Origin of the sequence: Streptomyces sp. NPDC006487, assembly GCF_042870555.1 — a bacterium.
Classification (GTDB): Bacteria; Actinomycetota; Actinomycetes; order Streptomycetales; family Streptomycetaceae; genus Streptomyces.
In genome coordinates this window covers 1-56,839 of sequence record NZ_JBIAHN010000010.1, presented here as the reverse complement: position 1 = coordinate 56,839, position 56,839 = coordinate 1, and the positions used below count along the sequence as shown (strand labels likewise).

Genomic DNA, 56,839 nt, shown 5'->3' with positions numbered 1-56,839 from the left:
GCGCGCCTCCGCGCGCGCCGCCGCACGGGCGGCGGTCTGGGCCTGCTGGACCACGTACGCGGACCAGCCCAGCTGGATGCCGCCGAGCGCGACCAGCAGCAGGATGGGGAGGAAACCGATGTACTCCAGGGCGACTTGGCCCTGGTCACGATCGCCGCGGCGGACACCACAGATCCGGATCCGGTTCATGTCACTCCTCCTCGTTCGGAGAGCCGCCCGTGCCGATGATGGGGACGCCGATGTTGAACCCCGGGAACAGGATCGGGAGGTTGAGACGAACCTCCGCCTTGTAGAGGTTCCCCGATCTCCCGCAGGTCGCGGCCATGGTCCAGGCGGCACCGATGTGCTCCCCCGCGGCCTCCTGGCACGCACCGGCGCCGTGCACCGCCCCGGCCCGCGCCGACTCGTCCGCCGCGTTCCCGGCCAGGGAGTACGCGTAGCCGATCAGCACGCACTCCCACACCGCCACCACGATCAGCAGGATGTAGGGCAGCATGCCGACGAACTCGATCACGACCTGACCCTGGTCCCCCTGGTCCCGGAAACGGAACCGTCTCCGCCCCGACACCCCTCAGCCCTCCCGCCCGCGCCGCGACCACGGTCCGAAGGCGCCCCGGTCGCCGCCGCGCAGCCGGGCCACCGGGCCGGAGCCGCGTACGGCCAGGGCGACGCCCGCGCCCGGCTGCTCGGGGACGGCGGCCGGCTCCGCGTCGGGGGCGGTCAGCAGTCCCAGCTCCCCCGCCACCGCCCACAGGGCCTGCTTGACCGTCGAGCGGTTGTCGAGGTCCTGCACCCGGCCCGCGTCCACGACGGCCTGGAGTTCCTTGAAGGCGGCCGGCACGGGGGTGCGTACGGCCCGGGTCTTGGTGATCTTCTGGATCAGGGCGGGCTGGATCTCCGTCTGCTTGGTCCAGCGGTTGACGACCGTCGTCGTCTCCTCCGCCTTCCTGACCTGGAGCCGTTCCCACATCCGGACCATCCGCTTGGCCGCCCGTACGGCGACCACGTCGGGGGTGGTGACCAGGACGGCCACGTCGGCCAGCTCCACCGCGGCGGCGTTGGCGCCGGTCACCTGGGTGCCGCAGTCGATGACGACCAGCTCGTAGCGGGCGCGCAGGGCGGCGATCACGTGCCGGGCGGCGCGGTCGTCGACCTCCTCGCCCCGTTCGCCGTCCGCCGGGGCCAGGAGCAGCGCGAGCCCCGTGCGGTCGTCGTAGACCGCGTCCTGGAGGACGCGCGGGGAGATGTCCTGGATGCCGGCGAGATCGGCGATGGAGCGGCGGAACTGCACGTCGAGGTACGAGCCGATGTCGCCGGCCTGGAGGTCCAGGTCGACCAGCGCCGTACGCCGGCCGGCGGCCACCGCGGCGAGCGCGAACTGCACGGCCGCGAAGGTGGCGCCGACCCCGCCCTTGGCCCCGGTGACCGTGACGACCCTGCCGCCCGGCCCGCTGGGCAGCTCCGGGCCCCGGCCCAGGTGGCGGCGTACGCCCACGGACCACTGGGCGGCGGCCTGGACGCGGGCGGCGAGCTCCTCGTAGGCGAGGGGCAGGCCGATCAGGCCGCGGGCGCCGGAGTCCATGGCGGCGGAGAAGAGCGCGGGGCTCGCGTCGGAGGTGAGGAGGACGACGCCGACCGCGGGGAAGCGCAGGGCGACCTCGCGGATCAGCTCCAGGGCGGGGAGCGGACCGATCCGCTCGTGTACGAGGACCACCTCGGGCAGCTCGTCGATCGACTCGCCAGCCAGCCGGGCGAGCATGTCGAGGAGGAAGGTGGAGTCGGGGACGGGGGCGGCCGGCTCGGCGCCCGGGAGCTGGCTGAGCAGGGTGGCGATGATGCGCGCGGATTCCGGGTCGCCGACCGCGGGGAGGATGCGAGTGGTCATCGGCGCCTCACCTGTCCCCTTCGAGGGTGTAGAAGTGGTCGCCCGGATTGGGCGCCGAATCGGTGCCGGGGGCCACCAGGGCCAGGCGTACGTGCACCGCGAAGGACTCGGCGTAGGCGACGCGCTGGGTGTCCTTGGTGGACAGGGCGAAGGTGATCGGGACCGCCTCGGCGGCGCCCTTGCGCTCGCTGTCCTTGGGGTCGAGGGGGGTGAGCTTGCCGACGTTGATGACGCGGGCGTTGGCCACCATGACCACGGACAGGTCGGGGTCGGTCGGCTTCTTGCCCTTGTAGGTGCCGATGATGTTGACCTTGGATCCGGGGGTGATCTTGCCCGCCACGCCCGTCGAGGCGTCGATCATGATCGCGATCTCCTGCTCCCCGGCCTGGAGCTTCGGCTTGTCGACGAACATGTCGCTCTGGAGGAGCGAGCCCTTCTTCAGGGCGGTGAGCGCCAGCTTGTCCTTGAGTACGGCCAGGTCGGTGACGGCGGTCTCGGACAGCCATCGCTTCGGGACCGTGACCTGCTCGAACTGGCCGGCCGCCAGGGGGGTGTACGGGGCTATGTCGCCCTTCACCCGGTAGGCGGCGACCTCGTTGCCGACCTTGGAGTTGACGTCTCCCACCACCACGAGGACTCCGCCGAAGGCGGCGAGGGCGCACAGGACCGACAGGATCAGCAGGATGACGCCGCGGCGCTGGCGTGAGTTCATGGCCGTCTTACCTCGCCGTTCTTCATTCGTTCGGGCCGGTCAGTGTCTGGATCTGGATCTGGGACGGAGCTGGGCCGCGGAGCCGGATCCGGACCCGGCCGCCGTCGGGGGCGGGGCTGCCGGCGCGAGGAGCGGGGCGGCGCAGAAGCCGCAGCGGTCGCCGATGAGCTCGAAGCCGCACCAGCGGCACTCCTCGCGGCGGACGGAGGCGACGAGCTGGTACAGCACCGAGGGGTCCGGGATGGCGGCCGCGAACTCCACCAGCTTCGGCGTGCCCCACCAGGCGGGCGAGTCGGCGGGCAGCTGGTTCTCCATGACGCCCTGGACCCGCCAGGCGGGGGCCAGGTCGGTGGCCACCCAGTCGGTGGTGAGCTGGCCGCGGGCGAAGGTGAGGTGCGTGGCGAACTCGGGGCCCGGGGGGAACGTGGCCCCGCCGCCGTGGGTTCCGCCGGAGCCCGAGCCCAGTTTGACCAGGTGCGGGGCCGGGTTGGCCAGTACGGCGAACTGGGCGTTCGGGGACCAGGACTTGGCGTGCGCCTTGAGTCCTACCGGCACCCGGTCCAGCTTGGCGACCGAGCCGAGCAGGGCCCCCGCGTAGATGTAGTGCGCGAGGAGCCGGGCGGCGGAGGCCAGGACTCCGGGGCTGAAGTCGCTGACGCTGAGCTGGCGCAGCTGACGTGCCAGCAGGCCGGTTCCCAGCGGCGGGAGATCGACGTCCACGAGGGCGATCCGGTCGGTCTCCAGGATGGCCCGGACGGTGTGCAGGCGGCGGACGGCGGAGGCCCGCAGCCAGGACGGCACGAGGACCACGAGGTGGCCGTGGCGCTCCAGGAGGCCGGCCGTCTGGGCGAGCGCGCCCTCCAGGTCGAGCTCCTCGGGCGGCGACAGTACGGCGGCGGCCGGGGTGTGCCGGTCCGGGGCCGGCAGCACCAGATCGGCGCTGGTGACAGCAATGGCGATCGGCACGCGCATCCCCCCGTTCACCCGGTCATCCACAGGTGTTCCCCTGAGCGCGGTGCGTGCGCGCATGCTGCGCGACCGCAAACGATCAACACCCTTCCCCCTTGCTCCAGCACCATATCCGCGTCCTTCCTGACAGGGCAGGGCCTTGCGAATTCCCGTGCCACCGGCACGTGTCACGGAGAGCGGGAAAATCCGGACAACAAGGATCGGAAGGCGACGGCAGGGTCGATCAGTTCAAGCCATATTGCAAACACTCTTGACACGGACATTGGACTAGACCAACTTGGCCCTGGGGCACCCCACTTGCCCCAGACATGCCTATGACGCGTCCTCACTTCCCCACTCCCCCCACCGGAGCCCACGTGAACCGCATACGCTCCCTCGCCATCCCGCTCGCCGTGACCCTCGCCGCCGCCGGGCTCACCGCCCTGGCCACCGGCACCGCCCAGGCCGCCGACGTCAACGTCGTCCGCAACGGCGGCTTCGAGTCCGGCCTCGCCAACTGGACGTGCACCTCCGGCAGCGGCGCCGTCGTCTCCTCCCCCGTCTTCGCGGGGGCCGGCGCCCTCAAGGCCACCCCGGCGGGCCAGGACAACGCCCGGTGCAGCCAGGTCGTCACCGTCAAGCCCGGCTCGACCTACACGCTCAGCCAGCAGGTGAACGGCTCGTACGTGTACCTCGGCGCGACCGGGACCGGCACCCAGGACGTCTCCACCTGGACCCCGGGCACCGGCGGCGGCTTCCAGAAGCTGTCGACCACCTTCACCACCGGCCCCAGCACCACCCAGGTCACCGTCTACACCCACGGCTGGTACGGCCAGCCGGGCTTCGTGGTCGACGAGTTCAGCGTCTTCGGCCCCGACGGCGGAGGCGGCACCGACCCCTCGCCGACCATCCCCGGCGCCCCGGCCGGCAGCGCCGTTTCCGGCCAGAGCTCCAGCGGGCTCACCCTTTCGTGGAACACGGTCAGCGGAGCCACCGGCTATTACGTGTATCAGGACGGCGTCCGCGTCCAGACCGTGACCTCGGGCACCTCCGCACAGATCACCGGGCTCGCCGCGTCGACCACGTACTCCTTCCAGGTGAGCGCGTACAACGCGGCCGGCGAGGGCGCCAAGGGCGCGGCCGTCCCCGGCACCACCACCGGCGGCGGGGGCGGCAACCCGAACCCGGCGGTGCCCAAGCACGCGGTGACCGGCTACTGGCAGAACTTCAACAACGGCGCGACCGTCCAGAAGATCTCCGACGTCTCCGCGCAGTACGACATCATCGCCGTCTCCTTCGCCGACGCCACGAGCACGCCCGGCGGCATCACCTTCAACCTCGACTCGGCCGGCCTCGGTGGCTACACGGTCCCCCAGTTCAAGGCGGACATCGCCGCGAAGAAGGCGGCCGGCAAGTCCGTCATCCTGTCCATCGGCGGCGAGAAGGGCACCATCTCGGTCAACGACTCGGCGTCCGCGACCAACCTCGCGAACTCCGCGTACGCGCTCATGCAGGAGTACGGCTTCACCGGGATCGACATCGACCTGGAGAACGGCCTGAACCCGACCTACATGACCCAGGCGCTGCGCGCGCTGGCGGCAAAGGCCGGGCCCTCGCTCGTCCTCACCATGGCCCCGCAGACCATCGACATGCAGTCCACGCAGGGCGGCTACTTCAAGACGGCGCTCGCGGTGAAGGACATCCTGACCGTCGTCAACATGCAGTACTACAACAGCGGCGCGATGCTCGGCTGCGACGGCAAGGTCTACTCCCAGGGCTCGGTGGACTTCCTCACCGCGCTGGCCTGCATCCAGCTGGAGGGCGGTCTCGACCCCTCGCAGGTGGGCATCGGGGTCCCGGCCTCCCCCAGCGGCGCGGGCAGCGGCTACGTCTCGCCGGCCATCGTGAACAACGCGCTGGACTGCCTGGCCAGGGGCACGGCCTGCGGGAGCTTCAAGCCGTCGAAGACCTACCCGGGGCTGCGCGGCGCGATGACCTGGTCGACCAACTGGGACGCCAAGGCGGGTAGCGCTTGGTCCAACGCGGTGGGTCCGAAGGTCCACGGCCTGCCGTAACCGGTAGGTGTGTGGGGATGGCCGATTGGCCGGTTTCGGGTTCTTGACCCGGACATGCCACGAGAGCACGCTGTGCGCGTCCGCACGGCTACCCCCACACTCCCACCCAGGAGAACGCATGCGGCTCCACCACCGCCGAAGGGCCGCCGTCACGGCGGCCCTTCTCGCGCTCGCGCTCGGCGCACCCGCCTACGGCATGAGCGCGACGGCAGCCCCGCCATCCGCCCCGTCGACCGCCACCCAGGACGAGTCGATCACCCAGTACGAGATCCAGGGTCCGTCCACGGCGACGGAACGCACCGCCCTGCTCCGTACCGGCGCCTCCATCGACGAGGTGGACGCCCGCTCGGTCGTCGTCAGCGCCGACCCCATGCAGGCCAAGAAGCTGCGCGCCCTCGGCTACGAGCTGACCGCGCTGCCCGGACCGCCGGACCGCTCCGACGGGCGCGACATCGCCGCCGGGATCAACGACTTCCCCTCGAAGGACGCGCTCTACCACAACTACGCCGAGGCGAACGCGGAGATCAATCAGCGCATCGCCCAGTACCCCGCACTGATGAGCAAGCGGGTCATCGGAAAGTCCTACGAGGGCCGGGACCTCATCGCGATCAAGATCAGCGACAACGTCGCGACCGACGAGGCCGAGCCCGAGGTGCTCTTCACCGCGCACCAGCACGCCCGTGAGCACCTGACGGTCGAGATGGCCCTGTACCTGCTCAAGGAGTTCGGCTCCAAGTACGGCACGGACTCGCGCGTCACCAACATGGTCAACGGCCGCGAGATCTGGATCATCCCCGACCTGAACCCGGACGGCGGCGAGTACGACATCGCCTCCGGCTCGTACCGCTCCTGGCGCAAGAACCGGCAGCCGAACGCCGGCTCCTCCTACGTCGGCACGGACGAGAACCGCAACTGGAACTACAAGTGGGGCTGCTGCGGCGGCTCCAGCAGCAGCAAGAGCTCCGAGACCTACCGGGGTGCGGCCGCCGAGTCGGCGCCCGAGGTGAAGGTGGTCTCCGACTTCGTGCGCAGCCGCGTGGTCGGCGGCAAGCAGCAGATCACGGCGGCCATCGACTTCCACACGTACAGCGAGCTCGTGCTGTGGCCGTACGGGTGGACGTACAACGACACGGCGCCCGGACTGACCGCCGACGACCTGGCCGTGTACAAGAAGATCGGCACCAGCATGGCGGCCAGCAACGGCTACACGCCGGAGCAGTCGAGCGACCTGTACATCACCGACGGGACGATCGACGACTGGCTGTGGGGCAACCAGAAGATCTTCGCCTACACCTTCGAGATGTACCCGACCGGCTCGGGCGGCGGCGGCTTCTACCCGCCGGACGAGGTCATCGACCGCGAGACGGCGCGCAACAAGGACGCGGTGCTGCAGCTCCTGGAGAACGCGGACTGCATGTACCGGTCGATCGGCAAGCAGGCGCAGTACTGCCCGTAGTACTGCCCGTAGTACTGCCCGTAGCACTTGTCGTCACGTGAACCGGGGCGCCCCACCGCCAGGGGGGCGCCCCTTCGCGTGCGACCGGGCTAGTCCTTCGCCGCGTCCTGGGCGTTGCGCCAGATCGTGAGGTCGACGGTGAGGTACCGGGTCGACTCCTTGTCGCCCGTCCGGCCGCGGAAGGTCGCCACGGCGATGTGCCCGGCCTTGCTCAGCACGCAGACCTGCGAACCGTCCGTGAGCTCGTCGAGGCCGAGCTTCTCGGTGAAGCGCGTCACCGTGCGGCAGGTCTCCAGGGAACCCTTCTCGGAGTTGTTCAGCAGGACGAGCTTGCCGTTGTCCGTACCGAACTTCTCGTCCCCGAAGAGGGTGTCCCGGTAGTAGAAGAGGTCGCCGCTTCCGTAGAGCACGCCGCTCTTGGTCTCGGCGGGGCGCGGCGGATTGTCGGCGAACATCACCTGGTGGTTCTCGGGCATCTCGATGCGCTCGTACGAGACCGGCTTCGGGTCGGCGCGCTTGCCGGACCCACCCGGCGAGGCGCTCGCGCTCGCCGTGCCGCCGCCGCTGCCGCTGCCGGGTGATCCGGCCGCACCGTTCTTCTTGGAGTCGTCCGGCAGCAGGTTCCCGAGGACGGCGAGCCCGATGACCGCGCCCACGACGGACAGCGTGACGATCAGCCCGGTCCGCTTGGGGCGGGCCGGCGCGGGCGGGTACGGGGCCTGCCCCCACCCGGGCTGCGCGTACGAGGGCTGGGCGTACGAGTGCTGCGGGCGCGGGGGCTGCGGGTGCCCGGGCTGCGGGTGCATGGACTGCGGGTACGTGGGCTGCGCGTACGAGGGCTGCCGGTGCTGAGGCTGCGCGTACGGCGGCGGTGTCCCGTAGCCGGGCGGCACCGTCGCCGGTCCGGGCTGCGCCGGGGCGGCCTGCGTCGGGGCGGCGGCCGTTGCGGTGGGCGCGTACCCGGGCGCGGCAACGGGCGCCGGAGGCTGCGCGGAGACCTCGGTCGCAATCGGCGTGACCGGCTTCGGCGGCGGGGTGGGCGCCGGGGCGGGCAGCAGGTGCACCCGCTCGGTGATGGAACCGGCGACCGCGCGCGGCAGCCAGTCCTCGCCCTGGCGCAGCGGCTCGGTGCCCGAGGCGGCGTGGCACAGCGCGATGACCTCGGTCAGCGCCGGGCGGTCGGCCGGGTCGCGGCTGAGGCAGCGGGTCACCAGGGGCCGCAGTTCCTCGGGCAGCCCGCTGAGATCGGGGTCCTCGTGCACGATCCGGTAGAGCACGGCGTGCGAGGGCCCGTCCCCGTAGACGGAGGACCCGATCGCCGCGAAGGCCGCGATCTGGCCGAGGGCGAACACGTCGGTGGCCGCGCTGATCGTGCCCGCCGAGGCCTGTTCGGGCGCCATGAACGCCGGGGTGCCGACGCTGACGCCGGTGCTGGTCAGGGCGGTGCTGTCGGCCGCGCGGGCGATGCCGAAGTCGATGACGCGCGGGCCGTCGGAGGCGAGGAGGACGTTGGCGGGCTTCAGGTCGCGGTGGACGATGCCTGCGCCGTGGATGACGGTCAGGGCCTCGGCGACCCCCACGGCCAGCAGCAGCACGCTGCGCGGCGGAAGTGCGCCGTGGTGGGCCACGGCGTGCGCGAGGGAGGGGCCGGGCACGTAGGCCGTGGCCAGCCAGGGCTGGGAGCCCTCGGTGTCCGAGTCGATCACCGGAGCGGTGTAGAGCCCCTGGACCCGTTCCGCGGACCGCACCTCCTGCTGGAAGCGCCGCCGGAACTCCGGGTCTTCGCTGAACTCCGACCGGATCACCTTGATGGCGATGGGCCGGCCGCCCGGCGTGTACGAGAGGTACACCTTGCCCATGCCGCCCGCACCGAGCACCGCCGCGAGCCGGTAACCGCCCACGACTTCGGGATCGTCCGCCTTGAGCGGTTGGAAGATGCCTGCGGAAGGTGCGCTGCTCATGAGGATCCGTCCCTGCTGGCGGCGTTCCCGGCCCCCGCCGGCGCCCCGAAGTCATCCGTGAGGGTACCCAATGCGCGATCGCCTCCCCGTCCGGGAACGCGGTGCCGGCGGCGGGAATCGGCCCGCCGCCGGTGCGTGCCGGTCAGCCGTGGAAGGTGATGTACCCGTTGCCGTCGGAGTCGGATCCGCTCTTGGTGTAGGCGTGCGAATCCGCGGACTTGCCGGACGGGGTGGACAGGTAGACCGTGTCGCGGTCGTTGTTCCAGATGAAGTTGCAGCTGCCGCGGTAGGCCACGTTGCCGGCGTCGGACTCGGTGCCGTATCCGCCACGGAGCTTCACGAAGTCACCGGGCTGGAGGTAGTGGTTGTTGGCGAAGGTGAAGCGGTTGCCGGTGGCGTCCTTGACGACGTACCCCTTGAGGTTCACCGTCGCCGTGGTGGAGTAGTTCTTGATCGTCAGGTATTCCGCGGCGGTGTTGCCGGTGGAGCAGCTGTTGGAGTCCGCGCCGGGGGCGTCGTACTGGACTCCGCGGACCTTCAGCGAATAGCCGGACTCGGCGGCCTGGGCCGGGGTGACGGCGAGGGCGGCCAGCGTGCCGGTGGCGACGGCCGCGGCTATGACGGAGATCTTGCGCAAGAGAGTTCCCCCCACATTGTGTGTATAAAGCGCGCTCAAGATACACAGAATGTGGAAGGTTCTCGCCGTTATGCACACAACGTGAGACGTACGCCCCGGCCACCAACTCCCGTGGGGCGCAGGGCTCGCACCGGCTCGCGCACCGGCTCGGACTCAGGCGTCGAGCACCGCGAGGGCGTCGATCTCGATCAGCAGGCCGCCGGGGAGACCCACGTAGACGGTGGTGCGGGCGGAGGGGGCCTGCTTGAGGTTCTGCTCCTCGAAGTAGGCGTTGTAGATCTCGTTCATCTCCGCGAAGTGCGCGGTGTCGGTGAGGTAGACGCGCAGCATCATCACGTCGTCCCAGCCCGCGCCGCCCGCCTCCAGGACGGAGCGGACGTTCTCCAGCGTCTGGAGGGTCTGCTCGCGCAGGGTGGGGCCGGCCGGCGTGGGCTCCTGCCCGTCCACGTGCGGGAGGAACCCGACCTGGCCGGCGACCTGGAGGATGTTGCCCTTGCGGACGCCGTGCGAGAACTTCGCGGGCGGGGCGGTGTGGGTGGCGGGAACGATCGCGATCTTGTCGGTCATGGCTGCCTGTCTTCCTGTGCGGGGCCCGAGCCTGAGTACTCGCGGCCGATGGCGTCGGCGGTCTGCCGTACGAGCGGGAGGAGTTCGAGCAGCCCCGCGACGGGGAGGACCACGCCGGGGGCGGAGACGGACATCGCGGCGACCACGCGGCCGTCGGGTCCGCGGACGGGGGCGGCGAGGCAGTTCAGGGACTCCTCGTGGCCGCCGAGGTCCGTGGCCCACCCCTGGGCGCGTACGAGGTCCAGCTCGCGCAGGTACGCGGCGGCGTCGGGGGTGGAGCGGGAGGTGTAGGCCGGGTACTCGATGCGCGCGGCCAGGGCCCGGCGCTCGGCCTCCGGCAGGTCGGCGATCAGCAGCTTCGCCACGGCGGCGACGGTGAGGGGGACGGGCCGGCCGATGCGCGAGTACATCCGTACCGCGTAGCGGCTGTCCACCTTGTCGACGTAGACGACTTCGTCGTCCTGGTGGAGGGCGAGGTGCACGGTGTGCCCGGTGGTCCGGTTCAGTTCCAGCAGGTGCGGGTGCGCGATCTCGCGCACGTCGAGGTTCTCGATGGACTCCGCGGCCAGGGCGAAGAGGGAGGCGCCGAGCCGGTAGCGCCCGTCGGCCTGCCGGTACGCGAAGCCGTGTTCCTGCAGGGTCCGCAGCAGCCGCAGGGCCGTGCTCTTGTGCACGCCGAGCACCTCGGCGACCTCGCCGAGCCCGGCCGGACCCTTGGCCAGCGCAGGCAGGATCCGGAGCGCCCGCTCCACCGACTGGCTCACGCCGCGCACCTCCGTACGGAACCGGGACCCGGACCCGTTGACCCGTCGTCATCCGGGATGTTAGACAGCATGCAGCGGCACACGCAACGACTGTTGCACTCTACGCAACAACCGCAACCGCCCGGGAGGCACACACCCATGCCCAGCGACCCCGTCCAGGCCCTCGCCCAGGAGCCGGTGGACCACCGGTTCAAGGGACTCCCCCCGGATGCCGCCCAGGCGGGCCTCACCGTCGGGGAGCTGACCGCCCAGCGGCGGGGCCTCCACTCCGGCGGGTTCACCACGCCCGTGCTCACCCTCGACGCGGAGGCGCTGAGCCACAACCTCGCCGCCCTCGGCGACTACGCCGAACGCCACGGCCTGGCCTTCGCCCCGCACGGCAAGACCTGCATGGCCCCGCAGCTGTTCCGGCGCCAGCTCGACCACGGCGCCTGGGGCATCACCGCCGCCGTGCCCCACCAGGCCCGCGTCTACCGGGCGTTCGGCATCCAGCGGATCTTCCTCGCCAACGAGCTCGTCGACGCCGCCGCCCTGCGCTGGGTGGCCGCCGAGCTCGCCGCGGACCCCGGTTTCCGCTTCGTGTGCTACGTGGACTCCGTGCGCGGGGTCCAGCTCATGGACCGGGCCCTCCAGGGGCAGCAGCAGCGCATCGACGTGGTCGTCGAGCTCGGCGCCGGGGAGGGCGCCCGCACGGGTGCCCGTACGGACGAGGACTGCCGGGCCGTCGCCGACGCGGTGGCGGGAACGGACACCCTGCGCCTGGTCGGCATCGCCGGGTACGAGGCGGAGGTGCCCGGCGCCGACCCGGACTCCGTGCACGCCTACCTGCGCCGACTCACCGGCCTCGCGGCCGAGTTCGACAAGGCCGGGCGGTTCGCGGAGGTCGACGAGATCGTCGTCAGCGCGGGCGGTTCCGCCTGGTTCGACGCCGTCGCCGACGTGTTCGCGCAGCTGCCGGAGCTCTCGCGGCCGGTCCTGAAGCTGCTGCGCTCCGGTGCGTACGTCTCCCACGACCACGGCTGGTACACCCGCCTGACCCCCTTCAACCGGGTCCCCGAGGAGGGCGGTCTGCGCCCCGCCTTCCGGCTCTGGGCGCAAGTGGTCTCCCGTCCTTCCCCCACCCAGGCGTTCATCAACGCGGGCAAGCGGGACATCGCCTACGACCTGGGGCTGCCCGAGGCGGAGCTGGTCCGTGACCCGCTCACCGGCGCCGAGCGCCCGGCGACCGGGGTCCGTGTCCTCAAGCTCTCCGACCAGCACGCCTGGCTGGAGACGGACTCCGCCGAGGACGTGGAGGTCGGCGACTGGGTGGCGCTGGGCATGTCCCACCCGTGCACGATCTTCGAGAAGTGGCCGCTGATCCCGGTGGTGGAGGCCGACGGCACGGTCACGGAGTACGTCCGGACCTTCTTCTAAGCCCATGGACCTGGTCATCCGCGGGGCCCGCGTCGTCGACGGCACGGGCGGGCCCTCCTACACCGCCGACGTCGCCGTCCACGAGGGCCGCATCGCCGAAGTGGGCGGCCGGATCGCGGGCGGCGGGCGGCGCACGCTCGACGCCCGCGGCCTCGCCCTGGCCCCCGGTTTCATCGACATGCACGCCCACAGCGACCTCGCCCTGCTGCGCGATCCGGACCACGGCGCGAAGGCCGCCCAGGGAGTCACCCTCGAGGTCCTCGGCCAGGACGGCCTGTCCTACGCCCCCGTCGACGACCGCACGCTGACCGAGGTGCGGGCCGCCATCGCCGGCTGGAACGGCACGGGCGAGGACATCGACTTCGACTGGCGCACGGTCGGCGGGTACCTGGACCGGCTGGACCGGGCCCACGGCGGGCAGGGCATCGCCGTCAACGCCGCCTACCTGGTTCCCCAGGGCACCGTCCGCGCCCACGTCGTCGGCTGGGGCGACCGCCCCGCCACCCCCGCCGAGCTCGACCGGATGCGGGCCCTGGTCGCCGAGGGCCTCGCACAGGGCGCCGCGGGGATGTCCTCCGGGCTCACCTACACCCCGGGCATGTACGCGTCCGGCGCCGAACTGACCGAGCTGTGCCGGGTGGTGGCGCGGTACGGCGGCTACTACTGCCCGCACCACCGCTCGTACGGCCGCGGAGCCCTGGCCGCCTACGCCGAGATGGTCGAGCTGACCCGCGAGGCCGGCTGCGCACTGCACCTGGCGCACGCCACGATGAACTTCGGCGAGAACCGGGGCCGGGCGGGCGAACTGCTCGCCCTGCTCGACGGGGCGCTGGCCGGCGGGGCCGACATCACCCTCGACAGCTATCCGTACACCCCCGGCTGCACCACCCTGGTCGCCCTGCTGCCCAGTTGGGCGAACGAGGGTGGGCCCGAGGCGGTCCTGGCGCGCCTCGGCGACGACGCCGAGGCCGAGCGGATCCGGCACGCGCTGGAGGTGGAGGGCGCCGACGGCTGCCACGGGGTCCCGGTCGACTGGTCGACCATCGAGATCGCCGGAACCACGGACCCGGCCTACGGGGCGTACGTCGGCACGCGCGTCCCGGACTGGGAGACGGCCCGGGCCCTGCTGCTGGGCGACCGGCTCGGGCCGAGCATCCTGCAGCACGTCGGGCACGAGGAGAACGTACGGGCGATCATGCGCCACCCGGTCCACACGGGCGGCTCGGACGGCATCCTGCAGGGCGCGAAACCGCATCCGCGGGCCTACGGCACCTTCCCGCACTACCTCGGGCACTACGTGCGCGAGCTGGGCGTCCTCTCCCTCGAGGAATGCGTCGCCCACCTCTCCGGCCGTCCCGCCGCCCGGCTGCGGCTGGCGGACCGGGGGCTGGTGCGCGTCGGGCACCGGGCCGATCTCGTCCTCTTCGATCCGCTGACGGTCGCGGCCGGATCGACGTACGAGCACCCGCGCGCGCTGCCCTCCGGGATCCCGTACGTCCTGATCGACGGGCGGTTCGTCATCCGGGACGGGCGCAGGACGGACGTCCTCGCCGGGCGGGCCGTCCGCCGCAGGACGCACAACGGCCTCTGAACATTCATACTTCACACCTACGATGAGCGGCATGTTCGCATTTGTCCCTGCCGCCCTCTTCCTCGCCCTCTTCGGCGTGAGCGTCCGGGCCGACCGCCGCCGCTTCCGCAACGCGGTCTACCTGGGCCTCACCTTCATGTTCACCTCGGTCGGACTGCTGTCCCAGGTCACGCGCCTGCCGTCCGGGGTGGCCCAGGCCGTGGTCCTGGCGGTCTTCCTGGTACCCACGGTCGGCACGCTCGCGCTCGGCGTCTTCCTGATCGGCAACGGGCTGACGATGGTCCGCAAGGAGGGCCGGCGGCCCGGCAACCTGCTGTCCTTCGCGGCGGGCGTGGCGATCTTCCTCCTCATCGCGTTCGTCTTCGTGACGGCCGACACCGGGCCGCCCGCCCTGGACGCCGTCGTGGCCGGAGTGGTCCTCCTCGTCGCGTACGTCTCCTTCCTCTTCCTCTGCTTCCTCGCCTACGCCTACCTCTACGGGCGGATCAAGGTGCGCGGGGACGTGGACTACGTGGTGATGCTCGGCTCCGGCCTGATCGGCGGCGACCGGGTCCCGCCCCTGCTGGCCTCGCGGCTGCGCAAGGGGCAGGCGATCCACGACGCCCAGATCGCGCGGGGCGGACGGGCGCCGCTGTTGCTGACCTCGGGCGGAAAGGGGACGGACGAGAAGGTCGCGGAGGCGCGGGCGATGGCGGACTGGCTGATGACCGTGGGCGGCGTACCGAGGGAGCACCTGCGGCTCGAGGACCGCTCCCGCACGACGGAGGAGAACCTCCGGTTCAGCCGGACCGTCATGGAGGCGGAGGTCCCCTCCTACCGCTGCGTGGTGGTCACCAACAACTTCCACGCCTTCCGCGCCGCGATGATGGCCCGCAAGGCCGGGGTCAACGGGCAGGTGCTCGGCTCGCCGACGGCGAAGTACTTCTGGCCGAGCGCGACGATCCGCGAGTTCGCGGCCGTGTTCTGGGAGCACAGGACCGCCAACCTCAGCATCTGCGGCGTCATCGTCGCCCTCACGGCGGCGCTGGCACTGTCGGTCTGACGGCCGGGGCGACGCCGAGGTGCGTTCTTGGGGACACGGCCGGAGGATGGGGGCCAGGGGGACACAGCAGGAGGTAGCGATGGACAGTGAATCGGACCAGCAGCCCCAGCGCCCCGCCCACCTCTACACCGGGTCGGAGCACCCCTTCGACCCCGAGGACCTCGTGATGGCGCGCGGCCAGGACGTGACTCCGGAGCGGGTCGAGAAGGCACGCAAGCTGATCGAGAAGGAGGGCGCGAGGGCGCTCGAACGCTACCTCCCGTAGGCGGGCCCGGAGCCGGAGCGATGGCCGTCGCGTGCGTGCTGCAGGTGCCGGCCGTCGTACCGCCGCCGGCGCGGGCCCGGCCGGGACCGCGAGGCCCGGTGCGCCTACCCGGAGGCGGTGAACACCAGGGTCCCGGCCGGCCGTTGACGGCTCCCGGGCGACCCTGCGGGTTCCGGGCGCCCTACGGCTTCCGCGCGGACGTCCAGCCCCGGCGGCGGAGGCTCTCGAAGCCGTCCAGGAGGAGGTCCAGGGCGAATTCGAACTCGAACTGGTCGTCGCAGCCGCCGCCGACCGTGGAGCCGTCGTCGTGGGCGGCCGTCGCGGCCAGTTCCGCGATGTGCGGGTAGCGCGCCGCCAGTGCGGGGTCGGGCGGGCCGGAGGGCCCCGAGGTGTCGAACAGCTCCTGGCTGAAGCCGAGCAGGCGGCTGCCCATCGCGTGCATGACGTGGTGCGTGAGGTCCGCGGAGAGGCCGCCGGCCCGCAGGAGCCCGGCCATCGAGTCCAGGTACTCCAGCACCGCCGGGGTGGGGCCGGTCCGCGACTCGATGACCCGGGCCGCCCAGGGGTGGCGCAGCAGGACCTGCCGGGCCGAGAGGATCCGCCCTCGGACCACCTGCTGCCAGCCGGGGCCCGCGGCCGGCGGGGCGATCTCTCCGACGACGGCGTCGGCCATGCCGTCGAGCAGCTCCTCCTTGTTGGCCACGTGCTTGTAGAGGGCCATCGGTACGACGTCCAGCTCCTGCGCGAGCCTGCGCATGCTGAGCGCGTCGATGCCGGTGGCGTCGGCGAGCGCGACGGCGGCGCGCAGGACGCGGTCCCTGTTCAGCGGGATCCGTTGCGTGTGCGTGGCTTCCTGCCGAGTCATTCCGGTTCGGTCCCTTCCCTGCCTCGACGACACCCCTGCTTGACGAGTGTACGCCGTACACCTATGGTCGCCCCAAGGTGTACGGCGTACACCTCCATCGAGCGAGGGGTGCCGAGAAGATGAGTCCCGACCGGAGAACCGCAGTGGCCGCCGGGTCGCTGTTCCTGCTGACCGAGGTCTCCGCGATAGCCGGGGCGATCCTCTACCGCCCCCTGCTGGGCGCGGCGGACGGCCGGCTCACGCGGGGCGCCGACACCCAGGCCCTGCTCGGGGCGCTCTGCGAAGTGGTGCTCGTGGTGGCGGTGGCCGGCACCGGGGCGGCACTGTTCCCCGTCCTGCGGCGCCGCGGGGAGGGGCTCGCGCTCGGGTACGCCTTCGGGCGGCTGCTGGAGGCGGCCGTCATCGCCGTCGGGATCGTCGCCGTGCTGGCGCTCATCACCCTGCGGCGGGACCCGGCGGCAGCGGACGGCGCCGATGCCGCGCTCGTGGCCGTGCACCACTGGACGTTCCTGCTCGGGCCCAACATCGCCCTCGGCCTGAACACCGCCCTGCTCGCGTACCCGGCGTACCGCGCACGGCTCGTACCGCGCCCCATCGCCGTGCTCGGGCTGGCCGGCGGACCGCTGATCTGCGCCTCGGCCGTCGCCGTGATGTTCGGCGCCTACGACCAGCTCTCCCCGGCGGGAGCGGTCGCGGCCCTCCCGGTCTTCGCCTGGGAGCTGGCACTGGCCGGGTGGCTGATCGTCAGGGGCTTCGGGCCCGGCGCGGGCGCCGCGCCCCGCGCGGCCTAGCCGCAGTCGTATCGGAAGGTACCCGGACCCTCCGGCACCGCCGGAAGGCACGCACCTCGGGAGGCTTCGGACCTCAGCCTTCGGGTCCTAGGTCCACAGTCTGTCCGACCTTGGGTTTATGCGGTTTTAACCGTGTTACAACTGGAACATCGCGCTGCAAATGGCGCATTTTCCTTAGCTGTTGCCCAGCCCACACAAGCGCTGCCTGCCTTGGCAACACACCCCGTTTCCTCTGGAGGAAGCAACCGTGAGTACAGCCGAGCAGACGGCCCCGTCTGCCAAGAAGAACTCTGCCGCGATGGCGGTCATGCAGCGCCTCGGCCGCAGCCTCATGCTGCCGATCGCCGTACTGCCGGCCGCCGCGCTGCTGATGCGCTTCGGCCAGGGCGACATGCTGGGCAGCGAGTCGCTGCCGAGCTGGTGCAACGAGATAGCCAAGTACATGGCCGCCGGCGGCGGCGCCATCTTCGACAACCTGGCGCTGCTCTTCGCGGTGGGCATCGCGGTCGGCTACGCGAAGAAGGCCGACGGCTCCACCGGCCTCGCGGCCGTCGCGGGCTACCTGGTCTTCGCCAAGGTGCTCGGCACCTTCACCGACGGCAACGTGCCGAAGATCGAGGCCGTCGTCGACCACAAGGTCGCCCTGGTCGAGGCGCCCGTCAACGCCGGTGTCCTCGGCGGTGTCGTCATGGGCATCGTCGTCGCGCTGCTGTACCAGAAGTTCTACCGGACCAAGCTGCCCGACTGGGCGGGCTTCTTCGGCGGCCGCCGCCTCGTCCCGATCCTGTCCTCCCTCGCGGGTCTGGTCATCGGCATCGTCATGGGCCTGATCTGGCCGGTGCTCGGCAAGGGCATCCACGGCTTCGGCGAGTGGCTGGTCAACTCCGGTGCCGTCGGCGCGGGCATCTTCGGTGTCGCCAACCGCGCGCTGATCCCGGTCGGCATGCACCACCTGCTGAACTCCTTCCCGTGGTTCCAGGCGGGCGAGTTCGACGGCAAGCACGGCGACATCGCCCGCTTCCTCGCCGGTGACCCGAGCGCCGGACAGTTCATGACCGGCTTCTTCCCGATCATGATGTTCGCCCTCCCGGCCGCCTGCCTCGCCATCACCCACTGCGCGCGCCCCGAGCGCCGCAAGGTCGTCGGCGGCATGATGTTCTCCCTCGCGCTCACCGCCTTCGTCACGGGCATCACCGAGCCGATCGAGTTCACCTTCATGTTCATCGCCCCGGTGCTCTACGCGATCCACGCGGTCCTGACCGGTGTGTCCATGGCGCTGACCTGGTCGCTCGGAATGAAGGACGGCTTCGGCTTCTCGGCCGGCGCGATCGACTTCTTCCTCAACCTGGGCATCGCGTCCAACCCGTGGGGCCTGGCCGGCATCGGGCTCTGCTTCGCGGCGCTGTACTACTTCATCTTCCGCTTCGCGATCACCAAGTGGAACCTGCCGACCCCGGGCCGCGAGTCCGACGAGGAGCTCGCCGAGATCCTCAAGGCCGAGGCGAAGTGACCGTGCCCCCGGCGCGGCGCACTCCCGGACGGGGACTGCCTTGCGAGGAGCGGCGTGAGCTGATCGCCGGCTCGGTACGGACCCGGGGCCGCGTGCGGGTCGCGGACCTCGTACGGGAACTGGGTGTCAGCCGGATGACGATCCACCGGGACCTCCAACACCTGGACGCCCGGGGCCTGGTCCGCCGGATCCGCTCCGGAGCGGATCCGGTGGACCCCGCGGATCCCGTGGGCCGCCCCGCCGATCCGGCCGATCCGAGGGATCCGAGGGATCCGGCAGCCCCTGCGGCCCCGGCCGCCTGAGCTCCACCCCGACAGCAGGGGCGGGGCGCCACCGACCGACCGGTGGCGCCCCGCCCCTTTCGCGTTCCCGCGCGCTCGCGTTCCTCAGGCCCGCGCCGCGAGCAGCCCGCGCCGGCGGCCGCGCTCCGCGACCCCTTGATCACCGCCGCGCGCCGCCGGACACCTTAGGACCCGGCAGGGTGACGAGCGCAACACCGGTCCGGCCCCCTCCGCCCGGCCCACCCATTCCGCAGGCCGGAGCGGGGGGCCGGCCCCGGTTTCCAAGGGTTCGCGGCGCCCGCACCCAAGCTTTGCGCGAAAGGGGACATATCGGTCCACCGGCCGCCCCTCCACTCCGGGTCAAATAGCGGAGCGCGCCCGCACCCGGACCCGTAAGCTCCCGTCATGCAGGTGATCCAGTCAACGAAACTCGCCAATGTCTGCTACGAGATCCGCGGCCCCGTGCTCGAAGAGGCGATGCGGCTCGAAGCAGCAGGTCATCGCATCCTCAAGCTCAACACCGGCAACCCCGCGGCCTTCGGCTTCGAGTGCCCGCCGGAGATCCTTGAGGACATGCTCCGCAACCTGGGCACCGCCCACGGCTACGGGGACGCGAAGGGGCTGCTCTCGGCGCGCCGTGCGGTGATGCAGCACTACCAGACCAAGGGCATCGACCTGGACGTCGAGGACATCTACATCGGCAACGGAGTCTCCGAGCTGATCCAGATGTCCATGCAGGCGCTGCTCGACGACGGCGACGAGGTGCTCGTCCCGGCGCCGGACTACCCGCTGTGGACCGCCTCCGTCAGCCTGGCCGGCGGCACCGCCGTGCACTACCGCTGCGACGAGCAGTCCGACTGGATGCCGGACCTCGCCGACATCGAGCGCAAGGTCACCGACCGCACCCGCGCGATCGTGATCATCAACCCGAACAACCCGACCGGCGCCGTCTACGACGACGAGATGCTGCGCGGGCTCACGGACATCGCGCGCCGCCACAACCTGGTCGTCTGCTCCGACGAGATCTACGACCGGATCCTCTACGACGGCACCACGCACACGAACACCGCCGCCATCGCGCCGGACCTCCTGACGCTCACCTTCAACGGGCTCTCCAAGAACTACCGCGTCGCCGGCTACCGGTCCGGCTGGATGGCGGTGTGCGGGCCCAAGAAGCACGCCTCGTCCTACATCGAGGGCCTGACGATCCTGGCGAACATGCGGCTCTGCGCCAACATGCCCTCCCAGCACGCGATCGCCACCGCCCTGGGCGGCCGCCAGTCGATCAACGACCTGGTGCTGCCCGGCGGGCGGATCCTGGAGCAGCGCGACACGGCGTACGACCTGCTGACGCAGATCCCCGGCATCACCTGCGTGAAGCCCAAGGGCGCGCTGTACCTGTTCCCGAAGCTGGACCCGTCCGTCTACAAGATCAAGGACGACCGGCAGATGGTCCTCGACCTGCTGCGCGAGGAAAAGATCATGGTCGTGCACGGTACGGGCTTCAACTGGCCCGAGCCCGATCACTTCCGGATCGTGACGCTGCCCAACACGAAGGACCTCGCCGACGCGGTCACGCGGATCGGCAACTTCCTCGACGGGTACAGCCAGCCGTAGGGCCCCGGCACGCGCGGACGGCCCCCGCGCGCGGACCCGTGAGGACGGGCCGCGCGCGGGGGCCGTGCCGCTGCACGGGGTCGCGCCCTCCTACGGGGCCGCGACGAGGCCGGCGGACAGCGCCCGGGTGATCGCGGCGATGTGGTGGTAGGCGCGCCCGACGGCGGTGATCACTCCGTCCTGCTCGCCCTGCCCGGGGAGCACCTCGTTCAGGCGCGCCGTGAAGCGGGCCCAGCGCTCGCGGTCGCCGCTGGCGTAGTACGTCACGCCGTCCGTGTCGCGCAGCCCGTAGGCCTCGGCGACGTACCGGCGCAGGATCGTGCCGCCGAGCGTGGAGCCCTCCAGTACGTAGAGGAACCCGAGCAGCGCCCGGGGATCCGAGGCCGCGGCGGCGCGGATCTCCCGCGCGAAGGCCTGCGCCGGTGCGGCCGCGACGGACGCCGGGAACACCCCGCCCTCGGCGAAGTACGTCAAGTCTCGGTCTATGAGAGGGAGTTTGGCGAGGTCCGCCGACCACACCGAGGTGACGCACGGGCCGGTGGCGCGGGAGAGCTCCTCCTCCAGCGCCTTCAGGACCACGCGGTAGGCGGCGAGCTGGTCGACGTACCGGTCGAGCGGGAGCGTCCCGGCGAGCATCGCCGTGGAGAAGGCCGTGGCCTCCAGGTTCTCGTGCCGGGTACGGGTGCTCGCCCGGATGCGCTCGACCACCGTCGGGCAGCCCGTGGGGCTCATGCGCCGTCCCCCTTCAGGAGGGTCGCGTGCAGCCGGTCGATGAGGTGCCCCTTGCGCTCGATCGTCACGTCGAAGTACCGCGCGCTCCGCTCGGATCGGCACACGGCGCGTACCGCCCGCATCGCCGCGCGCTTGAGCTCCACGGCCTCGGCCGCGAGGAGGAGGAGCGTCTGCCGCAGATCGGGATGGCCGAGCACGAACTCCTTCAGCCGTGCCCCGACGAGCTCCCCCGAGGCACGCCGGTCCGCGGGCACGGAGTCGAGCAGTTCGAGGAAGACCCGGTTGCTCAGCTGGCCGAAGTCCTCGTGGGCGCCCCGGCCTCCGAACTCGGGCACGAAGTCGGTCAGGTCGTTGAAGAGCTGGCTGGCCAGGCCGAGGTCGCGCATCGCCCCGTCCAGGACCCGCCGCTCGTCCTCCACCACGCCCAGGGCCGCCACCGCCGCGTCCAGCGGCATCCAGAACAGCGTGCCCGTCTTGAGCGCGGCCGTCGACTCCCAGAACGCCACCCTCTCGGCGCGCGGCGCGGCCACCAGTTCGGCGCGGGTGAGCGCGGTGCGCGTGGAGACGTCGACGGCCTGGCCGGTGAGGCCCCGGCCGACCGACCGCAGCAGGCTCCGCACGACGGCCGGCTCGGCCGCGTGCTCCAGGGCCGCGGTGATCAGCAGGGAGCCCGTGTTGAGGGCGAGCGGAATGCCGTGGGTGACGTGGAGGGCGGGCTCGCCGTAGCGGATGCCGCTGCCGTCCTGGATGTCGTCGAGGACGACGGCCGCCTTGAGCAGCACGCGTACCGCCACCGCCGCCCGGCGGACCGCGGCCATGTCCTCCGCGGAGGACTCCTCCCCGGCCGGGCCGGGGAAGCCCCGGTAGTTGCGGTAGGCCCAGAACACCATCGAAGGGCGCAGCGGGGCCCGGCCCGCGGGCGCTCCCGCGGTGGGCGCCAGAGCCTGCTGGCCCACCTTCGAGCCGACCGCGTCGGCGATCGGCGCGTACAGGGAACGGCCCAGCGCCGCCTCGTACACGGACTGCGGCGCGGACGCCGCCGCCCCCGAGCCCGTCCCCGGCCCCGGCCCCGTCCCCGTCCCCGCCAATGAGCCCAGGAAGGCCGCCAGGTCGTCCTCCAGGAGCGCCGCATCGCTCCGCACCACTGCCTCTACCGCGGATATGCCGGATGCGTCCGGCGCACCCGATGCGTCTCTCGTGCCAGCCATGACCGCCCACCCCGAACTTCACGTACACCGGCCCGCAAGGACTTCCCCGTGCGGGTACCGGAAGGAGAAGAGTGAAGGCCGTTCCCCGACCGTCACAAGACGCATTCAAGCCGACGCAGACGATCCGGACACCGACACACGTGAGGCAAGATTCAGCTCAACTTTAGAACCAATCCAATGTAGGATGGCCCCCTGACCACGCAGGAGGACTCCCATGTACGAGCCGATTCGCACCAAGGCGGTCGACCCCCGCATAGGCGTCCACCGCAGCGACTACCCCCGCAGCAGCCGCGCCGAAGCCCTGGACATCCAGCTCGCCGGACACCTCGCGGCGCTGCTCACCGTGACCGACGAGCTCGGCCTCGACGAGGCTGCCGCCGCCGTCGCGGCCCAGGTGACCCGCCTGCGCGGGGCCCAGCCCACCCGAGCCCCTCAGCGGCCCGGCCGGGGGGCCGACACCGAGGCCGCCGCCTCGCTGCACCAGCGCGCCCACGACCTCGCCGCCCGCGCCCTGCTCGTCGCCGCGTCCCGCGCCGACACCACGGTCGCGATCCTCGCCGCCGAGCGCATGGACGCGCACTCCGCCGCGCTCGACCTCGTCGGCGCCCACTGACGGCCCCGGTCCGGGGCCGCGGAGGCTCCGGACCGGGCGCCACACCCTGCGGGGCTCGAACGCCCCCTCGGCCGCGCCCGCCGCACGGCTCTGCCCTGCCCTGCCCTGCCCTGCCCTGCCCTGCCCTGCCCTGCCCTGCCCTGCAGATGGTCGCCCGGGGTCGTGCCCGGCGGCCCCGCCGGGGGGCTGCCCGGCGAGTGAGTCCGCCCGGCGGGCCGCCCCCTCCTACCTGAGGCTGCCCCGGCGCGGTGGGGCGGGGCGGGGCCCTGCGGGGCCTGTCCCCTACCCACCCTTCGCCCGTTCCCCGGGCTCCGCCCGGACCCGCGCCTCAAACGCCGGCGAGGCTGGGGATGCCCGCACGGACCCGCGCCTCGGACACCGACCGGACTAGGGACACCCGCCGGGACCCGCACCCCAGACGCCGACCGGGCTAGGGATGCCCGCACGGACCCGCGCCCCAGACGCCGACCGGGCTAGGGATGCCCGCCCAGAACCGCCCCTCGGACGCCGACGAGGCCAGGGATGCCCGCACGGACCCGCGCCTCGGACACCGACCGGGCTGGGGATGTCCGCCGGACGGGCCGGAGGTGTCCGACGGGGTCAAAGGTGCCGCGCAGCGGCAAATGCAGCCTCGTCGGCGTTTGAGGCGTGGGGTCTGGGGCGGAGCCCCAGGGAAAGGGCGAAGGGCGGGTCCGGGGCAAAGTCGGCAGCGGCGATGCCGCACCAAGGGATCACGGCCGGGGGCCAGACCGGGCCGACGACCTCACCCCGCTCCGTCCCGGCCGCCGGCACGCCCGGGATCCGCGCAAGCGCCTGCGGCCCCCGCACGACCGGGGAACCGGGAGCCGCGGGTCCCGCCGGGCCGGCCGGGGAACCGGGCACCGCGGGCCCCACCCCGTCCGGGGTATCGGGAGCCGCGGGTCCCGCCGGACCGTCCATGGAATCAGGCACCGCCGGCCCCACCCCGTCCGGGGAACCGGGAGCCGCGGGTCCCGCCGGGCCGGCCGGGGAAGCGGGCCGCGCCGAGCCGTCCCGGGCCGGGGGCGGCTGTTCGCGGAACTCCACGGTGACGACGTACGCACCCTGCTCCGGGAAGCCGTTGACCGCCTCGACCGAGGCCACCACGCGCCGGCTCGCCGGATCGATCCGGCAGCCGGTGATCCGTACATCCTCCCGCGCGGCCTCCGCCGACCGCACCGCCGGCCGCCCGCCCGCCCACACGTACAGCCCCAGCGGGGCGAAGACCAGCAGTCCCGCCACGAACACCAGGGCGACCAGCCAGCCCTGCCACTTCAACGCGCTCACGCCCATGACACGATCCTCCCGGCAGCCCGCCCCGGTCACCAGCACCCACGGGCCCACACAGCATTTCGAAGTGGGACCGCCTCGTCACCTCGCGTTCACCCAACTCAGCGCGGAATGTGGGTTTCCGCGAGCACTCTGCACCCGTGAGACGCATCCTAGGAATCGCCCTGGCGGTCCTCCTGGTCGGCGGCGTGATAGCCGTCATCGCCATCGGGGGAAAGAAGCCGGAGGGCACGGCAACGAAGACCGTGCGTGGCGTCATCGGTTCGGAGAAGTCCGAGTTCTTCCGCGACCCCGACGTCGTCAAGGCCCTTGCGGACAAGGGCTACACCGTGAAGACCGAAACCTCGGGCTCCTGGGCGATGGACCAACTCGCCCTGAAGGAATTCGACTTCGCCTTCCCCAGCAGCAGTGAACCGGCCACGGAGATCGAGGCTGCGGCCGGAGTGAAGGGCGCACAGAACACCAAGCCCTTCTTCTCCCCGCTCGTCGTCATCGCCCGCGCCAACGCGGCCAAGGTCCTCAGCGACCACGGCCTCGCGAAGATGACCGGCAAGAACACCGGCACCCTCCTCCTCGGCCCCTTCCTGAAGGCCTCCGGGGAGGCCGAGACGTGGCAGGAGCTCCAGGGCGGGACCAGCGCCCACCCCGAGCTGGGCGGCACGGTCTTCATCAAGACCACCGATCCCACCACCTCCAACTCGGGCGCGCTCTTCCTCGCCACCGCCTCGAACGTCGCCAACAACGCGACCGTCGTCTCCGACGATGCCGGCATCGAGCGGACCGCGCCCCTGATGAAGAAGCTGATCTCCGTCCAGGGCGCCCTCGAGCAGAGCACGGACGGCCCCTTCCGCGCCTTCATCAGCGGCAGCGGCGAACCGCTCATCCTGGCCTACGAGTCCCAGGTGGCAAACCTGCTGCAGCAGAAGCAGGATCCGGGCGACATGGTGGTGCTGTACCCCGACACCACCGTCAACTCCCCACACACCTTCGTGCCGATCAGCGACAAGGCCGAGGAGCTCGGCTCCCTGCTGGCCACCGACCCGAAGCTGCGCTCGCTCGCGGTCCGCCACGGGTTCCGTCCCACGGAGGGCGTGGCCGAGTTCACCGCCGCCACCGCTCCGCACACCGCGTACCTCAACTCGGGGCTGACCGGCATCCGCCAGGTCGGCGCACCGACCGTCAAGGTCCTGATGGCGCTGGCCGCGCGCGCCAAGGGATAGGGGGCAACAACACCATGACACTGACACCGCCCGAGGACGGCCCGCTCGTCCTCACCGCCCCCGAGCCCGTGGCCCCCGTCAAGCGGGAGCAGGCCTCCGGCCTGGTGCCGCTCCAGGACGGGGTGCGCGAGGAGATGGCCCGCCGGGCCGGGGAGTACGTCGGCTCGCTCGCCGGCATCGACAGCCGCTCCCCCGAGTTCGCGAACCGCATCGGGGAGATCGCCGGCCTCGGCTCCGCGGACATCCGCGGCGCCGCCCAGCAGTCCAACCGCATGCTGGAGCGGGCCGTACGCTCCCTCGGCACGGACGGCGGCGGCGACGCCCAGGCCCGCGTCGCGGGCTCCCTGGTCGAACTGCGCCGCACCGTGGAGGACCTGGACCCGAGCGATGGCTCCACTGGCTCAGGCAGGGGGGTGCGCAAGCTCATCTCCAAGCTGCCCGGCGGCAACAAGTTCCGCGACCACGTGGCCAAGTACGCCTCCTCGCAGGCCACCCTCAACCGGATCGTCGGCGCGCTGCGCGGCGGCCAGGACGAGCTGCGGCGCGACAACGCCGCCCTGCACACCGAGCGGGCCCGCCTCTGGGAGACCATGGGCAAGCTCCAGGAGTACGCGGTGCTCACCGAGGCCCTGGACTCGGCCGTCGAGCAGCGGATCGCCGATCAGATCGACCCGCAGCAGGCCGACGCACTGCGCGTGGACGTGCTGTTCCCCGTACGGCAGAAGCACCAGGACCTGCTGACCCAGCTGGCCGTCTGCGCGCAGGGCTACCTGGCGATGGACGTGGTCCGGCGCAACAACGAAGAGCTGATCAAGGGCGTCGACCGGGCCGCGACCACCACGGTGTCCGCGCTGCGGATCGCCGTGATGCTGGCGCAGGCGCTGAACACCCAGGGCCAGATCATCAAGCAGATCGACACCCTGCGCGACACCACCGAGAGCCTGATCCGCGGCAACGCGGAGATGCTGTCCACGCAGAGCGGGGAGATCCAGCGGATCGCCGCCGACCCGGCGGTCGGCGCGGAGACGCTGCGGACGGCCTTCGCCCAGATCTACAAGACGCTCGACACCATCGACACCTTCAAGGTGCAGGCCACCGAGAACATGGCCGCCACCGTGGAGTCCCTGACCGGCGAACTCCAGCACGCCTCCGCGTACCTGGCGCGCACCCGCACCGCGAGCGCCCTGGAAGGCGGCGATGCCCGATGAACGGCATGAGCATCCGCGGCGCCGTGCTGCGCCGACGGCTCGCCGCGGCGGTGGCGCTCGCGGCCACCCTGCTCGGGGCGAGCGCGTGCACGGAGCAGTCCGACCGGCCGAAGCCGAAGCAGACCGCGTACCAGGAGGGCACGCTGCGCGTCCTGGCCTCCAGCGAGCTGTCCGACATGGACGAGGTGCTGAAGGCCGCGAAGGCCGCCACCGGGATCGGCGTGGAGCTGACCATGTCGGGCACCCTCGACGCGGTGGAGCAGATCGCCTCGGGCAAGGCCGACGGCAGGTACGACGCCGTCTGGCTCTCCTCCAACGACTACCTGCGGCTGCGGCCCGAGGCCGCGGGCAAGCTGTCGAGCGAGACCCCGGTGATGTCCTCGCCGGTCGCCCTCGGCGTGAAGCCCGAGGCGCTGGCCCGGCTGGGGTGGAAGCCCGGGTCGGTGACCTGGTCGGCGGTCCACGAGGCCGTGGCCGGCGGGAAGCTGACGTACGGGATGACCGACCCGGTGCGCTCCAACTCCGGTTTCTCCGCACTGGTTTCGGTGGCCTCCGGGCTCTCGGGCGCGCAGGCGGCGCTGACCGACGCGGACGTGGCGAAGGCCCAGCCGAAGCTGAAGGAGTTCTTCACCGGGCAGCAGCTGACCTCGGGATCCTCGGGCTGGCTGGCGACGGCGTACTCCCAGCGCGGGAACGTGGACGCGCTGGTGAACTACGAGTCGGTGCTGCTGTCCATGAACCGGGACGCGAAGACGGACCTGACGGTGATCCGGCCGCTCGACGGCGTGGTCACGGCCCACTACCCGCTGACCCTGCTGACCTCGGCCCCGGCCGGGGCCCGCGAGTCGGGGCGCGTGCTGACCGAGTACCTGCGCGGCACCGAGGCACAGAAGGCGATCACCCAGAAGACCTTCCGGCGGCCCGTCGCGGCCGGGGTGACCCCGGCGGCCGGGCTGGACCCGGACAAGCGGCGGGAGCTGCCCTTTCCGGGCACCCGGTCGGTGGCGGACGGGCTGCTGGCCAGCTACGAGAACGAGCTGCGCCGGCCCTCTCGCACGGTGTACGTCCTGGACACCTCGGGGTCGATGGCCGAGGAGGACCGGATCGGCCGGCTGAAGTCGGCGCTCACCGACCTGACGGGGACCGGGAGTTCGGGCACCGGGGAGCGGTTCCGGGACCGGGAGGAAGTCACGCTGGTGCCCTTCGGCGACAAGGTGAAGAAGGTCCTGACGCACACGGTCGAGCCGGGCAACCCCGGCCCCGCCCTGGACGCGATCCGGGGTGACGTGAAGGCGCTGCAACCGGAGGGGGGCACGGCCGTCTACAGCAGTCTGGAGGCGGCGTACCAGGAGCTCGGCAAGGGCAACGCCGACGCCTTCACCTCGATCGTGCTGATGACGGACGGGGAGAACACCGCGGGCGTCGGGGCCAAGCACTTCGACGCCTTCTTCGCGGGGCTGCCCGAGGCGCGGAAGCACACCCCGGTCTTCGCGGTGCTCTTCGGCGACTCGGACCGCAAGGAACTCGCCCACATCACCGAACTGACCGGCGGGCGGCTCTTCGACGCCACCGACGGGAACGGTTCGCTGGACGGAGCCTTCGAGGAGATCCGTGGCTACCAGTAGGCCGCTCGGCGCGCGGCTCCTCGCGTACCTCGAGTCGAGGAAGAACCTGGCCGGCAGCGCCTGCGGCGTGGTCGGGGTGGGCCTGACCCTCACCGGGGTGGCCGGCACGTACTGGCCGGTGGTGGTCGCCGGGCTGTACGGGGCGGGCGCGCTCGTCGCCCCGCCGGACCTGCCGGCCCCGCCGGTGCCGCCGGAGCCCGCCGAGCAGCTGGGTTTCGTACGGGAGGACTTCGCGCGGCTCCGGGAGTACGTCGGCGAGGTGGACCTGCCGTCGGAGCCCGCCGGGGTGCTGACCGGGCTGCTGGGGCTGTACGCGGCGATGCTGGAGCCGGGCTGGGTGGCGGGGGTGCTGGCCGCCGACCCGGAGGCGGTGCACGCGCTGACCCGGGCCATCCGCACGGACGTGCCGGAGTGCGTGGACACCTACAACCGGACCCGCTGGTGGACCCGGCTCACGGCGGGCGGCGAATCGCCCGAGCGTCACCTGGAGCGGCAGCTGACGCTGCTGCGGGAGGAAGCGGAACGCATGACGGCGGACCTCCGTGAAACGGAGGCCCGCCGTCAGCAGACGCACACGACCTATTTGGAAGGTCGCAGGGAATCCTGAGTCGGGGAATCCCGCGTCAACCCGCGGCCGGGGACAGCCGGCCGCAGGAGTTCGGTGGGGGCAGGAACCGGCAGGATCAGCCCAGGCGCTCGACGAGCGCTTCGTACTGGTCCCACAGCTCCTTCGGCGTGTGGTCGCCGTAGGTGTTCAGGTGGGCGGGGACCAGCGAGGCCTCGTCGCGCCAGACCTCCTTGTCGACCGTGAGCAGGAACTCCAGGTCGGCGGCCGGGAGGTCCAGGCCGTCGGTGTCCAGGGAGGCGACGGTCGGCAGGATGCCGATCGGGGTCTCCACGCCCTCGGCGGTGCCGTCGAGGCGCTCGACGATCCACTTCAGGACGCGGCTGTTCTCGCCGAAGCCGGGCCACACGAACTTGCCCGCGTCGTTCTTGCGGAACCAGTTCACGTAGTAGATCTTCGGGAGCTTGGCCTGGTCCTTGTCCTTGGCCACGTCGACCCAGTGACCCATGTAGTCGCCCATGTTGTAGCCGCAGAACGGCAGCATGGCGAAGGGGTCGCGGCGCAGCTCGCCGACCTTGCCCTCGGCGGCGGCGGTCTTCTCGGAGGCGATGTTCGAGCCGATGAAGACGCCGTGGTTCCAGTCGAAGGACTCGGTGACCAGCGGCACGGCGGAGGCGCGGCGGCCGCCGAAGAGGATCGCGGAGATCGGGACGCCCTTGGGGTCCTCCCACTCGGCGGCGATCGTCGGGCACTGCGAGGCGGGGACGGCGAAGCGGGCGTTCGGGTGGGCCGCCGGGGTGTCGCTCTCCGGGGTCCAGTCGTTGCCCTTCCAGTCGATCAGCCGGGCGGGCGCCTCTTCGGTCATGCCCTCCCACCAGACGTCGGAGCCGTCGGGGGTGAGCGCGACGTTGGTGAAGACGGTGTTCGCGTACATGGTCTTCATGGCGTTGGCGTTGGTGTGCTCGCCGGTGCCGGGGGCGACGCCGAAGAAGCCGGCCTCGGGGTTGATCGCGTAGAGACGGCCGTCCTCGCCGAAGCGCATCCAGGCGATGTCGTCGCCGACGGTCTCGACGGTCCAGCCGGGGATGGTCGGCTCCAGCATCGCCAGGTTCGTCTTGCCACAGGCGGACGGGAAGGCCGCGGCGATGTACTTCGACTCGCCCTGCGGCGGGGTGAGCTTGAGGATCAGCATGTGCTCGGCGAGCCAGCCCTCGTCGCGGGCCATGACGGACGCGATGCGCAGGGCGTAGCACTTCTTGCCGAGCAGGGCGTTGCCGCCGTAGCCCGATCCGTAGGACCAGATCTCGCGGGTCTCGGGGAAGTGCGAGATGTACTTGGTGGTGTTGCACGGCCACGGCACGTCGGCCTGGCCCTCGGCGAGCGGAGCGCCGAGGGTGTGGACGGCCTTGACGAAGAACCCGTCGGTGCCGAGCTCGTCGAGGACTGCCTGGCCCATGCGGGTCATGGTGCGCATGGCGACCGCGACGTAGGCGGAGTCGGTGATCTCGACGCCGATGGCGGAGAGCTCGGAGCCGAGGGGGCCCATGCAGAAGGGGACGACGTACATCGTGCGGCCCTTCATGGAGCCGCGGAAGATGCCGCCTTCTTCGCCCTTGCCCGCGAAGAGCTCTTTCATCTCGGAAGGGGCCTTCCAGTGGTTGGTCGGGCCCGCGTCCTCCTCCTTCTCGGAGCAGATGAAGGTCCGGTCCTCGACGCGCGCGACGTCGGAGGGGTCGGAGGCGGCGTAGTACGAGTTCGGGCGCTTGGCCGGGTCCAGCTTCTTGAAGGTGCCCTGGGAGACGAGCTCCTCACAGAGGGCCTCGTACTCGGCCTCCGAGCCGTCACACCAGACGATGCGGTCAGGCTGGGTGAGGGCTGCGATGTCACCGACCCAGGACACGAGATCCTGGTGCTTGGTGGGGACGTCGGAAGTGGTGCCAGCCGCGATGTCGCGCGCCACGATCGCTCCTTGTTGAGGGGTTTGATTTGTGATTGCCCCGTGGGGGCCGCGACCCGGACGCTTCGCGCTCCGCTCATCCGGTGTCGACCGCACTCATCTGATCATCCGGTGCGTGTGCGCATATGTCCAGGGGGCCTCTCACGTGAGCATCGCCACTCCGGTCAATCTTCCGTAAAGCGCACTAACGGAAACCTACGCACCCGTAGGTAGCATGGCCCGCATGACTTCCGACGCCGCTGCCGTGGCCGCTCCGATGGTCGAACCCGCCGATCAGGAGGCCAAGCCGCTCATGCGCGGCTGGCTGCACACCGGTATGTTCCCCGCCGTGGTGGTCGCCGGCCTCGTCCTGATGGCCTTCACCGATTCGACCCGGGCCCGCGTGGCGTGCGGGGTGTACGTCCTCACCGCGTGCCTGCTCTTCGGAGTCAGCGCCGTCTACCACCGCGGTACGTGGGGCCCGCGCGGCGAGGCCATCCTGCGGCGGCTCGACCACGCCAACATCTTCCTGATCATCGCGGGCACCTACACCCCGCTGACCGTCCTGCTGCTGCCCGACTCGACCGGGCGGACCCTGCTGTGGGCGGTCTGGATCGCGGCCGCGGCCGGCATCGCCTTCCGCGTCTTCTGGGTCGGCGCCCCGCGCTGGCTCTACACCCCCTGCTACATCGCCATGGGCTGGGCCGCGGTCTTCTTCCTCCCCGACTTCATGCGCACCGGAGGCATCGCCGTCCTGGTCCTGGTCATCGTCGGCGGCCTGCTCTACAGCGTCGGCGGCGTCATCTACGGCATGAAGCGCCCCAACCCCTCACCCCGCTTCTTCGGCTTCCACGAGGTCTTCCACTCCCTGACCCTGGCCGCCTTCGTCGCCCACTACGTCGGCATCTCGCTGGCGGCCTACTCGCACTAGAGGAATCCAGATGCCCGACTACGACCCGGCCGCCGTGAAGCTCAGCCCCAACCCGCACGTGCGCGACCAAGCGGTTCGGTACGAGGAGTCGGGCGGCACGCGGGACACCGACATGAACGGCTCGCCCTGCCTGCTGCTGGACTACCGGGGCCGGGTCAGCGGCGGCTGGCACCGCACCGTCCTCATCTACGCCGAGGACGGGGACAGCCGGCTGATCGTGGCCTCCAACGGAGGCTCCGACCGGCACCCCTTGTGGTTCGCGAGCATCGAAGCCCACCCCGAGGTGCACGTACGGGTACTGGGCGAGCGGTTCCGGGCCCGGGCCGACGTGCTGCCCCCGGAGGAGAAGGCCAGGGTCTGGCCCCTCCTGCTCTCCGTGTTCCCCCGGTACGAGGAGTACCAGCAGGGGACGGACAGGGACATCCCGGTGATCCGGCTCCGCCGGGCCTGAGCCACGGAACGCGTCCCAGGGGCCCGGCCCCTGGGACACGCACCTGCGTGCGCCTGCGCGCACCCGGCCGCGCCTACGTGCGCCTACGTGCAGGCGTACCCGTCGCCGTCCGGGTCCAGGCGGAGCGGGTCGCTGCCGTTGACCTTCAGGCGGGCCGGGTACTTGTGGGCGGCCAGCCAGTCACAGCGGGCCTTCGTCGTCGCCTTCACCTCCGCCGGGAACCGCGTGGGCACGCACACGTTGGCCGTGCCGTAGTGCCGGTCGCAGCCCGCCACGCTCGGGGCCACCGGGGCCGAATCCCGCTTCGCGGGGTTCTTCTTCGGGGCCGCCAGCTCGTTGGCGAAGGTGTGCTCGTGCGCGGTCGGGGGCTCGGCGGTCGCCGCCAGAGCGGAGGGGCCGCCCAGGTGCACCCACTGCGCGATCGAGGGGATGCCGTTCGCGTCGACCGCGAAGAGCATGTACCAGCCGGGCGGGGCCAGGTTCGGGTTGCTGGTGACGTTCAGGTCGATGGTGGTGCCGTTGACGACCGTGAGCGGCAGGTCCACGAACCGCTGGTTCGGGTCCGAGGAGTGGGTGACCGCCGCCGGACGGATCAGCTCCGCCTTGGCCACCGCCCGGTTGACGGTGATCCGCTGCGTGTCCCCGTACACCCACTGGTTGTCGATCACCGAGGTGATCTGAGGGCGCGCCCCCTTGAAGAGGTACGGCGGGGTGTAGATCGACACGTTGTGGTTGTACGTGCCGTTGCCCGGGTTGTCCCCGACCGACATGACGCGGCCGTCCGGCATCAGGAACGACGCCGAGTGGTACGTCCGCGGGATCGGGTCGGTGGCCAGGCCCGGCTGGTAGGTGTTGGTCACCGGGTCGAAGAACGAGGCCTCGTACACCGGGTCGGCCCGGTCGTGCAGGGCGCCGCCGGTCTCCAGCACCTTGCCGTCCGGCAGCAGCACCGCGGACACGTACATCTTGCCCTCGGCGCCGGTCTGCGGGCGCTTTCCCGCGCCCTGGTCGACCAGACCCTGCGGCAGGTCCGGGCCGGCCGTGTAGGCGGGGCTCGGCTGCTTCAGGTCGATGATGTCGGTGATCCGGTTCGCCGCCGGGTTGGTCTCGTTGTTGCCGCCGCCGATGGTCAGGACCCGCTGGTCCTGCGCCGGCGGCAGCAGCACGCTCGCCGACTCGTCGCGCTGGTCCTTGTTGCGCAGGCCCGGCACGTCGGTGATGGTGTTGGCGCCGTAGTCGTACACGGAGGAGCCGGTGCCCTGGGTGCCGTTGCCGAAGGTGTGGCTGCCCGAGTAGAAGAGCCGGCCGTCCTGCATGAGGATCATCGACGGGTACAGGCCCCAGTACGACCAGGTCTGGTTGACCTCGTTCATCGGCAGCCACTTGTTCTGCGCCGCCGAGAACTTCTCCGCGGTCACATTGCCCGTCGAGTCCTCCTTCAGCCCGCCGAAGGAGATCACGTCACCGTTGCCGAGGACCGTCGCCGACGGATACCAGTGCCCGCCGTTCATGTCGTTGGTCTTCGTGTACTTCTCGGTCGCCGGGTCGAAGGTGTACGAGTCCTTCAGCCCCTGGTAGCCGATCGTGCCGTCGGCCGACGGATAACCCTTGTTGCCGCTCATCACCAGCACCCGGCCGTCGGACAGCTGCACGTGGCCGGAGCAGAACATGTCCACGGGCGTCGGGATCGTCTTGAACGAACCGTTCGCCGGGTCGTAGACGGCGGAGGTGAAGGTGCCCGCGTTGAACTGGGCGATGTCGTTGCCCGAGCCCGCGATCAGCAGCACCTTCCCGTTCTTCAGCACGACGGCGTGCATGGAGCGCACCGGGTTCTTGGCGGCGATCACCTCCCACTTGCCCTTCGCGCACTCCGTCGCCGTGCCCGTGCAGGTGGGCTGCGGCGGGACCGCGCCCACCTCCTCCAGCGCGTAGTCGTCGGTGGTGAGCGTGCCCACCCCGTAGACGGACAGACCCCACGCGATCTTGTCGGTCCCCGGCGGGACCACCGGTGTACGGACCTCCGTGCGCGCCCACGCGGCACTGACCGGGGGATTCTGCAGGTCGGTCCAGTACTGCCAGCCGGCCGTCGCGTCGTGGCGGAACACGGTCACCGACACGTCCGGGGTGTTCGACTTGTACCAGGCCGAAAGGTCGTACTGCCGGCCCGGTACGACCGTCGGGGCGCAGGTGCCATTCTCGGTGACCAGGGCCTTGCGGTCGCCGTCCACCCGGCGGGTGAGCGAGACCTTCATCGCCTTGGTGCCGGAGTGCGCGCCGGCGACGGTGGCGAAGGTGAAGTCGTTGTCGCCCCAGCCGGATTTCGACCAGCAGGCGGGCATGTCGGAGCCGGCCGGGCCGGCGGTCTCGAAACCGGGGTTGGTGAGCAGGTTGGGCGGTCCGGCCGTGGCCTGCTGCGGTGCGGTCAGCAGCAGGCCCGCGGTCATCGCCCCGACGGCCAGCAGAGCGGCCCGCCACCCTGCCTTGCGCCGGATCGTCCTTCGCATGGGGAGCATCCCTTCGTGCGGCTCAACTCGTGTGCGTACGGCCTGCTGTGCGCGGGAGGTAGACGAGCGCCTCGGTCGCCGCGAAACGCAGGACGAAGGTGACGACCAGCGCGAGCGCGGTCGCGGACAGGACGCCGAAGCCCCAGCTGCCGACGAACACCGCTATCAGCGGGATCCGCAGCAGCAGATCGGCGTTGGCCAGCAGCGTGAAGCGCCCGAACCGGTCGGCCCAGTGGCGGTGGCGGCGCCGGTCGCGGAACAGCAGGGTCTCGATGAGGAGGAAGTTCCACAGCACCCCGGCCTGGTTCGCCACCACCTCGGCGAGCAGGTAGTTCAGCCCGGTGTGCGTGAGCATCCACAGCGCGGCCAGGTTCGGGACGAACCCGGAGAGCCCGACCAGCCCGAAGCCGATCATGCGGGCCAGCGGGGTCGCGGACCGCAGCGAGGCGAGGTGGGTCAGGAACCGCAGGCCCTCGCGGGCGGTGGACTTGGACTCCCCCGAGAAGCGGTCCTGGAAGACGAAGGGCACCTCGGCCACCCGCGCCGGCCGGCAGCGCACCGCCAGCTCCAGCAGGATCTTGTAGCCCAGCGGCTTCAGCGCCTCCTGCGTGACGGCCGAGCGGCGCATCGCGAAGAACCCGCTCATCGGATCGCTGATCCCGTGCAGGGTCCGCGGGAAGAGCCCCTTGGTCAGCCAGGTCGCTCCGCGCGATACGGCGATCCGGTAGCTCCCGGCGAGCCCGGCCCGGCTGCCCCCGGCGGTGTACCGGGAGGCCACGACCAGGTCGGCGCCGGTGCGCTCCCCCTCCCCGACGAGCTCGGGGACCAGGTGGGGCGGATGCTGGAGATCGGCGTCCATGACGACGATCCAGTCCGTGTCCGCCCGCGCGATCCCCTCCACCACCGCCCCGCCGAGCCCCCCGGCGGGGCTCTCGCGGTGCAGGACCGCCACGGGGAAGGCGCACTCCAGGGCGGCCTTCTCGATGACGGCCGGGGTGTCGTCCGTGGAGTCGTCGACGAACAGCACCGAGCAGGGCAGGTGCGCGGGCAGTGCCAGGGCCAGCCTGCGCAGCAACTCGGCTATGTTCCCCGCCTCGTTGAAGGTCGGGATGATGAGAGTGACGCTGCCCGGGGCGGGCGCCTCGACGGCGGCCTCCGGCAGGTGCGGGGCATGCGGGGCATGCGGAGCCCACAGGTCTTCGCTCATGCCGGATCAACTCCCGTTGACGGTGCGGGTCGCGGTGTCGGTGCGGGACGTGGTGTCGGTGCGCCGGATCTCGATGCGGTCCTCGCCCGCGCCGAAGACGGCGACCGCCGTCGAATGCTCCAACGCCGCTTTCACATTGGGCAGTTGCGTCGCGTCGCGTCGGACGGTGGGCGAGGAGACCACGTAGTCGATGTCCCGCCAGCCGCCCGGCAGGGTCTTGGTGACCGCCGGGTCCAGGTCGGCCTTGTAGAACCAGATGGCCCCGAGCCCCGGATCGAACCCGTGGTGGACCGCGTCCAGCCACAGCGCGTCGTCGACCAGCACCCGGGTCGTGGCGGGCTCGCTCACCTCGCGCCCGAGCCAGGCCGCGGCCTGCCGGTACGGAGCGTTCGCGTCGACCGTGAGCGCCGTCCGGTTGCCGTCGTACCAGCGCGGGACCAGGTACACCGCCGCCGCGGCGGCCAGGACGCCGACCAGCGCCCACCGCCCGTAGGCCAGGGCCCGCCGCTCCCCCGGCGCGCGGCGGCGGCGCAGCACGGCGTGGGTGACGCTGGCCGCGCCACCGGCGAGGACCAGCGCCAGGAACGGCAGCGCCTGGATCACGTACATCGCCGGGAGGTAGCCGGAGGGCCGCAGCGCGACGAGGGCGAGGATGACCACGGCCAGCGCCGGACCGGCGAGCGCCCGGGCCGTGACCGACCACCGGATGGTGACCAGGAGCAGCACCGCGCCGGCCAGACCGCCGAGCGGCAGCACGGTGTCGTAGTACAGCCAGGACTCGAAGACCCCGTGCGAACCGGAGCCGGGGTCGAGGATGAAGCCGGAACCGGCCCGGCCCATCTGGTAGACGATCCCGCCGATGAGGGACACGTGGCCGGAGCCGGGCAGCAGCTCGGCATTGAGCAGCGCGTACAGGGGATACGTCACCCCGATGAGCACACAGGCGGTGACGGCTCCGGTGACGGCGAACTTGCGGGTGTCCCGGTGACTGTGGCGCCACATCGTCACCAGCAGCGCCGGGAGCACCACCAGCATCGTCTCCTTGGTCAGCACGGCGGTGGCGGCCGCCAGTCCGGAGGCGAAGTGGTGCCAGAGATGCCGGCTGGGGGACGCGGCGAGGCAGAAGGCCAGCAGCATCCACATCACGGCGATGTTGTCGAGGAAGATCTCCCGCTGCAGCACGACGGAGAGCGGGGAGAGGCCGAACAGGCCCATGGCGAGCCCGGCCGCCCAGCGCGGAAGCCAGAGCCGGCGCGCGAGCACGTACAGCAGGACCGAGCTGGCGGCGGAGACCGCGAGCATCGAGAACCGCATCGGCGCGACGGTCATCGCGTCGGGTACGAACAGGGACGGCAGGTAGGTCAGGCCCGCTATCTGGATCCAGCCGAGCGGGGGATGGTCGTACCAGTAGGTGTAGTGGGCCAGCCCCTTGCCCTGCTGGACGGCCCAGGCCTGCGCGAGGTAGGTGCCCTCGTCGTCGCTGAGGGTCGGGAAGTTGGTGATGTTCCAGCCCTGCACGAGCAGGATCGCGAGCAGCAGCGCCCCGCACAGCAGCAGGTCGGGGCGCGAGGAACGGAACCGGACGAGCGGGCGGACCGGCGCGGGCGGGCGGACCCCGAGTCCGCCGGTTCGCTGACGCGGGATGAGGGCGGCATCGGTGGAGGTGGCAGGCGCGGTGGCGGTCGAACCGGGCGCGGCATCAGTGGCCGTGGGCAGGGTGGCGGTCACCGGGGGCTGTCCTCTCGGGTGAGGGTGTTCGGGCTGCTCGGGGCTTCACCGGACGCGGTCACGGACCCCGTCGCGGTCGCCGTCGCGAGGTGGGCTCCGGTGTGGCTGGTGAGCTCCCACTCGTTGCGGCCGCGCTGCTCGCGCCAGACCGCGCGGATCGCGGCGCCGGCCAGCATCACCTGGTAGAACGGGCCGCCGACCACGAGCTTGACGTAGTGCGTGAAGCGCACCCGCAGCCCGTACTGGCGGCCGAAGTCGTGCAGACCGACCACTTCGAAGACGAAGGTCACCATCGCGGTGATCATCGGCAGGAAGGTGACGATCGCGACGCCGACCGGCACGTCGAGGAAGACGGCGACGGCGAAGTTCACCGGGATGACCACCCCGGAAGTGGCCTGCATGAACGGGGTCATCAGCGTGTAGCGGGCCAGCCAGCGCTGACCGCGGCCGGGCAGCTGCTGCCAGTCCTTCTTGCGGTAGACCTGGAGGAAGCCCTGGTTCCAGCGGGTGCGCTGCTTGAGCAGGCTGACCAGGGACCCCGGTGTCTCCTCGCGGGTCACCATGTCGGAGTCGTAGGCGACGACCACCTTCTTGCCGACGGAGGACAGCCGTACGCCCAGGTCGCAGTCCTCGGCGAGGCAGTTCGGATCCCAGCCGCCGGCCTCGCGCAGCACCTCGGTGCGCACGAAGACGGTGTTGCCGCCGAGCGGGATGAAGCCCTTCTCGGCGTGCAGGTGCAGCCGGGAACGGAACCAGAAGAAGTACTCCAGGCAGTTGCGCAGGCTGTACCAGCTGGAGTGGAAGTTGATGAGCTGGACCCCGCCCTGGACCACGTCGGCGCCGGTGGCGCGGAAGGCGTGGTCCACGTGGGACAGCAGCTCGGGATGGACCTGGTCCTCGGCGTCGAAGACCCCGACGATGTCGCCCCGGCAGTGCGGGAGGGCGGTGTTGAGGGCCTTCGGCTTGTTCTTGACCTCGTGGTGGTCGGTGACGACCCGTACGAGACCGGGCGCGCGGGCGGCCGCACGTTCGGCCACCTCCGCGGTCCCGGGGTCGTCGTGGCCGACGATCACGATGATCTCGTAGTCACGGTGGCTCGATTCCAGGAGCCGCTCGATGGTGTGCTCCAGCACCGCCTGCTCGTGGCGGGCGGGCAGGAGCAGGGAGAAGGCCAGCCGGCCGCCGCCGTCGGGGCGGTCGAACCGTGTCGAGGCGAGCGTCTCGGGCGTCCGCCAGGCGTGCATCTGCCACCAGAGCGTGAACGCGGCCATCCAGAAGAGTGCGAGCGATACGACACAAATGAACACGGATATGAACAAAGCGTCCCCCACAGACATGCCGCAACCCCAAGCGGCGATTCCCCAACCCCCCCCCGGGGACGGGTCCGTGCGGCGGGCTCCCCAGCCCGCCGTCCTCGCCCCGCCCCCGGCTCCCCCCGCGTGCGCAACCCCCGGTGCGCGCTCCACCGGCGCCCGAGGGCGCTCTCAGTGACCGATCGGTGACTCCGAAGTCACGAGACTAAGCACCGAACATGACGTTCAGGCGCTTTCCAGTTAAAAACCACATTGCCGAAGTGACCTTCAGACAAGTGGAATTGACGCTACTCCAGCGCTTTCAGGGACGAACCGTCCCCAACTGCTCCGCCAGCTCGACCGGATCGGTCGTAGGCCGCGCGCAGACGAAATGTCGACACACATACGCCGTGGGGAGGTCGTGCATGAGCGTGCGCTCGGCCAGAAGGGGGAACTCCCCGCCACTACCGTCCGCCGCCCCCGGCAGCCCCGTTGCCACGACCGCCCCGGGCGCCGTCCCCAGCAACGCGACCCGATGCAGCTCGGCCCGCGCCGGATCCTCCGGATGACCGACCACCGCGACCTCGCGCGGCCCGTCGACCAGCGCCTCCGCGACCGCCAGCCCGTGCCCGATGAACCGCGGAGCGCGCGGCCCGAGCGCGTGCACCACCGCGAGCGCCCGCTCGGCCGCCGTACGGTGCGCCTGCGAACCGGTGTGCGCGGCGTACGAGAGCAGCGCACCGGCGGCGGCGGTCCAGCCGGAGGGGGCCGCGGTGTCGGTCGGGTCCTGCGGCCGCCGGATCAGCTGCTCCGCGTCGTGCGCGGTGTCGTACAGCGAGCCGTCCTCGGCGGTGAACCGGTCCAGGACCAGGTCGACGAGGAACCCGGCGAACTCCAGCCAGACCCCTTCACCGGTGACGGCCCCCAGCGCCAGGAACCCCTCGGCGACGTCCCCGTAGTCCTCCAGCACCCCGGCGTTGACCCCGACGCGCCCGTCCCGGCTGGTCCGCGCGAGCCGGGCCCTGCCGGCAGCCGCGTCGAAGTGAACCCGTACGAGGAGATCGGCGGCCTCCGTGGCCCGCTCGACCAGATCGGGCCGGTCGAAGAAGGCCCCGCACTCGGCGAGGGCCGCGATGGCCAGCCCGTTCCACGCGGCGACGATCTTGTCGTCCCGGCCGGGCGCGGGCCGCGCCTGCCGCGCGGCGAGCAGCCGCTCCTTGAAACCGGCGAGCCGCTCGTCGCCGATGTCCGGCCCCTGCGCGGGCAGTTGGAGCACGGACATCCCGTGCTCGAAGGTCCCCTCCTCCGTCACCGCGAAACAGGCGGCGGCCAGGTCCCCGTCCTCCTCCCCCAACACCTCGCGCAACTGCGCGGGAGTCCAGGCGTAGTAGGCCCCCTCCACGTGCTTCCCGGTCTCCGGATCCTCACTGTCGGCATCCAGTGCGGAGGCGAAGCCGCCCTCGTGCGTGCGCAGTTCACGGACCATGAAATCGGCGGTCTCCAGCGCGACCCGACGCGCGAGATCGTCCCCGGTGGTGCGCCACAGGTGGGCGTAGACCCGGCAGAGCAGCGCATTGTCGTAGAGCATCTTCTCGAAGTGCGGCACCACCCACTCCCGGTCCACGGAGTACCGCGCGAACCCGCCCCCGAGCTGGTCGTAGATCCCGCCCCGCGCCATGGCCTCACACGTGTCGGCCGCCATCTCCAGCGCGCCCTCGGACCCGGTCCGGGCGTGGTGGCGCAGCAGGAACTCCAGCACCATGGACGGCGGGAACTTCGGCGCCCCGCCGAACCCGCCGCGCGTGGAGTCGTACTCCCGCACCAGACCGAGCAGCGCCTGCGCGAGCTCCTCGGGCCCGGGGGTGCCGGCCTTCCCGTAGTCGAGCTGCCGCCCCGCGAGGTCCCGTACGATCCGCTGCGCGACCTCCGCCACCTCCTCGGGCCGCCCGACCCACGCGGTGCGCACGCCTTCGAGCACCTGCATGAAGGAGGGCATCCCGTGCCGGGGCTCGGGCGGGAAGTAGGTCCCGAAGTAGAAGGGCTCGGCGTCGGCCGTCAGGAACACGGTCATGGGCCACCCGCCCTGCCCGGTGGCGGCCTGCACGGCCTCCATGTAGACGGCGTCGATGTCGGGACGCTCTTCGCGGTCGACCTTGACGTTGACGAAGTGCTCGTTCATGTAGGCGGCGACCAGTTCATCTTCAAAGCTTTCAGAACTGAGAACATGGCACCAATGGCAAGAGGAGTAGCCAACACTGAGCAGCACGGGCACCCCGCGCTCCCGCGCCTCCGCGAAGGCCTCCGGGCACCACGGCCACCAGTCGACGGGGTTGTCGGCGTGCTGGAGCAGGTACGGCGAGGTCTCGTTCGCGAGGCGGTTCGGCATGGGGCCATCCTGCCGCACCGCCCGGCTTGCGCCTCATAACGGGGCCATCAGACCGCCGGTTCGGCACCCCCGAGGTGGGCGACCCACTTCCACACCGGCCCTACGCGCGCATGGTCCCGCGTTCCGCACCCCTTCCTTCCCGGCGTGATCACGAGATGGGTGAAGACCGAGGCGATCACCTTCCGCTTCTGATGGCGCATCGCCCACAGCCGCGCCGCGCACGGTCCCGAAGCGCCCGGCATCTGCTCACGCGGCCACCCCCTGCGACCGGTTGATGGCCAACTCCCTCTGAACTAGCTCAGATTCCCTCGCGCTCGCGACCGTACCGAAGGACACTTGTCGCACCATGCCGGAGCTCTCTGAGGGGGATGCCGATGCGGGACAGTCATCGCGTTGAGGCCGAGCGGCTGCTGGGTCGGGCCGTGGAGGAGGAGTCCCGGCGGGGAGCGGGCGGGGCTGCGGGCACCGCGGAGGCCAGGGCGGCGCTGCTGGCCCGCGGCAAGCAGGCTCTGGACGCGCTCGCGGCGAGCGCGGCCACCGAGTACGAGGCGTACACGCGTGCGCTGGACGAGGCGGCGGCCGGGGACGAGTCGCTCGGCGAGGCCTTCCGGCGGGCGAACACCTCGACCGCGTCGCTGGTCACGGGGGTCGCGGCGGCCGCCGCGATCGTGGCCGACCTGGCCTTCGGCGTGGCGGTCGGTACGGCGCTGACCACCGGCGCCGTGGTGGGCGTGGCCGGGGCGACGGCGACCGTGGTCAAGGTGACCGCCCTGCACCTGCCGGCGGCGAACCGGCGGGCCGGGGAGGCGGGCCGGCCGGGCGGCGCGGAGCAGCTCAAGCTGCAGTGGCTGACGGCGCTGGAGGTGCGCGGGATACGCCCTTTCCTGGAGCAGCAGCGCAAGGTGGCCGCGGCGTCGAACGCCCCGCACAAGGTGAACGGGACGGGCAACGGCGGCTCCGCCCTCCAGCTGCGCGGCGCCAATCGCAGTGCCGAGGCCCGGCGGCGGGCCATGCTGGAGCAGTCTTTCGGCCAACTACCTTCGCTGGAAGCCGTGTTCGTCGGCCGTCGGGCCGAGCTGGCCCGGATCGCCCAATGGGTGCACAGCGCCCGGGCGAGCACGGAGACACGCCCGGTGGTCGTGGTGCTCCACGGGGAGCCCGGGGTGGGCCGCACCACGCTCGCGCTGCACGCGGCGCAGGCGCTGCGGGACCAGTTCAGGGGCGCCTGCGTGGTGGACCTGCGCGGCGGCGGCGCCTCCGAGAGTCCACTGCCGACCCGTGAGGCGCTGCTGCACCTGATGAACCGGCTCGGCGCGCCCCGTGAGCAGCTGCTGTTCCGCGAGGGCTCGTCGGCGGAGCAACAGGTCCGCAGGCTGGGCGAGTTGTACCACCAGCATGTGCAGGGCACCCCGGTGGCGGTGGTCCTGGACGATGCCGTGGACGCCGCGCAGGTACGAATGCTCGTGCCCGAGCGCTCCGAGAGCCTGGTCCTGGTCACGGCCCGGGAGGCGCTGGAGTTGCCCGCCGAGCTGGCGGCCTGGGTGTACCAGCTGCCGGTGACCCGGCTGACGGAGGAGGCCGGCGCGGAGCTGGTCCGGGCGGTGGGCGCGGACCCGTCGGGCGGCGCGGACCTGGCGGCCCCGGGTACCGGAAGGACGGGTGCCGCGGGGGTGGGAGTCGCGGGGGCGAGTGCCGGAGGTGCCGAGCCGCCCACCGGCACGGGTGCGGGTGCGGGTGCAGGCGTGGCCGCGCCCGCGGCACCCTACCCGGCCCCGTACCCGGAGGAGACCCTGCGCACGCTGCTCGCGCTCGGCGCCGGCCTGCCGCTGGCGCTGCGCGTGCTGGCCCCCCTCGGGGCCGTCGGGGAGTCCCCGGGGGCCGGGGGCTCCCTGGAGGCCGCCCTGGACCTGGCCTACGCGGCCCTGCCCGAGGAGCGGCGCAGGCTGCTGCGCCGCCTGACGCTGGCGGGCCGGGCCTCACTGGGGGCGGCGGCCGCGGCGGCGCTGATCGACGCGGACCAGGTGGAGGCCGGGCGGCTGCTGCGCGAGCTGGCGCGGGCGGGGCTGCTGGACCACGTGCGCGGGGACCGGTTCCGGATGCACGACGCGGTGCGCGCGTACGCGGCTGCGCGCCTGGCGCGGGACGAGGACCGGGCCGGTGCGGCGGCGGCTCACGAGCGGCTGATCCGTACGTACGCGCAGCTCGCGGACTCGGTGATCCGGATGGTCGACGGGAAGATGTCCACGCGGGCGAACGCCCTGTCCAAGGCGAGCACGGTGGGCGGGCACGGCTTCGTCTCCCTGGACGCGGCCCTGCGCTGGCTGGACGACGAGTCGAGCTTCATCACGGCGGCGCTGCGGCACTCGGAGGGGGTGGACCAGCAGGCCGTGCTGGATCTGCTGGGCGCGCTCTGCGACTTCTGCCTGCTGCGCGGGGACCTGTACCGGCTCGGTGAGATCAACGAGCTGACGCAGGCCGTCGACCAGGGCCTGCTGGTCCGCTCGGTGCAGTGGCGTACGGGCATCGCGGCCCGCCAGCTGGGTGAGCTGGACAAGTCCCGCACCACCCTGACCTCGCTGGTCGACCAGTACATGGAGGCCCGGCAGGAGGCGGGCGCGGGCATGGCGCTGGTCTCGCTCGGCATCACGCTGCACCACCAGGGCAACCTCCCCGAGGCCTCGGCCCGCATCCGCGAGGCGCTGGTGCTCCAGGCACCGGACGAGCTGGCGGGCGACCGGGCGTGGGGCCTGCACGCGCTCGGCGCGGTGGAACGCGACCGCGCGCACCTCGCGGAGGCGCTGCGGCTGCTGCGCGAGTCGCTGGGCCTGCACCGCGAGAGCGAGAGCGTGCACGGCGAGGCCTGGGCGCACCTGCAGCTCGGCCAGGTGTACCTGCGCCTGGGCGAGGTGCCGCGCGCGGAGGCGGAGCTGCGGCTGGCGCTGGAGCTGTACGGGCGCACGCGCGACGACCGCGGCCAGGCGTGGGCGCTGACCCAGCTGGGCCGGGCCCGGGTGGTCGACGGGGATCCGGGGCCGGCGCTGGACCGGCTGCGGGACGCGCTAGCCCGGCACCGGGAGTCGGAGGACGCGCGCGGCGAGGCGTGGACGCTGTACTACCTGGGTCAGGCGCTGGAGGAGGCCGGGGAACGTGACCGGGCGGTGCGGGAGCTGGAGCGGGCCCGCACGATGTTCTCCCGGATGCGGGACGTGTACGGGCTGGCGCACGCCCGCCACCACTCGGGCCGGGTCACGCGCGACCAGCGGGCGGCGCAGACGGGGAACCTGAGGAACTCCGGCTTCGCCCGCCAGCTGCTGGTGGACGCGCGGGCGGACTTCCGGCGGATCGGGCTGGCCCACGGGGAGGCCTGGACCTGTCTGGAGCTGGCGGTGGTGGACGCGGGCAACGGGCGGACCGCGCAGGCGCTGGACCTGTGCGAGGAGGCGGTGCGGCTGTTCATCTCCTACGGGGACCGGCGCGGGGAGGACTGGGCGCGCTTCCTGCGCTGCACGCTCCTGCCGTACGCGCTCCCGGCGGCCCCGGACGAGGCACGGACGGAGCTGGCGCGGCTGGCGGCGGCCCCGCACCCGATGCGGGACGGGCGGCTGGAGGACTGCCTGGAGTCCTACACGGTGATCCTGGCGCGCGGGGTGGACCCGGCGGAGGGCTGGCAGGCGTGGCGGCTGTCGCTCGTACCGAACCTGCACTCGCGGGAGATCATGGGCGTCCCGGTGGCGCTGCCACCGCACTAGCGGGTGCCGGGTGCCAAGCGTGCTCCTCGTACGGCCCGCGGTCGGGCCGGCAGCGGCGCTGGGCCACCCACTGCCCGTGGGCGCCTGTCCCCTGGAGGCGGATCCCCCAGCAGTACACGGGATCGAGGAGGAGCCGTCCGCCGCCCTCCGGCGATCACGCACGTGCGAAGGCCCGCCGCCCCACCGGCTTACGGCGCGGCGGCGGTCGGTCGCACGGTGTCCCGTACGGGGTCGCCGCCCCTACGGGGCGCGCGGGCCCTCCGTCGGGGTGGGCTCGGGGGCTTCCTTGAAGTCGACCCGGCCCATGTGGCGGCTCATCGACTTCATCAGGCCCCACACCCCGAGGGCGAGGGCCGCGAACACGACGAATCCGAGGAGGCCCGGGGTCACCTTGTTCTTGTCGAAGGTGTCGCCGGCCAGGGGGAGGAGCTGGACGATTGCTTCGTGCGTAGCGCTCATAGCTACGCATTCTCCCGGATGCCCGCGAAGAGGTCGGACTCGGGGAGGGAAGTGTCCACGAGGGACTTCGCGAGCTCGTACTCCTCCGTGGGCCAGACCTCCTTCTGGATCTCCATCGGGACGCGGAACCAGCCGCCGTCGGGGTCGATCTGCGTGGCGTGGGCGATGAGCGCCTTGTCGCGGATCTCGAAGAAGTCGGCGCAGGGGACGTGGGTGGTCAGGGTCCGCTCCTTGCGCTCGAACTCCTTCCACCGCTCCAGCCACTCCCCGTACGGGGATTCCAGGCCGCGGGCGAGCAGCGCCTCGTGCAGGGCGACGGTGCGCGGCTTGTTGAAGCCCTGGTTGTAGTAGAGCTTCTGCGGCTGGTACGCCGGGCCGAACTCGGCCTCGGGGTACTTCTCGGTGTCGGCCGCGTGATCGAAGGCCACCATCGTGATCTTGTGGGTCATGATGTGGTCGGGGTGCGGGTAGCCCCCGTTCTCGTCGTACGTGGTGACGGCCTGCGGCCGGAAGGCGCGGATCTTCTTCACCAGGCGGCCGGCCGCCTCGTCGACGTCGGCGAGGGCGAAGCAGCCCTCGGGCAGCGGCGGCAGCGGGTCGCCCTCGGGGAGACCTGAGTCGACGTACCCCAGCCATTCCTGGTCGACTCCGAGGATCTCGCGCGCCTCGTCCATCTCCTTGGCGCGCACCTCGTGGATGTGCTCCTCGATGTACTTGTCGCCCTGGAGCTTGGGATTGAGGACGGAGCCGCGCTCACCACCCGTGCAGGTCACCACCAGCACGGACACCCCCTCGGACACGTACTTGGCCATGGTGGCCGCGCCCTTGCTCGACTCGTCGTCGGGGTGGGCGTGGACGGCCATCAGTCGAAGCTGCTCGGTCAAGACAGGATCCTCTTTGAGTCGTCAGGGCGGGCGCTTCTATAGTGACCGAATCGGGGGGTGGAAAAATTCCGGGGGGTCTCCCCGGGATCCCGGTGTTCGCCCACCTCGAAGGGAACGATCGATGAGCGCGGTGCGCGAAGAGCTGCCCGAGGGCCGCTACGGCCGGTCGGCGGACGAGCGTGCGGACCGCAAGCTCAAGGTCATCGGTTCGGTCCTCGGGGTCGGGCTGCTGGGTCTGGTCGGCTGGATCGGCTGGGACTACGTGGCCGGGCAGAGCGTGAGCGCCGAACTGATCAAGTACAAGGTGGTCTCCGACTCCGCGGTCGAGGTGCACCTGGAGGTGCGCAAGGGCGCCTCGGACACCGGGGTGTGCACCCTGAGCTCGCAGGACGAGGGGCACGGTGAGGTGGGCCGGGCCGACTTCACCTTCGCGCAGAAGAGCGGACGCGTGGACGAGATGGTCACGCTGAAGACCACCGGCCGGGCCACGATGATCGAAATCGTCGGCTGCCGCGTGGCGGGTTCCGCGGGCTGACCTGACGCAGTTCACACACTTGGCGTCCTCCCCCTTTTCTTCCCGAATTGTTAGGCTCGTGGTTTCGTCCGCCGCTGGCGGCTTTGTTGTCCCTGTACCGACGAGGAGCACCCGTGACCCAGACGAGCGAGAGCGTCACCTGGCTGACCCAGGCGGCGTACGACCAGCTGAAGGCCGAGCTGGAGTACCTCTCTGGTCCCGCACGGTCGGAGATCACGATCAAGATCGCGGCCGCCCGCGAGGAGGGCGACCTCCGTGAGAACGGCGGTTACCACGCGGCCAAGGAGGAGCAGGGCAAGCAGGAGCTCCGCATCCGCCAGCTCACGCAGCTGCTGGAGAAGGCCAAGGTCGGCACGGCTCCCGCCTCCGAGGGCGAGGTGGCTCCCGGCACCCTGGTCAAGATCGCCTTCGACGGCGACGAGGACGACACCATGGAGTTCCTGCTGGCCTCGCGCGAGTACGCGTCCTCGGACTTCGAGACCTACTCCCCGCAGTCCCCGCTGGGCCTCGGCGTGCTGGGCAAGAAGATCGGCGAGGACGCCCAGTACGAGCTGCCGAACGGCAAGCAGGCGTCGGTCAAGATCCTCGACGTCAAGCCCTTCACCGGCTGATCACCCCCCTTTCTTTTCACCTCTTTCCACCACGACGCCCCGCCGGGCTGCTGCCCGGCGGGGCGTCGTGGTGAGGGCGTGCCCGGGGCGGTGCCTACGCCGTCGCCGAGCGGTACTTGCGTACGGCGAGGGTGCGGAACACCACGATGATCACAACGGACCAGAGCAGCGAGGCCCATACCGGGTGCTGCATCGGCCAGGCGTCCGACGGCGACACACCCGGGTTGCCGAAGAGTTCGCGGCAGGCCTGCACGGTCGCGCTGAACGGGTTCCACTCCGCGATGGGCTGGAGCCAGCCGGCCATGTTCTCGGTGGGCACGAAGGCGTTGGAGATGAAGGTGACCGGGAACAGCCAGATCAGCCCGCCCGAGGTGGCGGCCTCCGGGGTCCGCACCGACAGGCCGATCAGGGCTCCGATCCAGGAGAAGGCGTAGCCGAGGAGCAGGAGCAGGAGGAAGCCCGCGAGCGCCTTCGGTACGCCCTCGTGGATGCGCCAGCCCACGAGGAGCGCCACGATCGCCAGGACGACCATGGTCAGGGCGGTCTGCACGAGGTCGGCCAGGGTGCGGCCGGTGAGGACCGCGCCGCGGGCCATCGGCAGCGACCGGAAGCGGTCGATCAGGCCCTTGTGCATGTCGTCGGCGATGCCCGCGCCGGCTCCGGCGGTGGCGAAGGTGACGGTCTGCGCGAAGATGCCGGCCATCAGGAAGTTCCGGTAGTCGCTGGCGCTGGTCGAGCCGCCGATCATCATCGAGCCGCCGAAGACGTAGCTGAACAGCACGACGAACATGATCGGCTGGATCAGCCCGAAGATGACCATCTCGGGGATGCGGGACATGCGGATCAGGTTCCGCTTCGCCATCACGAGCGAGTCGTTGATCCCCTGGACGATGCCGCCGCGCGGGCGGGGCGCCGCCTGCTCCGGGGGCGTGGAGGTGAGGGTCACTTCGCGACCTCCTTACGGTCCTTGCGGCTGCCCGTCGACTTCGCGGCCTTCGCGTCGGCGGGGGCCTCTCCGTTCTCCTCGGCGGCTCGCTCCGCCGCGTGGCCGGTCAGGGAGATGAACACGTCGTCCAGGGTGGGACGGCGCAGGCCGATGTCGTCGATCTCGATGCCGCGTCCGTCGAGTTCGCGGATGACCTCGGCGAGCAGCTTGGCTCCGCCGGAGACCGGCACGGTCAGCTTGCGGGTGTGCTCCTCGACGGTGGTCTCGCCCTTGCCGAAGCCTGCGAGGACCTCGCGGGCCGTGGCTATGTGGTCCCGCTCGTGCACGACGACCTCGACGCGCTCGCCGCCCGTCTGGGCCTTGAGCTGGTCGGAGGTGCCGCGTGCGATGACCCTGCCGTGGTCGACCACGCAGATGTCGTGCGCGAGGTGGTCGGCCTCCTCCAGGTACTGCGTGGTGAGCAGCAAAGTGGTGCCGCCGGCGACCAGTTCCTGGATGATCCCCCACAACTGCTGCCGGTTGCGCGGGTCGAGACCGGTGGTGGGCTCGTCCATGAACATCACGGGCGGGCTGACGACGAGGGCCGCGGCGAGGTCGAGCCGTCTGCGCATGCCGCCGGAGTACGTCTTGGCGGTGCGGTCGGCGGCGTCGCCGAGGTTGAAGCGCTCCAGCAGTTCGGCGGCCCGGGCTTTGGCCGCCTTGGCGCCCATCTGGTAGAGCTGGCCGACCATTTGGAGGTTCTCGCGGCCGGTGAGGTATTCGTCGACGGCGGCGAACTGGCCGGAGAGGCCGATCGAGCGCCGGACTTCGTTGGGGTGCTTGAGGACGTCGATCCCGGCCACGACCGCCTTGCCGCTGTCGGGCTGGAGGAGGGTGGTCAGGACGCGTACCGTCGTGGTCTTGCCCGCGCCGTTGGGGCCGAGCAGCCCGAGGACCGTGCCTTCGGGTACATCGAGGTCAACGCCGTCCAGAGCCCTTACGTCGCCGAAGGTCTTGACCAGACCTTCGGCGTAGATGGCGCCTGGCATATGGGTACTCCCAGTGCGAATCGAACCGGTTGAATCGTGACATTCCTACGCGAATCCTACGGGCGCCGAGCCGACCGCGCTCAGCCGAACGGGCGACACCGTATCGCGTCATATCGCGTCTCGCCACCGGATCGGGGAGTGTCACCCCCTGGGGGGGTGAGCTGGCTAGCTCATGACCTTGTACCCCGCGCCGTGCAGCGCCCGCGCGACCTCCGCACAGTGCTTCGGCCCCTTCGTCTCCAGGTGCAGCTCCACCTCCACCTCCGTGAGCCCCAGCCGCGGATCCGTCCGCACGTGGCTCACGTCCAACACGTTCGCATCCACCACTGACAACTCCCCCAGCAGACCGGCCAGTGCCCCCGGCCGGTCGGTCACCCGCAGCCGCAGCGACAGGTAGCGGCCGGCCGCCGCCATGCCGTGGCGCAGGATCCTCTGCAGGAGCAGCGGGTCGATGTTTCCGCCGGACAGCACGGCCACCACCGGGCCGTCCCCGTACAGTTCGGGCTCGCTCAGCAGCGCGGCCACCGGGCTGCACCCGGCCGGCTCGACGACCATCTTCGCCCGCTCCAGGCACAGCAGCAGGGCGCTGGAGAGCGCGTCCTCCGACACCGTACGGACGTCGTCGAGGAGCTCGCCAATGATTTTGAAGGGGATGTCGCCGGGCCGGCCCACCTTGATGCCGTCCGCCATCGTGTTCGGGTTGTCGATGGACACCGGGTGCCCGACCTTCAGCGAGGGCGGGTACGCGGCCGCGCCCGCCGCCTGGACTCCGATCACCCGGACGTCGGGGCGCAGCGCCTTCACCGCGACCGCCACCCCGGCGGCGAGCCCGCCGCCGCCGATGCCGACCAGGATCGTGCGCACCTCGGGGCACTGCTCGAGGACCTCCAGGCCGACCGTGCCCTGGCCCGCGATGATGTCGCGGTGGTCGAAGGGGTGGATGAACACCGCGCCCGTGCGGTCCGCGTAGTCCTGGGCCGCGGCCAGCGTCTCGTCCACGACCTGCCCGTGCATCCGCACCTCCGCGCCGTAGTCCTGGGTGGCGGCCACCTTGGGCAGGGGCGCCCCGACCGGCATGAACACGGTCGAGCGGACCCCGAGGAGTGAGGAGGCCAGCGCCACGCCCTGGGCGTGGTTGCCCGCGCTGGCGGCGACGACCCCGGCGGCCCGCTGCTCGGGGCGCAGGCCCGCGATGCGCACGTAGGCCCCGCGCAGCTTGAAGGAGCCGGTGCGCTGGAGGTTCTCGCACTTGAAGTGGACCGGGGAGCCGGTGAGCGAGGAGAGGTACCGGCTGCCCTCCATCGCGGTCACCCGGGAGACGCCGGAGAGCATCTTCTGGGCCCCCCGGATGTCGTCGAGGATGACCTGCGGGACGGGCTGCGGCACGCGGTAGTTCATGCGGCCAGTCTCGCAGCCGGTCCACCGCGCGTTCCGCTGCGCTGGGCGGGACGGGTGAGGGGCGGGGCTTCCGGGCGGTTGCGGGAGGCCTGCGGACGGTTGCGGGAGGGGCGGGAGGGGGCGGCGTGGGAGCCTGGCGGGCTCCGGGCCGGCTCCGGGAGGGCCCCGGGCCGGAGCCGTGCCGGGAGCGGCGATATCTCGCCATGCGGGACGGCTCGTAGTCGCCGTTTCACTGCTGCCGTATCAGTTCTTGTACGAGGAGTACGAGCCGTCGCACGGCCGCGTACTCTGTCCCCCATCCTTGTCGGCCCCATGCGAAGAGAGCCCACGGCCATGCCCTCCACCCCGGCCAGTTCCGACCTGCCCGCGCCGGCCGGCGCGCCCGCCGAAGCCGGTCTCCTCGACGCGCTCCAGCACCAGGTGGCGGTCTTCGCCCGGCGCGCAGAGCAGACCCGCCTGGGCGGGGTCGGCCAGGTCCGCAACTCCATGGACCGGGCCGCATACCTGCTGCTGAACCGGCTCGACCTGGAAGGCCCGATGGGCGTCAAGGCGCTCGCCGGCGGGATGGGCATCGACTCCTCCACCGTCACGCGCCAGGTCGCCCCGCTCGTCGACAGCGGTCTGGTCAAGCGGACCTCGCACCCCGAGGACGGGCGGGCCGTCGTGCTCGCGCTGTCCCCGCGCGGGCTGGCGCGGCTGGAGGAGGTCCGCTCCTCTCGGCGCGAGCTGATGGCCCGGGTGACGGACGGCTGGGACGAGGAGGAGCGCGTGGCGTTCACGGGTCTGCTGACGCGTTTCAACGTCTCGCTGTCCGAGCTGATGTCGGCCGGTTCCGAGCCCGGGTCCGAGGCCGGCCCGGCCTCCTGACGCCCGACCCCTTCCGAGGCGGTCCCTCCGGCCGCACTATGTGGTGGTGGACCACGGACCGGGCCCCTACGCGGAGTTCGAAGCCTTCGTCGCGGGTGCGGCGGGGCGGCTCCTGCGCGTCGCGATCCTGCTGACGGCGGAGCCCCCGACGGCCACCGCCGACACGGGGCCGGATGCCACGGCCGGCGCCCCGGCCCCGTCCGACGCCCCGCCACCGTCCGACACCACCGCCGCGGACCAGGCCCCCGCCGCGCGCGGGCTGCTCGGCGGCGCGCTGGCCCGTACGTACGCGAACTGGCGCACCTTGCGCGGGGACGACCCGTACGACTACACCCGCCAGGAACTGTGCGCCGCCTTCGCCCGCACCGGCCGCCGCCACCACCGGGGCAGCGGGGTGCTCGGGCGGCTGGCCCCGCTGGAGCGGCTGGTCGTGGTGCTGCGGCTCTACGAAGGGGTCGCGGAGGAGGTCACGGCCGCGCAGCTGGGGCTGGCGCCCGAGCGCGTACGGGCCCTGTGCGACCGGGCCGTCACCGAGCTGCGCACCCGTCCCGGCGCGGTTTCCGGCAAACCCGGGCCGGACGCCCGCCGCAAGGAGGCGGCATGAGTCGCCCCGACCCCCGGGAAGCCCAGGTCAGGCGGCTGCTGGAGGGTCCGTACCCGGCGGTGCCACCCGATCTCGCGGCGGGCGCGGCCGCGCGCGGCGACCGGCTGCTGCGCCGGCGCAGGGCCGTGCGGCGGACCGGCTGGGCCCTGCTGTGGGCAGTGGTGGTGGCCTTCGTGGTGTGGGCCTCGCTGACCGGCGCCTGGTCGACGCCTTCGAGCGAGGTCTCCCCGCCCTGGTAGGACGGGGAGACCTGTTCGAACGTGCTGCCGGTCGGCTAGCCCAGCGCCTGCGCGAGGTCGGCCAGCAGGTCGTCGGCGTTCTCGATGCCGACCGACAGGCGGACCAGGTCGCCGGGGACCTCCAGGGCCGAGCCGGCCACCGAGGCGTGGGTCATGCGGCCCGGGTGCTCGATGAGGGACTCGACGCCGCCGAGGGACTCGCCGAGCGTGAAGATCTTGGTCCGGTCGCAGATCGCGACGGCCTCTTCCTCGCCGCCGGTGACCCGGAAGGAGATCATGCCGCCGAAGTTGCGCATCTGCTTGGCCGCGATCTCGTGGCCCGGGTGCTCGGGCAGGCCCGGGTAGAGGACCGTGTGGACCTTGGGGTGGCGGACCAGCATCTCGGCGATCTTGCCCGCGTTCTCCGCGTGCCGGTCCATGCGGACGGCCAGGGTCTTGATGCCGCGCAGCACCAGCCAGGAGTCGAAGGGGCCGGCCACCGCGCCCATGGCGTTCTGGTGGTAGGCCAGTTCCTCGCCCAGCGCCGCGTCGGCGGCGACGAGCGCGCCGCCGACGACGTCGGAGTGGCCGCCCATGTACTTGGTCAGCGAGTGCACGACCACGTCCGCGCCGAGCGCGAGGGGCTGCTGCAGGTAGGGGGACGCGAAGGTGTTGTCCACGACCAGCTTGGCGCCGGCCGTCCGCGCGATGTCGGCGACGACGGCGATGTCCGTGATGCCGAGCAGCGGGTTGGAGGGGGTCTCGACCCAGATGACCTTGGTCTTCGGGGTGATGGCCGCGCGCACCGACGCCGGGTCGGAGGTGTCGGCGACCGACCACTCGACGCCCCAGCGGGAGACGACCTTCGCGAAGAGGCGGAAGGTGCCGCCGTACGCGTCGTTCGGGATGACCACGTGGTCGCCCGGGGAAAGCAGCGTGCGCAGCAGGCAGTCCTCGGCGGCGAGCCCGGACGCGAAGGCGAGGCCGCGCCGGCCGCCCTCCAGCGCCGCGAGGTTCTCCTCCAGCGCGGTACGGGTCGGGTTGCCGCTGCGGCTGTACTCGTAGCCGCCGCGCAGTCCGCCGACGCCGTCCTGCTTGTACGTGGACACCTGGTAGATCGGGGGTACGACCGCGCCGGTCAGCGGGTCCGCCGTATTGCCCGCGTGGATGGCACGGGTCTCGAAGCTCTGGTGCTCGTGGCTGTCGTCGCTCATGAACCCGATGCTATGCCCCGTCCGGCCCCCGCGCGGCCCCGCCTCCGGGGTGCGCGGAGGGGTCTGCGGAGGGGTCTGCGGAGGGGCCCGCCGAAGGGGCTGCGGAGGGCGCCGACGGGAAGACCGTTTCGCGTCGCCCTTTGCCTCCTATTGGCCATTCCCGGGGTGGGTCTGGTTCGCTGGGGGGATGGAGATTCTGTGGTTCCTGCTCGCGATGGCCCTGCTCTTGGCCGCCGTCGGACCGATCCTGCGGCGCAGGCGCGGTGGACTGCGCCTGGTCACGCCCGGGAGCCCGGACGCCGCCGACCCGGCGGACTACGGATTCGCCCTCCAGGAAGAGCTCGACATCCGGATCCCCGGCCCCGACCAGGACCTGATGGACGCCCTCGACCACGTGCGGCGGACCGGGCAGTGGCAGGCCGCCTCCCAGCTGCTGGCCGGCACCCCCCGGGAGGGCGAGGTGCGCTGGCAGCGCGTCCAGGCCTTCGCCGGCTCGGCGGCGCTGGAGCTCTCCCAGGAGCCCGGGGCCGGGGCGCGCTGGCTGAAGGCGTGGCGGCTGGAGGCTCCGAAGGACGCGGGCGGTGCGCAGGTGCACGCCGAGCTGCTGGCGCAGCAGATGTGGCGGCGCCCGGAGGGCATGAGCGAGGCCGATGTGCGGATCATCGCGGAGGAGGCCCGGGAGTCCTGTCACAAGGCCGCGCTGCTGGCCCCGGGCGACCCGGTCCCGTACATCATCGAGCTGTCGGTGGCCCGCATGCTGCACTACTCGGAGCCCGAGTACGACGCCCTGTGGGCGAAGATCATCGACCGGGCGCCGCAGCACATGGGCGCGCACCTGGCGGCGCTGAACTACTGGTGCGAGAAGTGGCACGGCTCCCGGGAGAAGGCCGACGCCTTCACCCACCACGCGGCGGCCCGCGCCCCGCAGGGCTCCCTGCTGGCGGCGCTGCCGCTGTTCGCGCTCTACGAGCACGTCCCGGACGTCGTCCTGATCCGCAGCTTCCACCAGAGCGCGTCGGTGACCCGGGCGGTGGAGGGGGCGCTGTACGCGGTCCACAGCGCGCGGCCCGACGACCCGATGCTGGCGCACGTGCGCCACCTGCTCATCCTCTTCCTGGTCGGCGGCGAGCGCTGGGCCGAGGCGATGGACCAGATCCGCCACGTCGACGGCTACGTGGGCGCCCTCCCCTGGTCCGCCGACCCGGACCCGGCGGCCTCGTACGCCGTCTACCGCGCCCTGGCGGTGGCCGGATACGAAGCCAACGGCGGCTCCCCGGCGACGCTGCCGCGCTGACGCACCCCACACGACAGACGGCGACGGCCGCCCCTCCCGGACGGGAGGGGCGGCCGTTTCTCTGCCGTGGTGGTGCCGGTGTCAGCGGTGCTCCCGCCGGCTACCGGGTACTACCGGGTGGGTCAGGGTGCCGCGTCCAGGGTGGGGATGGGGAGCGGCGCGGTGCCCAGGGTCGTGATGGTCCAGCGCTGGGCGTCCGAGCGGTTGCAGTCGAACAGCCAGAGCTGATGGCCCGGCGTGGTGTCGAAGTTGCCGAGGTCCACGCACCGGCCCGAGACCGGGTTGTAGAGCGATCCGTCGGCGCGGGGCACGAAGATCTGGGCCGGCGTCGGCGTACCGCCGCAGGTCCACAGTACGAGCGGCGTGGTGTTGCCCGTTCCCGCGTTGGCCGCGTTCACGCACTTGCCCTGGATCCGCAGCGAACCGTCGCCCCGGACCTCGAAGTCCTGGGCGGCCGTGCCGTTGCAGCCCGCGATCTGGATCGGGTTGCCGTCGTCGGTCCGGGCGTAGTCGTTGTCCACGCAGGAGCCCGGAGCCGCGGTCATCGAGATCCGGCCCACGGTCGCCGGGGCGGTGGGCGCGGCCGCGTAGGGGTAGGCGGCGAAGTTGCTGACGCCGCCGTTGAGGGCGTCCGCGTTGGCTCCGGAGACCTTGTAGCGGCCGAAGACGATCGAGCCGCTGGGGGCGGGGCTGGTGTTGGCCGCGTGGTGGCCGGTGCTGGCGAGCACGCCGTTGACGTAGAGGCTCATCAGACCGCTGCCGGCCTTGTAGACGACGGTCAGCCGGGTCCAGGCGTCAGGAACGACCCGAGCCGCCTGATTGGTCACGTCGGTGTAGTCGAAAGGCCAGCCACCGCCCTGTGCGTTGGCCATGGCGAAGTGCCACTCACCGCGCCGGCCGTCGCCGTAGAGCATGAAGGAGCTGTTCTGGGTGCCGTCCTGGCTGACGACCATGCTGCTCTCACCCGCCGGGGTGGCGGATGAGCGCTTGGCCCAGGTGGTGAGGGTGAAGTCCTTGCCGGTGTCGACACCCGTGTTCGTACCGGACGTGGTGATGGTGGCCCCGGCACCGCCGAACGCCGCGTAGGGGGTGCTGCGGCCTTCGATGGTCGCGGTGGGGAAGGTGACGGCGCCGGCGATGGTGCCGGGGGTCTTGTTGCCGCCGGCGCTGGGTGTCTTGCCGGCAGTCGCGGTGTTCAGTTTCCACTGGTGGGTGGGGGTGTTGAGGTTGCCCTGGAGGGTGAAGGTGGTGGTGACTCCGGTGACGGCGGGGTGGCCGCTGGTGGTGTTGCCGATGCCGTTGAAGGCGACGAGCTGCTGTTCCTTGTCCACGGCCCAGAGGTCGGGGATGTTGTCGCCGGTGAGGTCGCCGTCGGAGCCGACGCGCGGGTAGCGGGCCGGGTCGATCTTGCCGGTGATGAGACCGGCGGCCGGGTTGGTGGCCGCGGTCAGGACCGGGGCGTCGGGGGTGCCGCCCGTGATGGCGAAGGCGTGCAGGGTGCCGCCGTCGGTCTTGTTGCGGGCCCACAGGGTCGCGAAGTTGGTGCCCTTGGCGCGGCCCGGGGTGAGCAGCTCGTAGCCGTCCCATTTGGTGTCGTTGGCGGAGATCAGGATCGCCGGGGAGTCGAGCTGGTTGGTGGTGCCGGGGATGGCGAGCCAGAGGCGGCCGTTCTCCACGAAGAGGAGGGAGCTCTGGGGCAGGGAGTTGGGGAGTCCGGCCTTGCTGTCTCCGGTGA

General features: G+C 71.7%; 50 protein-coding genes (1 of these 50 cut by a window edge). 24 read left to right on the top strand and 26 right to left on the bottom strand.

Going from position 1 to position 56,839, the window contains the following annotated elements:
* The 5 genes in view from ACFYM0_RS18565 to ACFYM0_RS18545 are tightly spaced (at most 57 nt apart) and all read right to left on the bottom strand, a layout consistent with a single transcriptional unit that may run on beyond the window.
* On the bottom strand, positions 1–189 hold the 5' portion of the coding sequence (locus ACFYM0_RS18565) for a TadE/TadG family type IV pilus assembly protein (protein ID WP_388502502.1). The gene continues 207 nt to the left of window position 1, outside the view; 189 of the gene's 396 nt are visible here — the first part of the coding sequence; it begins with the start codon at positions 187–189; its stop codon lies off the left edge, out of view.
* Position 190: 1 nt separating this feature from the next.
* Positions 191–514 (bottom strand): TadE/TadG family type IV pilus assembly protein, encoded by a 324-nt coding sequence (locus ACFYM0_RS18560; protein ID WP_388502500.1) that lies wholly within the window; start codon positions 512–514, stop codon positions 191–193.
* Between the two features lie 57 nt (positions 515–571).
* Positions 572–1,885 carry a CpaE family protein gene (locus ACFYM0_RS18555; protein ID WP_388502499.1) on the bottom strand — a complete coding sequence of 438 codons (1,314 nt, stop codon included), beginning with the start codon at positions 1,883–1,885 and terminating at the stop codon, positions 572–574.
* Between the two features lie 7 nt (positions 1,886–1,892).
* A complete protein-coding gene (gene cpaB / locus ACFYM0_RS18550; protein WP_388502498.1) occupies positions 1,893–2,597 on the bottom strand; it encodes a Flp pilus assembly protein CpaB in 705 nt (234 codons plus the stop codon).
* 39 nt (positions 2,598–2,636) lie between these two features.
* Entirely contained in the window at positions 2,637–3,569 is a 933-nt protein-coding gene (locus ACFYM0_RS18545; RefSeq protein ID WP_388502496.1) for a hypothetical protein, read from the bottom strand.
* A 311-nt stretch (positions 3,570–3,880) separates the two neighbouring features.
* On the opposite strand from ACFYM0_RS18545, the gene ACFYM0_RS18540 reads away from it, so the two are divergent.
* Positions 3,881–5,620: a chitinase gene (locus tag ACFYM0_RS18540; RefSeq protein ID WP_388502494.1), complete on the top strand. Its 1,740-nt coding sequence runs from the start codon at positions 3,881–3,883 to the stop codon at positions 5,618–5,620.
* A gap of 118 nt (positions 5,621–5,738) precedes the next feature.
* Positions 5,739–7,076: a M14 family metallopeptidase gene (locus ACFYM0_RS18535; RefSeq protein ID WP_388502492.1), complete on the top strand. Its 1,338-nt coding sequence runs from the start codon at positions 5,739–5,741 to the stop codon at positions 7,074–7,076.
* Between the two features lie 89 nt (positions 7,077–7,165).
* Here ACFYM0_RS18535 and ACFYM0_RS18530 read toward each other — a convergent pair whose 3' ends face one another.
* The 4 genes from ACFYM0_RS18530 to ACFYM0_RS18515 form a co-directional block, all read right to left on the bottom strand.
* Complete coding sequence (locus ACFYM0_RS18530; protein WP_388502490.1) at positions 7,166–9,037, bottom strand: serine/threonine-protein kinase; 1,872 nt, start codon at positions 9,035–9,037, stop codon at positions 7,166–7,168.
* A 142-nt stretch (positions 9,038–9,179) separates the two neighbouring features.
* Positions 9,180–9,674 (bottom strand): lamin tail domain-containing protein, encoded by a 495-nt coding sequence (locus ACFYM0_RS18525; RefSeq protein WP_388502488.1) that lies wholly within the window; start codon positions 9,672–9,674, stop codon positions 9,180–9,182.
* A 153-nt stretch (positions 9,675–9,827) separates the two neighbouring features.
* On the bottom strand, positions 9,828–10,241 hold the full coding sequence (locus tag ACFYM0_RS18520; RefSeq protein WP_388502486.1) for a RidA family protein: 414 nt from the start codon (positions 10,239–10,241) through the stop codon (positions 9,828–9,830).
* Complete coding sequence (locus tag ACFYM0_RS18515) at positions 10,238–11,005, bottom strand: IclR family transcriptional regulator (RefSeq protein ID WP_388502483.1); 768 nt, start codon at positions 11,003–11,005, stop codon at positions 10,238–10,240. Before ACFYM0_RS18515 ends, ACFYM0_RS18520 begins: the two co-directional genes overlap by 4 nt.
* A gap of 138 nt (positions 11,006–11,143) precedes the next feature.
* On the opposite strand from ACFYM0_RS18515, the gene ACFYM0_RS18510 reads away from it, so the two are divergent.
* The 4 genes from ACFYM0_RS18510 (at position 11,144) to ACFYM0_RS18495 (ending at position 15,319) form a co-directional block, all read left to right on the top strand.
* Positions 11,144–12,421, top strand: a complete 1,278-nt coding sequence (locus ACFYM0_RS18510; RefSeq protein WP_388502480.1) for an amino acid deaminase — start codon at positions 11,144–11,146, stop codon at positions 12,419–12,421.
* A gap of 4 nt (positions 12,422–12,425) precedes the next feature.
* On the top strand, positions 12,426–14,012 hold the full coding sequence (locus ACFYM0_RS18505) for an amidohydrolase family protein (RefSeq protein WP_388502477.1): 1,587 nt from the start codon (positions 12,426–12,428) through the stop codon (positions 14,010–14,012).
* A 31-nt stretch (positions 14,013–14,043) separates the two neighbouring features.
* On the top strand, positions 14,044–15,054 hold the full coding sequence (locus ACFYM0_RS18500; protein ID WP_388502475.1) for a YdcF family protein: 1,011 nt from the start codon (positions 14,044–14,046) through the stop codon (positions 15,052–15,054).
* 79 nt (positions 15,055–15,133) lie between these two features.
* The gene (locus tag ACFYM0_RS18495; protein ID WP_243340661.1) at positions 15,134–15,319 is read left to right on the top strand and encodes a hypothetical protein; all 186 of its coding nucleotides are present in this window, start codon (positions 15,134–15,136) and stop codon (positions 15,317–15,319) included.
* A 181-nt stretch (positions 15,320–15,500) separates the two neighbouring features.
* On the opposite strand, the gene ACFYM0_RS18490 is transcribed toward ACFYM0_RS18495, so the two are convergent.
* Positions 15,501–16,184: a TetR/AcrR family transcriptional regulator C-terminal domain-containing protein gene (locus ACFYM0_RS18490; RefSeq protein WP_388502472.1), complete on the bottom strand. Its 684-nt coding sequence runs from the start codon at positions 16,182–16,184 to the stop codon at positions 15,501–15,503.
* 119 nt (positions 16,185–16,303) lie between these two features.
* Between ACFYM0_RS18490 and ACFYM0_RS18485 the strand changes: the two genes are divergently transcribed.
* The 4 genes from ACFYM0_RS18485 (at position 16,304) to ACFYM0_RS18470 (ending at position 20,383) form a co-directional block, all read left to right on the top strand.
* A complete protein-coding gene (locus tag ACFYM0_RS18485; protein WP_388502470.1) occupies positions 16,304–16,975 on the top strand; it encodes a DUF4386 domain-containing protein in 672 nt (223 codons plus the stop codon).
* A gap of 298 nt (positions 16,976–17,273) precedes the next feature.
* Entirely contained in the window at positions 17,274–18,485 is a 1,212-nt protein-coding gene (locus ACFYM0_RS18480; RefSeq protein ID WP_388503015.1) for a PTS transporter subunit EIIC, read from the top strand.
* Positions 18,482–18,787, top strand: coding sequence for a DeoR family transcriptional regulator (locus tag ACFYM0_RS18475; RefSeq protein ID WP_388502467.1), 306 nt, complete (start codon positions 18,482–18,484; stop codon positions 18,785–18,787). Before ACFYM0_RS18480 ends, ACFYM0_RS18475 begins: the two co-directional genes overlap by 4 nt.
* 384 nt (positions 18,788–19,171) lie before the next feature.
* Complete coding sequence (locus ACFYM0_RS18470) at positions 19,172–20,383, top strand: pyridoxal phosphate-dependent aminotransferase (RefSeq protein WP_388502464.1); 1,212 nt, start codon at positions 19,172–19,174, stop codon at positions 20,381–20,383.
* Positions 20,384–20,473: 90 nt separating this feature from the next.
* Here the strand turns inward: ACFYM0_RS18470 and ACFYM0_RS18465 are convergent, their stop codons facing one another.
* Both ACFYM0_RS18465 and ACFYM0_RS18460 read right to left on the bottom strand, forming a co-directional pair.
* Entirely contained in the window at positions 20,474–21,115 is a 642-nt protein-coding gene (locus tag ACFYM0_RS18465; protein WP_388502461.1) for a biliverdin-producing heme oxygenase, read from the bottom strand.
* Positions 21,112–22,323: a polyprenyl synthetase family protein gene (locus ACFYM0_RS18460; RefSeq protein WP_388502458.1), complete on the bottom strand. Its 1,212-nt coding sequence runs from the start codon at positions 22,321–22,323 to the stop codon at positions 21,112–21,114. Before ACFYM0_RS18460 ends, ACFYM0_RS18465 begins: the two co-directional genes overlap by 4 nt.
* Before the next feature lie 214 nt (positions 22,324–22,537).
* Here ACFYM0_RS18460 and ACFYM0_RS18455 point away from each other — a divergent pair, with 214 nt between their 5' ends.
* Entirely contained in the window at positions 22,538–22,936 is a 399-nt protein-coding gene (locus ACFYM0_RS18455; protein ID WP_388502457.1) for a hypothetical protein, read from the top strand.
* Between the two features lie 600 nt (positions 22,937–23,536).
* Here the strand turns inward: ACFYM0_RS18455 and ACFYM0_RS18450 are convergent.
* Positions 23,537–24,241, bottom strand: coding sequence for a hypothetical protein (locus ACFYM0_RS18450; protein WP_388502454.1), 705 nt, complete (start codon positions 24,239–24,241; stop codon positions 23,537–23,539).
* 143 nt (positions 24,242–24,384) lie between these two features.
* Between ACFYM0_RS18450 and ACFYM0_RS18445 the strand changes: the two genes are divergently transcribed.
* Genes ACFYM0_RS18445 through ACFYM0_RS18430 form a run of 4 tightly spaced genes read left to right on the top strand, consistent with a single transcriptional unit; the run spans position 24,385 to position 28,904 of the window.
* Positions 24,385–25,464 (top strand): hypothetical protein, encoded by a 1,080-nt coding sequence (locus tag ACFYM0_RS18445; protein ID WP_388502452.1) that lies wholly within the window; start codon positions 24,385–24,387, stop codon positions 25,462–25,464.
* 14 nt (positions 25,465–25,478) lie between these two features.
* Positions 25,479–26,672 carry a toxic anion resistance protein gene (locus ACFYM0_RS18440; protein ID WP_388502449.1) on the top strand — a complete coding sequence of 398 codons (1,194 nt, stop codon included), beginning with the start codon at positions 25,479–25,481 and terminating at the stop codon, positions 26,670–26,672.
* Positions 26,669–28,297 (top strand): substrate-binding domain-containing protein, encoded by a 1,629-nt coding sequence (locus tag ACFYM0_RS18435; protein ID WP_388502446.1) that lies wholly within the window; start codon positions 26,669–26,671, stop codon positions 28,295–28,297. Before ACFYM0_RS18440 ends, ACFYM0_RS18435 begins: the two co-directional genes overlap by 4 nt.
* Positions 28,284–28,904: a hypothetical protein gene (locus ACFYM0_RS18430; protein WP_388502444.1), complete on the top strand. Its 621-nt coding sequence runs from the start codon at positions 28,284–28,286 to the stop codon at positions 28,902–28,904. The genes ACFYM0_RS18435 and ACFYM0_RS18430 overlap by 14 nt, the downstream gene beginning before the upstream one ends.
* A gap of 76 nt (positions 28,905–28,980) precedes the next feature.
* On the opposite strand, the gene ACFYM0_RS18425 is transcribed toward ACFYM0_RS18430, so the two are convergent.
* Complete coding sequence (locus ACFYM0_RS18425; protein ID WP_388502442.1) at positions 28,981–30,822, bottom strand: phosphoenolpyruvate carboxykinase (GTP); 1,842 nt, start codon at positions 30,820–30,822, stop codon at positions 28,981–28,983.
* A 220-nt stretch (positions 30,823–31,042) separates the two neighbouring features.
* On the opposite strand from ACFYM0_RS18425, the gene ACFYM0_RS18420 reads away from it, so the two are divergent.
* Together ACFYM0_RS18420 and ACFYM0_RS18415 are read left to right on the top strand one after the other, a co-directional pair.
* Entirely contained in the window at positions 31,043–31,729 is a 687-nt protein-coding gene (locus tag ACFYM0_RS18420) for a hemolysin III family protein (protein ID WP_388502439.1), read from the top strand.
* A 10-nt stretch (positions 31,730–31,739) separates the two neighbouring features.
* On the top strand, positions 31,740–32,180 hold the full coding sequence (locus tag ACFYM0_RS18415; RefSeq protein ID WP_388502436.1) for a nitroreductase/quinone reductase family protein: 441 nt from the start codon (positions 31,740–31,742) through the stop codon (positions 32,178–32,180).
* Between the two features lie 83 nt (positions 32,181–32,263).
* Here the strand turns inward: ACFYM0_RS18415 and ACFYM0_RS18410 are convergent, their stop codons facing one another.
* The 5 genes from ACFYM0_RS18410 to ACFYM0_RS18390 all read right to left on the bottom strand — a co-directional run bounded on the left by ACFYM0_RS18410 (position 32,264) and on the right by ACFYM0_RS18390 (position 41,297).
* Positions 32,264–34,684 (bottom strand): galactose oxidase-like domain-containing protein, encoded by a 2,421-nt coding sequence (locus ACFYM0_RS18410; protein ID WP_388502433.1) that lies wholly within the window; start codon positions 34,682–34,684, stop codon positions 32,264–32,266.
* Between the two features lie 22 nt (positions 34,685–34,706).
* Positions 34,707–35,891 (bottom strand): glycosyltransferase, encoded by a 1,185-nt coding sequence (locus ACFYM0_RS18405; RefSeq protein WP_388502431.1) that lies wholly within the window; start codon positions 35,889–35,891, stop codon positions 34,707–34,709.
* Positions 35,892–35,897: 6 nt separating this feature from the next.
* The gene (locus tag ACFYM0_RS18400; RefSeq protein WP_388502429.1) at positions 35,898–37,619 is read right to left on the bottom strand and encodes an ArnT family glycosyltransferase; all 1,722 of its coding nucleotides are present in this window, start codon (positions 37,617–37,619) and stop codon (positions 35,898–35,900) included.
* Positions 37,616–38,938, bottom strand: coding sequence for a glycosyltransferase (locus ACFYM0_RS18395; RefSeq protein ID WP_388502426.1), 1,323 nt, complete (start codon positions 38,936–38,938; stop codon positions 37,616–37,618). The genes ACFYM0_RS18400 and ACFYM0_RS18395 overlap by 4 nt, the downstream gene beginning before the upstream one ends.
* Positions 38,939–39,233: 295 nt before the next feature.
* On the bottom strand, positions 39,234–41,297 hold the full coding sequence (locus ACFYM0_RS18390; protein ID WP_388502423.1) for a thioredoxin domain-containing protein: 2,064 nt from the start codon (positions 41,295–41,297) through the stop codon (positions 39,234–39,236).
* 374 nt (positions 41,298–41,671) lie between these two features.
* Here ACFYM0_RS18390 and ACFYM0_RS18385 point away from each other — a divergent pair, with 374 nt between their 5' ends.
* Entirely contained in the window at positions 41,672–45,046 is a 3,375-nt protein-coding gene (locus ACFYM0_RS18385) for a tetratricopeptide repeat protein (RefSeq protein WP_388502420.1), read from the top strand.
* Between the two features lie 240 nt (positions 45,047–45,286).
* On the opposite strand, the gene ACFYM0_RS18380 is transcribed toward ACFYM0_RS18385, so the two are convergent.
* Both ACFYM0_RS18380 and mca read right to left on the bottom strand, forming a co-directional pair.
* Positions 45,287–45,505: a hypothetical protein gene (locus tag ACFYM0_RS18380; RefSeq protein ID WP_388502418.1), complete on the bottom strand. Its 219-nt coding sequence runs from the start codon at positions 45,503–45,505 to the stop codon at positions 45,287–45,289.
* Positions 45,506–45,507: 2 nt separating this feature from the next.
* Entirely contained in the window at positions 45,508–46,389 is an 882-nt protein-coding gene (mca, locus tag ACFYM0_RS18375) for a mycothiol conjugate amidase Mca (protein ID WP_388502415.1), read from the bottom strand.
* 121 nt (positions 46,390–46,510) lie between these two features.
* Here mca and ACFYM0_RS18370 point away from each other — a divergent pair, with 121 nt between their 5' ends.
* Both ACFYM0_RS18370 and greA read left to right on the top strand, forming a co-directional pair.
* On the top strand, positions 46,511–46,924 hold the full coding sequence (locus ACFYM0_RS18370; RefSeq protein WP_388502412.1) for a DUF4307 domain-containing protein: 414 nt from the start codon (positions 46,511–46,513) through the stop codon (positions 46,922–46,924).
* Positions 46,925–47,037: 113 nt separating this feature from the next.
* Positions 47,038–47,535 carry a transcription elongation factor GreA gene (gene greA, locus ACFYM0_RS18365; protein ID WP_327254643.1) on the top strand — a complete coding sequence of 166 codons (498 nt, stop codon included), beginning with the start codon at positions 47,038–47,040 and terminating at the stop codon, positions 47,533–47,535.
* A 94-nt stretch (positions 47,536–47,629) separates the two neighbouring features.
* Here the strand turns inward: greA and ACFYM0_RS18360 are convergent, their stop codons facing one another.
* From ACFYM0_RS18360 to ilvA, 3 genes are all read right to left on the bottom strand, one after another.
* Positions 47,630–48,481, bottom strand: a complete 852-nt coding sequence (locus ACFYM0_RS18360; protein WP_388502409.1) for an ABC transporter permease — start codon at positions 48,479–48,481, stop codon at positions 47,630–47,632.
* Entirely contained in the window at positions 48,478–49,509 is a 1,032-nt protein-coding gene (locus tag ACFYM0_RS18355; RefSeq protein ID WP_388502407.1) for an ATP-binding cassette domain-containing protein, read from the bottom strand. Before ACFYM0_RS18355 ends, ACFYM0_RS18360 begins: the two co-directional genes overlap by 4 nt.
* Before the next feature lie 165 nt (positions 49,510–49,674).
* Positions 49,675–50,907 (bottom strand): threonine ammonia-lyase, encoded by a 1,233-nt coding sequence (ilvA, locus tag ACFYM0_RS18350; protein WP_327254640.1) that lies wholly within the window; start codon positions 50,905–50,907, stop codon positions 49,675–49,677.
* 333 nt (positions 50,908–51,240) lie between these two features.
* On the opposite strand from ilvA, the gene ACFYM0_RS18345 reads away from it, so the two are divergent.
* Genes ACFYM0_RS18345 through ACFYM0_RS18335 form a run of 3 tightly spaced genes read left to right on the top strand, consistent with a single transcriptional unit; the run spans position 51,241 to position 52,617 of the window.
* Positions 51,241–51,774 carry a MarR family winged helix-turn-helix transcriptional regulator gene (locus ACFYM0_RS18345; protein ID WP_388503012.1) on the top strand — a complete coding sequence of 178 codons (534 nt, stop codon included), beginning with the start codon at positions 51,241–51,243 and terminating at the stop codon, positions 51,772–51,774.
* A 46-nt stretch (positions 51,775–51,820) separates the two neighbouring features.
* Positions 51,821–52,378 carry a sigma factor-like helix-turn-helix DNA-binding protein gene (locus tag ACFYM0_RS18340; protein ID WP_388502404.1) on the top strand — a complete coding sequence of 186 codons (558 nt, stop codon included), beginning with the start codon at positions 51,821–51,823 and terminating at the stop codon, positions 52,376–52,378.
* The gene (locus tag ACFYM0_RS18335; RefSeq protein WP_388502402.1) at positions 52,375–52,617 is read left to right on the top strand and encodes a hypothetical protein; all 243 of its coding nucleotides are present in this window, start codon (positions 52,375–52,377) and stop codon (positions 52,615–52,617) included. The genes ACFYM0_RS18340 and ACFYM0_RS18335 overlap by 4 nt, the downstream gene beginning before the upstream one ends.
* A gap of 35 nt (positions 52,618–52,652) precedes the next feature.
* Here ACFYM0_RS18335 and ACFYM0_RS18330 read toward each other — a convergent pair whose 3' ends face one another.
* A complete protein-coding gene (locus ACFYM0_RS18330) occupies positions 52,653–53,810 on the bottom strand; it encodes a cystathionine gamma-synthase (RefSeq protein ID WP_327254636.1) in 1,158 nt (385 codons plus the stop codon).
* 187 nt (positions 53,811–53,997) lie between these two features.
* Between ACFYM0_RS18330 and ACFYM0_RS18325 the strand changes: the two genes are divergently transcribed.
* On the top strand, positions 53,998–55,104 hold the full coding sequence (locus ACFYM0_RS18325; protein ID WP_388502399.1) for a hypothetical protein: 1,107 nt from the start codon (positions 53,998–54,000) through the stop codon (positions 55,102–55,104).
* A 122-nt stretch (positions 55,105–55,226) separates the two neighbouring features.
* Here the strand turns inward: ACFYM0_RS18325 and ACFYM0_RS18320 are convergent.
* Positions 55,227–56,839, bottom strand: a 1,613-nt coding sequence (locus ACFYM0_RS18320; RefSeq protein WP_388502397.1) for a ricin-type beta-trefoil lectin domain protein, incomplete at its 5' end; no start/stop codon positions are given.

Coding starts and splice junctions, on each gene's coding strand:
- ACFYM0_RS18555 (WP_388502499.1), bottom strand. CDS start 1,885: ATGACCACTCGCATCCTCCCCGCGGTCGGCGACCCGGAATCCGCGCGC.
- cpaB (WP_388502498.1), bottom strand. CDS start 2,597: ATGAACTCACGCCAGCGCCGCGGCGTCATCCTGCTGATCCTGTCGGTC.
- ACFYM0_RS18545 (WP_388502496.1), bottom strand. CDS start 3,569: ATGCGCGTGCCGATCGCCATTGCTGTCACCAGCGCCGATCTGGTGCTG.
- ACFYM0_RS18540 (WP_388502494.1), top strand. CDS start 3,881: ATGACGCGTCCTCACTTCCCCACTCCCCCCACCGGAGCCCACGTGAAC.
- ACFYM0_RS18535 (WP_388502492.1), top strand. CDS start 5,739: ATGCGGCTCCACCACCGCCGAAGGGCCGCCGTCACGGCGGCCCTTCTC.
- ACFYM0_RS18530 (WP_388502490.1), bottom strand. CDS start 9,037: ATGAGCAGCGCACCTTCCGCAGGCATCTTCCAACCGCTCAAGGCGGAC.
- ACFYM0_RS18520 (WP_388502486.1), bottom strand. CDS start 10,241: ATGACCGACAAGATCGCGATCGTTCCCGCCACCCACACCGCCCCGCCC.
- ACFYM0_RS18510 (WP_388502480.1), top strand. CDS start 11,144: ATGCCCAGCGACCCCGTCCAGGCCCTCGCCCAGGAGCCGGTGGACCAC.
- ACFYM0_RS18505 (WP_388502477.1), top strand. CDS start 12,426: ATGGACCTGGTCATCCGCGGGGCCCGCGTCGTCGACGGCACGGGCGGG.
- ACFYM0_RS18500 (WP_388502475.1), top strand. CDS start 14,044: ATGTTCGCATTTGTCCCTGCCGCCCTCTTCCTCGCCCTCTTCGGCGTG.
- ACFYM0_RS18495 (WP_243340661.1), top strand. CDS start 15,134: ATGGACAGTGAATCGGACCAGCAGCCCCAGCGCCCCGCCCACCTCTAC.
- ACFYM0_RS18490 (WP_388502472.1), bottom strand. CDS start 16,184: ATGACTCGGCAGGAAGCCACGCACACGCAACGGATCCCGCTGAACAGG.
- ACFYM0_RS18485 (WP_388502470.1), top strand. CDS start 16,304: ATGAGTCCCGACCGGAGAACCGCAGTGGCCGCCGGGTCGCTGTTCCTG.
- ACFYM0_RS18480 (WP_388503015.1), top strand. CDS start 17,274: ATGGCGGTCATGCAGCGCCTCGGCCGCAGCCTCATGCTGCCGATCGCC.
- ACFYM0_RS18470 (WP_388502464.1), top strand. CDS start 19,172: ATGCAGGTGATCCAGTCAACGAAACTCGCCAATGTCTGCTACGAGATC.
- ACFYM0_RS18465 (WP_388502461.1), bottom strand. CDS start 21,115: ATGAGCCCCACGGGCTGCCCGACGGTGGTCGAGCGCATCCGGGCGAGC.
- ACFYM0_RS18460 (WP_388502458.1), bottom strand. CDS start 22,323: ATGGCTGGCACGAGAGACGCATCGGGTGCGCCGGACGCATCCGGCATA.
- ACFYM0_RS18455 (WP_388502457.1), top strand. CDS start 22,538: ATGTACGAGCCGATTCGCACCAAGGCGGTCGACCCCCGCATAGGCGTC.
- ACFYM0_RS18440 (WP_388502449.1), top strand. CDS start 25,479: ATGACACTGACACCGCCCGAGGACGGCCCGCTCGTCCTCACCGCCCCC.
- ACFYM0_RS18435 (WP_388502446.1), top strand. CDS start 26,669: ATGAACGGCATGAGCATCCGCGGCGCCGTGCTGCGCCGACGGCTCGCC.
- ACFYM0_RS18420 (WP_388502439.1), top strand. CDS start 31,043: ATGACTTCCGACGCCGCTGCCGTGGCCGCTCCGATGGTCGAACCCGCC.
- ACFYM0_RS18415 (WP_388502436.1), top strand. CDS start 31,740: ATGCCCGACTACGACCCGGCCGCCGTGAAGCTCAGCCCCAACCCGCAC.
- ACFYM0_RS18410 (WP_388502433.1), bottom strand. CDS start 34,684: ATGCGAAGGACGATCCGGCGCAAGGCAGGGTGGCGGGCCGCTCTGCTG.
- ACFYM0_RS18405 (WP_388502431.1), bottom strand. CDS start 35,891: ATGAGCGAAGACCTGTGGGCTCCGCATGCCCCGCATGCCCCGCACCTG.
- ACFYM0_RS18390 (WP_388502423.1), bottom strand. CDS start 41,297: ATGCCGAACCGCCTCGCGAACGAGACCTCGCCGTACCTGCTCCAGCAC.
- ACFYM0_RS18385 (WP_388502420.1), top strand. CDS start 41,672: ATGCGGGACAGTCATCGCGTTGAGGCCGAGCGGCTGCTGGGTCGGGCC.
- ACFYM0_RS18380 (WP_388502418.1), bottom strand. CDS start 45,505: ATGAGCGCTACGCACGAAGCAATCGTCCAGCTCCTCCCCCTGGCCGGC.
- ACFYM0_RS18370 (WP_388502412.1), top strand. CDS start 46,511: ATGAGCGCGGTGCGCGAAGAGCTGCCCGAGGGCCGCTACGGCCGGTCG.
- ACFYM0_RS18355 (WP_388502407.1), bottom strand. CDS start 49,509: ATGCCAGGCGCCATCTACGCCGAAGGTCTGGTCAAGACCTTCGGCGAC.
- ilvA (WP_327254640.1), bottom strand. CDS start 50,907: ATGAACTACCGCGTGCCGCAGCCCGTCCCGCAGGTCATCCTCGACGAC.
- ACFYM0_RS18345 (WP_388503012.1), top strand. CDS start 51,241: ATGCCCTCCACCCCGGCCAGTTCCGACCTGCCCGCGCCGGCCGGCGCG.
- ACFYM0_RS18335 (WP_388502402.1), top strand. CDS start 52,375: ATGAGTCGCCCCGACCCCCGGGAAGCCCAGGTCAGGCGGCTGCTGGAG.
- ACFYM0_RS18330 (WP_327254636.1), bottom strand. CDS start 53,810: ATGAGCGACGACAGCCACGAGCACCAGAGCTTCGAGACCCGTGCCATC.
- ACFYM0_RS18325 (WP_388502399.1), top strand. CDS start 53,998: ATGGAGATTCTGTGGTTCCTGCTCGCGATGGCCCTGCTCTTGGCCGCC.